Genomic DNA, 46,320 nt, shown 5'->3' on the forward strand with positions numbered 1-46,320 from the left:
CTGCCCCCGCCGCCCCCGCCGCGCCCAAGCCGTTCTTCGGGAGCTTCGGCGTGGACACGCCGGGCATGGACACCTCCGTCGCCCCGGGCGACGACTTCTACCGCTACGTCAACGGCAAGTGGGCGGACTCCACGGAGATTCCTCCGGACCGCTCCGCCTTCGGCATGTTCACGCGGCTGAACGAGGACGCCACGAAGCAGACGCGCGACCTCCTGGAGGCCGCCGCGAAGTCGGACGCCCCCGCCGGCAGCGAGGACCGCAAGCTGGGGGACTTCTACTCCAGCTTCATGGACGAGGCCGCCATCGAGGCCAAGGGCGCCACGCCGCTCAAGCCGGAGCTGGATCGCATCAACGCCGTCGCCAACCGCAAGGCCCTGGCCGCGCTGCTGGGCACCACCCTGCGCAGCGACGTGGATCCGCTCAACACCGGCAAGGCCACCACGGATCGCCTCCTGGGCCTCTGGGTGGCGGAGGACCTGAACGACCCCAGCCGCTACGCCGCGTACCTCCTGCAGGGCGGCCTGGGCCTGCCGGACCGCGACTTCTACCTGAAGGACACGCCGCGCTTCAAAGAGGTGCGTGAGAAGTACCAGCAGCACATCGCCGCCCAGCTGAAGAACGCCGGCATCCCGGACGCGGAGGCCAAGGCCCGCGCCATCTTTGGCCTGGAGATGAAGATCGCCCAGATCCACTGGTCGGCGCAGGACACGCAGGACGTGGAGAAGGTGAACAACCCCTGGAAGCAGACGGACTTCGCGAAGAAGGCGCCCGGCATGGACTGGGCCGCGTACTTCGCGAGCGCCGGCCTCGCGTCCCAGAAGGACTTCATCGTCTGGCAGCCGTCCGCCATCACCGGCATCGCGAAGCTCGTGGGCAGCGAGCCGCTCCAGACGTGGAAGGACTACCTGGCCTTCCACGCCATCATGCACGGCACCCCGTACCTGTCGAAGGCGTTCGTGGACGCGGGCTTCGACTTCAGCGGAAAGACGCTCTCCGGCACGCAGCAGCTGAGCGACCGCTGGAAGCGCGGCGTGAACTTCACCAACTTCGCCATGGGCGAGGCCGTGGGCAAGCGCTACGTGGAGAAGCACTTCCCGCCCGCCGCCAAGGCGGAGGCGGACCAGATGGTGAAGAACATCCTGGCCGCGCTGGGCCGTCACATCGACGCGCTCGAGTGGATGTCGCCGGAGACCAAGGCCCGCGCCAAGGAGAAGCTGGGCACGGTGCAGGTGGGCATTGGCCACCCGGACACCTGGCGTGACTACTCCGCCCTGGAGATCGTCAAGGGAGACGCCTTCGGCAACGCGGAGCGCGCGGAGCTCTTCGAGACGAAGCGCAACCTGGCCAAGCTGGGCAAGCCCGTGGACCGCAAGGAGTGGTTCATGACCTCCCAGGAGGTCAACGCGCTCAACTCGCCGCAGCAGAACTCCATCATCTTCCCGGCGGCCATCCTCCAGCCCCCGTTCTTCGACCCGAACGCGGACCCGGCCGTGAACTACGGCGGCATCGGCTCCGTCATCGGCCATGAAATCGTCCACAGCTTCGACGACGTGGGCGCGCAGTTCGACGCGAAGGGCAAGCTGGCCAACTGGTGGACGCCCAAGGACCTGGAGCAGTTCAAGGCCGCGGGCAAGGCGCTGGCCGCGCAGTTCAACGCCTACAAGCCGCTGCCGGACATGAACGTGAACGGCGAGCTGACGCTGGGCGAGAACATCGCCGACGTGGCCGGCGTCTCCATTGCGCATGACGCGTACGTGATGTCCCTGGGGGACAAGCCGGCGCCCACGCTGGACGGCTTCACGGGCGAGCAGCGCTTCTTCATGGGCTACGCGCAGGTGTGGCGCACCAAGTTCCGCGAACCCATGCTGCGCCGGCTGCTGGTGACGGATGGCCACTCGCCCGGCATGTTCCGCGCGGCCACCGTGCGCAACCTGGACGCCTGGTACCCGGCGTTCAACGTGAAGGCCGGCCAGGGCCTCTACCTGACGCCGGAGCAGCGCGTGAAGGTCTGGTAGCACCGCAGCACCCGCGCCGGGCGCACGAAGGCCGTGCGTCCGGTGCACCGAGGGGTTCCTCCTGAAAAACCATTGGGGACGAAACTTAAAAGAGCGCGATGCGACAATGTAGGAGTCAGTAGGCCGCGCTCCTCATCCCCCGAGAGGAACACCATGGAAATCAACCGCAAGTCGCCCGCCTCCATCGCCCCCACCGCCAACACGGCCACCTCGCGCGCCCAGGCGCCGAAGGCGAAGCCCCTGACGGTGCGTGACGGCTTCGACTCCCAGGGCGCGCGCCCCTCCAACTTCGTGGACCGCCCCACGGGCCGCCCCGCGACCCCGGGCGCCAGCGTGCCGGCGTCGGCGTTTGCCTTCGGGTCCTCCAACGTCGCGGTGAAGCCGGGCGCGAACAAGGTCGTGGACGCGAAGCAGGTGGATCCGTCCCAGCCCAGGCCGAAGCTCACGGGCGAGCCGGTCATCGCGGTCATCGACGGCGGCGTGGACTACAAGCACTCCGACCTGGACGACGCGATGTGGACGAACCCCGGTGAGGTGGACGGGGACGGCATCGACAACGACGGCAACGGCATCGCGGACGACATCCACGGCTTCAACGTGGGCACCGGCAAGGGCGACCCGTTCAAGGGCGACGGCACGGACCACGGCACGCACGTGGCGGGCATCATCGCCGCGGAGGACAACGGCGAGGGCAACACCGGCATCGCCGCGGGCAAGGCGAAGATTCTCAGCGTGGGCGGCCTGTACGACGGCGCGGACCTGCTGACGAACTTCGAGCGCTCGGTGGACTACCTGGTGAAGATGAAGACCGAGCACGGCGTGAACATCCGCGCCGCGAACGCGAGCTTCGGTGACTCCTACCGCGACGCCGCGTCCCAGAAGCGCTGGGAGGCCGCCATCCAGAAGCTGGCGGACGCGGACATCCTGCTGCTCGCGGCCACGGCCAACGGCAACGGCAGCAACATGAACAACGTGCCGGACATGCCCGCCAACGTGGACCTGCCCAACGTCCTCACCGTGGCGTCCATGGACCGCGACAACGACAAGCTGGCCCGCTTCTCGTCGCACGGCGACAAGGTGGTGGACCTGGCCGCGGTCGGCGAGGACGTGCTCAGCACCGTGCCCGGCAACGACTGGGAGGAGATGAGCGGTACCTCCATGGCCACCCCCACCGTGGCCGCCACCGCCGCGCGCATGTTCGCGGAGAACCCGGACCTGACGGCCGTGCAGGTGCGCGACCTCATCCTCAAGACGGTGGAGCAGGACCCGGACCTCAAGGGCAAGGTCATCACCGGCGGCAAGCTGGACATCCAGGCCGCCATCGACGCGGCCAAGGCCACCGTGCAGCCGAAGCCGGAGACGCAGCCCGTCGCCTCGCGCTGAAAACCGCGTCACAGCCTCGCGGTCTCCCTCCGGGCCCCCTCGCCATGTCCATGGCGGGTGCGGGCCCGGAAGCCGTTCCAGGACCCGGGTCCGCACGGCTACGGTGCACGCGTCATCCCTTTCGTGAGCCACCCATGCGCGCGCCCTTCATGATGCAGCTGTTCGTGCTGTCCGTGCCCCTCTTCTCCGCGCCCGCGTGGGCCGTGGAGCACTGCTCGTTCCAGGGCAAGCCCATCAACCTGGACAACGGCAACTCGACCGCGAACCTCACCGGCACCGTGCGCTGCGTGGACGAGGACACGAAGAAGGAGACGCGCACCGTCGCGTTCAAGAACGGCCAGCAGGACGGCTGGGAGGTGCGCCGCTGGTCCGACGGCCGCGCGATTGAACAGGAGTACAAGGCCGGCAAGCGGCAAGGCGGCTTCAAGCGCTACGAAGAAGGCCGGCTCGTGGAGACGTCCCACTACGTGGACGACAACGAGCAGGGCGAGATGCTGCGCTACTACCCCAACGGCAAGGTGTCCCGGCGCGTGGACCGGCAGCCGGAGGACGCGCGGAGCACCTACGCGGACTACGACGAGGCCGGGCGGCTCACCAAGGCGGGCTGTGGCCTGCGCACGTCCTGGGAGGCGGGCCTGAAGGACTGCGTCTGGAAGGGGCCCTCCCCGCTCGTGTTCTTCCATCCGAATGGCCAGAAGCGCGCCGTCATCCCGCTGAAGAACGGCAAGCGCGACGGCGTGACGGAGCTCTTCGACAAGGACGGGCAGCGCACCGCGACCAACGCGTTCTCGGAAGGCCTGCTGCACGGCGTGACCACGCGCTACGCCGACGGCAAGGCCCTCACCTCAATCACCTGGGTCAAGGGCGAGCGGGAGGGCGACGAGACGGAGTTCTTCAAGGACGGCGGCAAGAAGCAGGTCATCACCTGGCAGAAGCGCCAGCAGGTGAAGCTCGTGGAGTTCTTCCAGAATGGCGAGCGCAAGCATGAGCTCGTCGTGACGGGAGACCGCGCGGTGGAGTCCTCCTTCGAGGACGACGGCTCGCTGCGCGAGCGCAAGAACCTCATCCGGGGTGACTTCCACAACGGCTTCGACCCCGACGGCGTCACGGAGACCTTCCTCCCGGACGGCGGACCGGCGAGCCGCGAGCACTACGTGAAGGGCAAGGCGGAAGGCCGCCGCCAGATCTGGGCGGAGAACGGCACCCTCATCGAGGACTCGCAGTGGTCAAAGGGCCACGTCACCGAGCGCAAGCGCTGGAACCCCGACGGCGGCCTCGTGGAGGACGAGGCCTTCTACGAGGACGGCTCGCGCAAGAAGAAGCAGTAGGCGCCCGAGGGAGCGCCACCTTGACGGAGGATGGCGGCAATATTACTGCCATCATCCATCATGACCCAGAAGACGGAGCAGAAGCAGAAGTCGCACGACGCCATCCTCGCGTCCGCCGCCGCGTTGCTCCTGGAGCGGGGCATCCAGGCCAGCTCCATCATGGACGTGATGAAGGGCGCCGGGCTCACCGTGGGCGGCTTCTACGGGCACTTCGAATCGAAGGAGCACCTGTTCACGGAGACCCTCCGGGGCACCGCCCGCACGGCGTGGAACGCGCTGTTGCGCAAGGCGAAGGAGGACGCTCCGGACGCGCCCGCGCTGAAGGTGCTGGAGCGCTACCTGTCGCGCAAGCACCGCGACGCCGCCACGCCCACCTGCCCGCTGCCCAGCATCACCGCGGAGGTGTCGCGGACGGGTGAGCCCTACCGGGGCGCGCTGGAGGCGGAGCTGCAGCAGTTCGTGCGGACGTACGCGGAGCTCCTGCCCGCCGGGGCACGGCGCCGGGACAAGGCGCTGGCCGCCATCGCGCTCATGTACGGCGCGCTGTCACTGGCGCGCGCCGTGCGCGGCACGAAGCTGGGCGACGAGTTCCTGGACGCGGCCAGGAAGCTGGGCGCGGAGCTGCTGACGAAGGAAGGGGCCTGAAGCCCGGCCCCCTCCCCGCCTCAGGACATCATCAGTCGCGCTGGATGGCGCCCTTCGGGACCAGGATGACGACCTCCTTGCAGTCCGAATAGATGATGGAGTTCATGTCCTGGTAGTTGTGGGTCGTCTTGCCGCCGTTGCGCACGATGCCCATGTCGTTGCCCTTGGACCCGCCGCTGTAGTCCCAGCCGTGGCGCGTCTGGAAGATGATGGCGCCGTCCGGCACCTTCCCGTCCGCGACGAGCTTCCGGTACTGGTCCGCCGTCACCACGTTCGCGGTGGCGTTGCCGTACGGGCTCTTGATGGCCTTCTGCTGGGCACCCGGGAACGGGATGGACTCCCAGCCGTTGCGCAGCATCTGCGCCATGCCGCCGCGGGGGTTGTTCGGGTCGTTGCCCGTCGCCGCCGGCGTGTTCGGGATGCCCAGCCGGCTCATGTTGTCCAGCGTGGTGCGCACGCAGTAGCCCGTCTGGCCGTTGTTCAGGCGCGACGTGGCCAGCTTCTTCAGCGTGGCGTTGTTCGTGTCGATGCGGACGCCGTTGCCCAGCACCGCGCCGTTGTTGTTCGTGCCCTGGGTGTTGTTCGTGCCCTGGGTGTTGTTCGTGCCGCCGGTGTTGTTCGTGGTGCTGGGGCGGTTGCCCTGCAGCGCCTTGAGCGTGTCGGGGCCCACCTGGCCCGCGTTGGCGCCCGCACGCACGCCGTTCGCGCGCTGGAAGTCCTCCACGGCCTTCTTCGTCACGGGACCGAACTTGCCGTCCGCCGGGACGCCCAGCATCTCCTGGAGCTGCTTCACCGCCGGGCCCTGCATGCCCTCGCGCAGGTTGTTGCCACGCACCTTCACCTGGTCCATCGAGGGCGCGGCGGTCCACGTCTTCGCCCCCGGCCGCTGCTGGGGGGTCGCGGGCTCGAAGGTGTCGGCGGTCTGCGACGGGCGCGTGGGGGTGTTGGTGTTCGTATTGGTGGCGCCGGGGGTCGAGGCACCGCCGAAGTGCGGCGCCAGCGCCTGCGCGCGCGCCCAGACGTCGTTGGAGTAGTCATTGCCCGTGGTGCCCACGTCCATGCCCTGGATGGTGCGCACGTTGCCCGGCCCGGAGTTGTACGCGGCCACCGCGCCACGAAGCTGCTGCGCCTCGGACCAGTCCGGGTGCGCCTTCTTCATGTCGTTGACGTAGCCCTTGAGGATGCCCGCCGCCTGGTCGATGTGCTCGGCGCTGGTGGGGCCGCCCTTCGTCGTGTGGAAGCGGTGGTCCACCTGCATCACGCCAAAGCCGTTGCCGCCGTCACCGTGGCCCGTGCGATCCAGCGCCCCGCCCGCGCGCGACTCGCGGCTCGCGATGGCCGCCAGCAGCGCCGGGGGCAGGCCGTGCTTCGCCGCCGCCGCCTCGATGTTGCCCTTGAACTTCTGCAGCCGGGCGAGATCCGCCTGCGCCATCTTCGTGGACGCCGCCACGCCAGGCTGCAGCCCGTCCTGCCGCGCCGTGCGGGCGGAGGCGCCCGTGGGCTGGTACTGCGACAGGATGGCGTTGGGGTTCGCGCTGGTGCGAACCGCGCTCGTCGTCAGCGCCTGGGAACGATTCGAGAAGACAGAGTTCGTGCGCTGGGACGTGGTCGCGGAGAGGCTCATTCGGGGATTCCTCGTTGGCGGCTGTGATTCCTGCCCCGATTATCCAGACCCCTCCCTGCGAGTTGCGTGAGATCCGGAAATAAAGATCTCCAAGTTTAATGTGTTCGCAATTTTCCGCTCAAACTTGTCTGGCCTATGGCCTTTGTCACGAACGGGCAACGAAAACGGGGCCTGTCCCCGTGAAGGAACAGACCCCGTGCGGCGCTACAGGCCTGTGACGTGAGGGACTAACCGGGGATGAGGCCCCCGACGAAGTCCTTCAGGCCGCCGTAGATGTCTCCGGCCAGGTCGCCCACCTCGCCGGGCAGGTCCTTCAGGGCACCGAGCGCGTCCTTGGCGGCATCGATGCCCTTGTCCGCCAGATCGCCCAGGTGGCCCACGGCTGCCTCCGCCAGCTGACCGCCCGCGCCGGCCAGGTCCTTGAGCGCGTCCACGCCCGCGTCGCCCAGGTCCGCCACGGCGATGAGCAGCTCCTTGCCGCCCTCCGTCAGGTTGTCCTTCCAGGCCTTGGCGACGTTCTTGAAGGACTCCACGCCGTCCTTGAGCAGGTCACGGGCGAAGTCCTTGGCCCACGTCACGCGGTTGTCGACGAAGTCCTTGATGGCGCTCGCCGCCTTGGTGGCCAGCTCGCCGCCCTTGCGGGCCATGTCGGACAGCGCGCCGCCCACCCACTCGCCGGCCTTGGTGAGGGCCTCGCCGGGGTTCTCCGCGATGTACTTGAGCGTCTCCACGGCCTTCTCGCCGGCGTTGGCCAGGCCCTTCACCAGGCCCTCCGCCAGCTCGGCGCCCTTGGCGCCCAGGTCCTTCACGGACTCCCAGGCCTTCTTGGCCAGCTCGCCGCCCTTGGCCAGGGCGTCGCCAATGGCCTCCTTCGCCTTGGCCGCGGCCTCGCCCGGGTTCTGGGCCGTCCAGGCCAAGAGCTCCAGGCCCTTCTCGCCCAGCTCCTTGGCCTTGTTCACCGTGTTGGAGACGAGCGTCGTCGCCCCGTCGATGAGCTCCTTGGCCTTCTCCTTCGCGGCGCCGGTGAGCTTGTCGTAGCCGGCCTTCAGGTCATTGAGCGTGGAGACGGCCTGCTTGTAGAGCGCCTTGCCGGCGTCCGTGGCCAGGTCCAGGCCCTTGTCCACGACGCTCTTGATGCCTTCGAGCGCCTTCTTCGCGGCCTCGCCCGGGTTCTGCGCGATGTACTTGAGCGTCTCCAGGCCCTTCTCACCCAGCTGCTTCGCGCCGTCGATGACGTTGTCGAGGACCTGCTTGGCCTCCTTGGCCAGCTCGCCGCCCTTCTCGATGGCGGTGTTGAAGGCCTCCGTCGCCGCCTTCACCGCGGCCTCGCCGTACTTGGACGGGTTGCGCACCACGTCCGCCAGCTTGTGGATGACCTTCGCGGCGCCCTTGAGGCCCTCGCCGGCCAGCTCCGCCTGGGACACGCCCACGAACTCGGCGGCCTTCACCGCGCCCTTGGCGGCCTTCTCCACGCCCCACTGGATCAGCTGTGCGGTGCCTTCCGGCCCGTAGTACGCGGCCATGTGCGCCAGGCCCGCGGGGCCCTGCGCGGCGGCGCCCGCCAGGTTCACGGCCTTCATCCAGCCCGGGGCCTCGTAGCCGTCCGGGTCGGCCTCGAACTTGGCCTTCTCCTGGCTGAAGCCGATGTCCATCGCCAGCTCGGCGGCGCCCAGCAGCACGCTGGCGCCCACGTCCGCGGCCACGCCCACGCCGGTGAGGTCCAGCGCGATGCCCAGGCCCGCGTCCGCGACGTTCAGCGCCGCGGCGGTGTGCGCGAAGTAGCCCAGGTCGTTGTTCTTGCCGTGCAGCTCCAGGGACTCCTTCTCGTACTTCGCCGCGTCGATGGCGTTGGGCAGCGCGCCCGCCACCGGGACGACCTTCGCCAGGTTCTTGAACACCTTGCCGGCGACGTCGGCGGTGATCTCCACGCCGATCTTGCCCAGCACCTTGTCCATCACCTTGAGGCCCTGGCCCACCAGCTTGCTGCCCGCCTTGTCCAGCAGCGGCCCCAGGCCCTTCACGGTGGTGTTGAGCGCGTCCGCGCCCAGGCCGTCCGTGAGCTTGAGCATCGCCTTGAGCGCGCCGGAGTCCATCTCCGTCACCAGCTTGGAGACGACCTTGGCCGCGTCATCGTCCAGCTTGCCCGCGAGCTTCGCGAACTGCTCCGTGGTCTTCGGATCCGACAGGACCTCGTTGAGGACCTTGTGCTCCATGCCGCCCAGCGCGCTCACCAGCCGCTTGCCGGCCGCGGCGTCCGCCTTGCCCAGCTGGCCCACCAGGTTGTCCAGGGCCTTGGGGTCGGTGATGCCCTTGAGCGCGCCCTCCAGCGACTCCGGGCCGCCCAGCTTGGTGGCGGCGGCGTCCAGCTTCTTGAGCTGATCCGGCGACAGCTTGGACGCGAGCTGCGGATCCAGCCCCTTCACCTTCACGTTGGCCAGCTGCGAGCCCTGCTGGGCCACCTCCGTGGCGTTCTTCACGCCGCCGTTCTTGAGCACGTCCGCGAAGGCCTTGAGGTCCTTCTTGAGGTCGGGGGCCTCCGCCAAGAGCTGCGCGGCGGCCAGCGCCTTGTCCTGCGTGGAGGCGTTGGGGTCCACCAGGGTGATGGCGGCGCCCGCGGCGCGCAGCGACCCGTCCAGCTTGCGCAGGTCATTGGCCAGCGCGGGGAACTTGTCCCCGGCGAAGTCCTTGAGCGCCTTGCCCAGCTCCAGCGTGGCGGTGGCCTTGTCCGTGGCGGAGGCGTTGGGGTCCGTCCACTTGCCAATGGCGCCCACCAGCTTCTCCGCGGCGGGCAGGCCCTTGAGCGCGGTGTCCAGCACGCCCTTCAGGTCCTCGGGCGCGAAGGTGTCGCCGGTGGCCTTGGCCAGGGTGAGCGCGGCCTGCGCCTTGTCCACCTTGCTCGCCTTGGGGTCCGTCAGCTTGCCCAGCGAGGTGAGCGCGTCGGAGTTGGTGGCCAGCTTCGCCAGCTTCTCGTCCTTGACGCCCAGGCGCTCCAGCGCGTTGGGGACGGTCTCCGGGAACTGCGAGGCCAGCTCGCCCAGGGCGGTGGCCTTCTCGGAGAAGGAGCCGGTGCCCAGCTTGTTGAGCGAGTCGTAGGCCTTCTTCAGGTCCTCCTTCTTCGCGTCCTTCAGCTCCGGGAAGAGCTTGGGCAGCTCCTCCGGCTTGTCCGGCAGCGCCTCCGCGTGGGGCGGCTTCGGATCCGCCGCCGGGGCCGTGCCATTGGCGTTGCCCGTCACCTGCGCGTTCACCGGGCGCGCGGAGCCATTGCCGGTGGACAGCGGCGTGGCGAACGGGTTCGTGGACTCGCCCGTCAGCCGGTTCACCCCGTTGCGGTTCTGCGAGGAGCTGCCCGCGGTGAACTGATCATCCTGGAACAGCTTCACCGTGGGCTGCTTCGTCTGCTGTTGCTGCTGCTGCTTCGCGGCGGCCTCGGCGGCGGCCTTCGCGGCGGCTTCGGCGGCGGCCTTCGCGGCGGCTCGAGCAGCGGCCTCGGCGGCGGCGCGCGCGGCGGCTTCAGCGGCGGCCCGGGCGGCGGCGGCAGCGGCGGCGGCGGAACCATCAATGGGGGTGGACATGGGCAGAACTCCTACCTTTTCGAGAATCGAGAATGCCTCGGGATTCTCTACATTTCGCGGCGAATGTTGCCTGACTCTCCGCAAACCGTGAATCCCGAGGCGATGGACCCGATACGAAGGTGTCGCTCTGCGGGTTACATGGATTGCGCGGTCCCCGCATGACGCGGGCGGGCATACCGGCCGCTATGGAAGTTCCACCGGAGTCCCCCTGCGTCATGCCCCCGGGGACGATGGATTCTCAGCCTCCGAGCTGAGCGCCCACTGGCCCAGGCACATGCACCCGGCGGAGGTGAGCAGGGTCAGCGCCCCCGCGACGATGAAGGGGCAGTCCACGGCCATGAGCAGGGGCAGCGGGGCCCACCCCGCGAGGAAGCTGGCCGGGGTGAACAGCAGCGCCCGGGGGCCGCGCATGAAGCTCTGGATGAGCCCCAGCACCGCGCCCGTGACGGCGAAGCCCGCGAGCATCGCGTACGGGTACGCCTTGTTGAACATCAGCATGTAGACGCCCAGCAGCGGGAAGACGTGCACGCTGCCGGGGATCCACAGGATGAAGGCGCTCAGCACCCAACTGCTCGGCGGCCGGGACTTGGACATGGGGGGAATCCATCCCATGTCGCGGCCCATGGCCACTCCCTGGCGACAGACACTGTCTGTGCGGATGGGCTACAGCTTGACCTGGCAGGCCTTGAGGTTGGTGTTGCTGACGCCGTTGCAGGCGTAGCTCTCCCGGCAGTCGGACGACGAATCGCAGACGGGCGAGCACATCAGTGAATCGAGCTGGCGCGTGCACAGCGTGTCCTCCGGACAGCCGCCGCCCGCGCCCTCCTCGGTGCAGTCCTGCGCGCAGAAGGTGCCGGGGAAGTCCCTGCGGCAGGAGAGGCCGGAGCCACAGCCTTCGTCGCCGCAGATCTCCCCCACGCCTCCCGTGCTGTCGCCACAGGCCAGGAGGGGGAGCGCCATCAACAGGGGGAGCAGCATTCGGGTCAGTCGCATGCGAAGTCCTTTCAATTGTCCGTCGGGTCGTGAGCAGTGCGTTTCAGAGCGGCTGGGTGCGCTGGAGGAGCCAGTCGCGCGCGGGGCCCTGGACGTGGGGCTGGAGTCTTTCACGCACGGTGGCGTGATAGGCATTGAGCCAGTCCACCTCGTCCCGGGAGAGCAGGGCCACGTCCACCAGCCGCGTGTCGATGGGACAGAGGCTCAGCGTCTCGAAGCGCAGGAAGTCGCCGAACTCCGTCTTCCGGTCCGGCACCGCGGCGATGAGGTTCTCGATGCGGATGCCCCAGCGGCCCGGCCGGTAGAGCCCGGGCTCGTTGGAGGTGATCATCCCCGGCTCCATCGCCGTGGTGAGGTCGTTGAGCATCGTCGGGGAGAAGCCGTGCGGCCCCTCGTGGACGTTGAGGAAGAAGCCCACGCCGTGGCCGGTGCCGTGGCCGTAGTCCAGGCCCTCCGCCCACAGCGGCGCGCGCGCCAGCGCGTCCAGGTTCGGGGAGCGGGTCCCCCGGGGGAAGCGGGCGCGGGACAGGTTGATCATCCCGCGCAGCACCAGCGTGAAGTCGCGCCGTTGCTCGGGCGTGGGCTCGCCCACGGGTACCACCCGGGTGATGTCCGTGGTGCCGGACGTGTACTGGCCGCCGGAGTCGATGAGCAGCAGGCCCTGCGGCGTCTGGCCCGGCAGGCACACCGTCGCGTGCGAGTCCCGCGTCGCCCGGTAGTGCGGCATGGCGGCGTTCGCGTTGTACGCGGCGATGGTGGAGAAGCTGAGCGACACGAAGCCCGGACGCTTCGCCCGCTCCGCGGAGAGCCGCTCGTCCACGGTCAGCTCGGTGATGGGCTCGCGGCCCAGGGCGGACTCGAACCAGGCGAAGAACGCGCACAGCGCCGCGCCGTCCTGCTCCATCGCGTCGCGGAAGTGCGCGAGCTCCGCGTCCGTCTTGCGCGACTTGGCCACGGTGGACGGGTTGAGCCCCTCCACCACCGTGACGCCCCGGGGCACCGCCTGCCGCAGGCCGTGGGTGATGCGGCGCGGATCCACCAGCAGCCGCGTTCCCTCCTGCAGCGCCCCCAGCGCGCGGGCCGCCTCGTCGTACGGGTGCAGGGTGATGCCGTCCGCCTCCAGCGCCGCGCGCAGCGCGTCCGGCACCTTGCCCTCGCCAATGAACAGCCGCGCCCCGCCGGGCTCCACCAGCAGGTGCGCGAGGAACAGCGGCAGGTGCTCCACGTCCGCGCCGCGCAGGTTCGTGAGCCACGCGACGTCATCCAGCGTGGAGATGAAGTGATGCGTCGCGCCCAGCACGCGCATCTCCGCGCGCACGGCCCGCAGCTTGTCCGTGCGGGACACGGGCGACAGCGCGTGCGCGAAGACGGGCGCGGCGGGCAGGGGCGGCCGGTCCGTCCACGCCTCCGCCAGCACGTCCAGGTCCGTGCGCAGCACCACCCCCGCCGCGGACAGCTGCGAGGCCGCCTGACGGGCCTGGCCCAGCCCCAGCACCGCGCCGTCCACCGCCACCGTCTGCCCTTGCGGCACGTTCGCGGCCAGCCAGTCCAGGGGCGACTGCCCGGGCGCGTTCGTCGTGCGCACCGTCGCGATGCCGCTGCCCATCAGCTGCGCGTCCGCCTGGTCCCAGTAGCGGCTGTCCACCCAGAGGCCCGCGTCGTCCTCCGTCACCACCAGCGTGGCCAGCGAGCCGGTGAAGCCAGACGCCCACTCGCGCCCCTTCCAGCGGGCCGGCAGGTACGTGGACAGGTGCGGGTCGCTCGTCGGGACCCACACCGCCGCCACCCCGCGCGCCCGCATCACCTGCCGCAGCCGCGCGATGCGCTCGCGCGCCGCGGCCCCCTGCGTCTGCCCCTGGCCCATGGCTTCCTCCGTCGTTGCGTCGAGCGTCCTCATGCCGGAAACCGCGCCCCATTTCCAAGGCCCTCCCGCGCTGGATGTCCACGCGCGGGGTCAAGACTCCTGGGAATGCGGGTGCTCTTCGGAAGACGCGGCGCAGCATCCCGTTGGGGCGGGGATGGGGGATGTGTTGTCCATTGGTGGAAAAGCGACGCGAGGGCCTGGGCCTCGGGCGCGGCGGTGCTTACCAAGCCGGTGGCCGCGGTGAGGAGCACGCGGCCGGCTTTACCCGTCTCCAGAGCAGGCCTGGTTTCCCACCGTGCGACGTGTTCTCGCCATCCTTCCCTACGTTCCGCTGCCTTCGGATACGGGCGGCACCCTGCGCACGCTCGAGTTGGTGCGTGCCCTTGCCTCGCGCTTCGAGCTGGACGTGTTCGCGGTGCACCGGGCGGGCAACGACGCCGAGGGCTTCAAGCGCTGGCTGGGGGAGCACGGCGTGCCGGCTTCGCGGCTGCACCTGGTGGACCTGCCGCGCGTGGCGCCCCGGGAGACGCTCAACAGCGGCCGGGCCTTCCTCAAGGGCACGCCGCTCACCTACGTCCGCTTCGCGCGCCAGGGCCTGAAGGACGCCCTGCGCCGGGTGCTGACGGAGCGAGGCCCCTTCGACATCATCCACTTCGACCACCTGCACATGGCGCAGCTGTTGCCGCTGGCGCGGCAGCTGAATCCGACCGCGCACATGGTCATCGACGAGCACAACGTGGAGAGCCAGCTCTTGGCGCGCATGGCGCCGCTGAGCCCGGCGCCGATGCGGCCGTTCCTGAACTGGCAGTTCAAGCGGGTGGAGCGGCTGGAGCGCGAGTGCGTGCGTCAGGCGGACACGGTGCTGGCGTGCTCGTCGGTGGACGCGGAGCAGCTGCGCGCCATGGGGGCGAAGCGGGTGCACGTGGTGCCCAACGGCGTGAAGCTGCCGGACTTCGCGCCGCGCGAGGGCACGGGTGACGACCTCGTGTTCGTGGGCTCCATGGACTGGTGGCCCAATGAAGACGCGGTGCTGCTGCTGGCGCGCGAGGTATGGCCGCTGGTGTCGTCGGACCTGTCGACGAGCAAGCTGATGGTGGTGGGCCGCAGTCCGCCCGCGTCCGTGCGCGCGCTGGAGAACGAGCGGCTGGTGGTGACGGGCTCGGTGCCGTCTGTGGCGCCGTACCTGGCGCGAGCGCTGGCCACGGCCATTCCGCTGCGAGCGGGCAGCGGCACGCGCCTCAAGGTGCTGGAGGCCGCGGCGGCGGGCGTGCCCGTGGTGGCCACGCGCCTGGCGGTGGAGGGCTTGCCGGTGGTGGAGGGGCAGCACGTCCTCCTGGCGGAGTCCCCCCAGGAGTTCGCCGCCGCGCTGCGCCGGCTGCGCAAGGATCCGGACCTGTGCAGCAAGCTCGCGCAGAACGCCCGCCGCATGGCGGAGGCCTTCGCGTGGGACGGAATCGGCGCGGGGCTGGGTGAGCTGTACCTGAACGCGGTGGCGGTGAATGGCGGGAAGACGCCGTCCGGGACGGAAGCGAACTGAGGAGCCGGCCTGGCGCGGTGGACCCACACCGCGCCAGGGCTCGCCCGCCGAAGCCGCACCGCACGAACCTGTCCGGCTGTCGGACAGGTTTTGGACGACCGGGGCCGGAGCCTCTGTGGGGGACCTGCGTCGTACCGGGAGTCGCGGACGGCGCTTGAGGACAGGGTCCTTCAGCGGCCACGCCCTACCCGGCCGCGACCTGCGCTTCGCGCGAGTCCATCAGGGCCGGCAGGTACAGGGATTCGATGTAGCGCCTGGCCATCCGCTCTGGCGCATGGTGGGTCACGACGTATTCGCGCGCGGCCTGCGCCATCCGCGTGCGCCAGCCGGGCGCCGTGAGCAGTCCCGCGAGCGCCGAGGCCAGCGTGCCCGCGTCCCCCGGTGGCACCACGAGCCCGCGCCCCGTGCCCAGCACATGGGGCAGCTCACCGACTCCAGACGCCACCAGCGGACGGCCCAGAGCCATCGCCTCCAGCGCGACCAGCGGCATGCCCTCCCGCAGGGACGGCATCACCACCGCGTCCGCCGCCGCGTAAACGCTGCGCACCTCCGAGCGGAACCCCAGGAAGCGCACCGGCAGCCCCTGGGCCTGCGCTTCCAGCGGCTCGCGCAGCGGGCCATCACCCACCAGCAGCAGCGTGGGCACCGTCGCGCCGGGCGTCCGGGCCAGCCGCTGCATCGCATCCAGCAGCACCTGCGGCCCCTTCTCCACCGACAGGCGTCCGACCATCGCGATGACGGACCCCTCCGGCGCGAGCCCCAGGGCCTCACGGGCCTGGAGGCGTTCCTCGTCCGTGCACATGTCCGCGAGCGGCAGCGCGTTGGGGATGTAGACCACCGGCGAGCGGTGGACATACCGGCGCAGGCGCGCGGTCAATTCACGCGACACCGCCGCCACCGCGTGCGTGCAGTTGCCCAGCACGCGCGCCAATCCCTCGTACGCGATCAACGCGGGCGTGGCGCCGGTGTCCCCATGGTAGGTGGCCACCAGCGGCACCCCAGCGAGCGCGCTCGCGGCGGCGCCCAGCGTGAGCGACTTGTAGTCATGCGCGTGCAGCAGCCCCACGCCGCGCCGGCGGATCTCCGAGGCGAGCGTCGCCACGGCCATCGCGCTGAAGCGGCCGGGCACCTCCAGCGTCAGCGCGTCCAGCCCCTGCTCCCGGACCGCGCCCGACAGCACGTCCACCCGTCCGGGTGAAATGAGGCTGCACACCTGCGCCCGCCAGGGCGACGGCGTGGACGCGGCCAGCGACAGCAGCGCCCGCTCCGCGCCATACAGGCCGCAGGTACTGCGCACATGGAGGATGGTGGAGTGCGCCACGCGTGGTCCTCTTCGTGCCCGCTCACGCCTGGGCGCGAGCCGCGGCCCCCCGGTAGAGCTTCGCGTACGTGTCCACCATCGTGGACAGCGAGTAGCGCTGCGCCTCGCGCTTCGCGGCCTCGCCCAAGCGGGAGCGCAGCTCCGGGTCGTGGATCAGCCGCTTCACCGCGCCGCCGAGCGCATCCACGTCCTCCGACTTCACCAGGAGCGCCGTCTGGCCATCGCTGTGCACCTCGCGGATGGCGGGAATCGCGTGTGACACCGTGGGCAGCCCCACCGCCATCGCCTCCAGCAGCGACAGCGAGCGGCCCTCGCGGCGGGACGGCTGCACGTAGACGTCGAACGCGGGCAGCAGCTTGCTCGCCTCCAGCAGCGCGCCCGTGAAGTGCATCCGTCCAGCCAGCGGAGACGCGGCGGCACGAGCCCTGAGCGCGGCCTCCATCGGACCGGGGCCAATCATCACCAGGTGCGTGTCCTTCTCCTCCGCGAAGTGGCGCAGGAAGGCGTCCACCAGCAGGTCCGGGCCCTTCTCCTCGGAGAGGCGCCCCAGGTAGCCCACCACCTTCACGTCCTGCGGAAGGCCCAGGCGCTCGCGAGCGGCATGGCGCGCCTCCGCGCCCGTGGCCACCTCCAGCGGCACGCCGTTCTCGATGGTGACCACGTTGGAGAGCAGCTTCGGGCTCCAGCGCTCCAGGCTGGCGCGCACCTCGCTGCCGCACGCGACCAGGGAGTTGGTGAACATGGCGGCGGCCATGGCGGCGGGGCGCAGCTTGCCCTGCGGCTCCACCGTCTGATGGAAGGTGCCCATCACGGGCGTGCGAGGACGCAGCGTCCGGGTGGCGACGGCGTTGAGCCAGGGCCCCACGTCGTGGCCGTGGACCACGTCCGCGCCAAAGGCGTCCACCTCCTGCGCCAGCCGGCGGATGGCCGCGGGCGTCATGCCGGCGAGGCCTCCCAGCCAGACCGTGGGGACGTTGGCGCGCTGGAGCAGCTCGCGCACCGGGCCGTCCGGCCCCAGGGCCAGCACCACGGATTCAATGCCCCGCTCGCGGCCATGCTGCGACAGCCGGACCACCAGCTGTTCGAGCCCGCCCATCTCCAGGCCATACATCACGTGAGCCACGCGCGTAGGCCGCGCCTTCGGGTGCATTTCGTTCGTCATGGACGCGGCCAACCTAGGCACGCACCCCAGGCCCACAACCCCCCGCCGACGGCCTCCCGCCCGCCGGATGTCCAGCAGTGGAACTTCCTTCGCGGCGCGTGAAGACACGGTGCCTCCCCGGGGAGAACCCGCCCGTTTGCCCGGGGCTTCCGTCCTGCGGGAGACTCGTGTGCATCCAACGCCTACAGGCCCCTGGGGGCCCCCACTGGAGCCCCGCTTGGGAATCCCTGATCCCGGCTTCCAGCTGCTCACCACCTGCGGCGATGAGGCCGAGGCCGCGATCGCACGGGGGCTGCTCGAAGCGAACGGCATCCCGTGCATCGTCCAGGGCGAGCAGCACCGAGAAGGCCTTCCGCGCGGTGCACGGCCAGCGCGCCACGCGGATCCGCGGGCGCTGCGGCAACTTCCTGTGCGACACCTGTGAGGGCGCCGGCGCCGGCCTCTGTGAGGACTGCGCCGAGCTCAAGGACCCAGGCGCCCAGGTTCACCGGGGCCGGAAGCGAAAGGTCATCGCGTGGCTGATCCTGCTCTTCATGTTCGGGCCGCTCCTGTTCCTCATCCTGACGAGCAGCCTCAACGCCCTGCTGCGCTGAGGTGTCTGGCTTCAGGGCTCTTCGCGCTGGCCCTGGCCACCGCGTGCGCCACCCTGCCGGCGGCGGTCGCGCCGACGCGGACGGGGGCTCCCGCGAACGGCCTGCCCTACCGCCTCTTCGTCTCCGGAGCGGCCACGCCGGAACATCCGCACCGGCTGATCATCTGGCTTCATCCGACGGGCACGGACGGCCTGGCGCTGGTGGAGCCCCTGGCGGAGGCCTTCAACGCGCGGGGGTACGCGCTGCTGACGTTCCCCCGAGGGGCCGTGGCGGGCTGGAGCGGCGCGGACGCGAACCGGGTGATGCTCGGCACGCTGCCGGAGGTGGCTCGCGTTCCCGGCGTGGACGCGGAACAGCCCGTGCTGCTGGGCTTCAGCGCGGGCGCGCAGATGGCGCTGGAGCTGTGGGCCGCGCGCCCCGAGGCCTTTCGCGCGCTGGTGCTGGTCGCCGGAGCCCCGCGCCTGTCCCGCGGCGACGAGCTCCATCCTCCCCACGGCCCCGCGCACTCCCGGGTGCCGCTCCTGTCCTTCATCGGTGAGACGGACGGCAGCGCTCCATTGTGGCGGACGGCGCTCGAAGCCTGGCGCGCGGCCGGGCTGCGGTTGGACTCGCGCGAGGTCCCTGGCCAGGGGCATACGTGGTTGTTGTCACAACCGGATGAACAAAAGGCGCTGTTTCAATTCCTGGCGGAATTGTCCCCAACGCCCTGACCTTTTTCCGTCAACCACGCAAGAAATGTAGAATCGCCTCGGAACACTTGAATTCCTGTTTGATAACAGGCAAAGCCACCGCCGGTTGTCTCATCGAAGGAGTTCGACGTGTTTCGACATGCATCACGCTGGGTGACGACGTTCGTGCTGGGTCTCACCTTCATCCAGACAGGCTGTGCCCCCGCTGAACCGCCCGCCCCCCAGACACCGGAGACCGCGTCCGCCGAGCAGCCGCTGCTGGCCGGTGAGCGGTCCCTGCTGGGCACCACCGCGCTCCCGGCCGTGACGGCCGCGGATGACAGCGGCGCGGTGGAGCTGGGCGTGCGCTTCCGCAGTGACGCTCCGGGCCGCATCATGGGCGTGCGCTTCTACAAGGGCGCGGGCAACACCGGCACGCACACCGGCAGCCTGTGGACGGCGTCCGGCTCGCTGCTCGCCACCGCCACCTTCCAGAACGAGACGGCCTCCGGCTGGCAGGAGGTGCGCTTCGCCACGCCGGTCACCATCTCCGCCGACACGAACTACGTCGTCTCGTACCACGCGCCCGCGGGGCACTACGCCGTGACGAGCAACGGCTTCGCGTCCGCGCTGGACGTGCCGCCCCTGCACGCCGAGGCGGGCTCCAACGGCCTCTACCGCTACGGCACCAGCGGCTTCCCCACCAACTCCTTCAACGCGAGCAACTACTGGGTGGACGTGGCCTTCCAGCCCAACGACACCACGCCCCCGACAGCGCCCACGAACCTGGTGGCGACGCCCGGCTCGTCCAGCGCCATCGAGCTGACCTGGTACCCATCCGTGGACGGCTCGGGTGAGGTGCAGGGCAACGCGCGCTGGCACCTGGTGTACCGCAACAACGTGCTCATCGCGGAGCTGCCCGGCAACACCCTGAGCTACCGCGACACCGGCCTGAATCCCTCCACCGGGTACAACTACGCCGTGCGCGGCCGTGACGCCGCCGGCAACCTCAGCCCGTCCTCCACGGTCGTCACCGGCACCACGCTCCCGAACATGGCCTGCAACCCCTGCAGCCTGTGGACCAGCGCGACCGGCAACCCGCAGTACGAGAACGCCGACACCACCCCGGCGGAGATCGGCGTGAAGTTCCGCACCGACGTGGCCGGCACGGTGACGAAGGTCCGCTACTACAAGGGCAGCACCGACAACGGCCCGCACGTGGGCCACCTGTGGAGCGCCACCGGCACCCTGCTGGCCACCACGGAGACGACGCCCGCCGAGTCGGGCTTCGGCTGGCGTGAGCTGTCCTTCCCCACGCCGGTGAGCCTCACCGCGAACACGACCTACGTCGTGTCGTACTTCGCCACCGGCGGGCGCTACGCCATCACCCCGTACTACTTCAGCACCGCGGGCGTGGACATGCCCCCGCTGCACGCGCCCTCCACCCTGCAGGCCAGCGGCAACGGCGTGCGCAACCTCAACGGCAGCGCGTTCCCCACGGAGGCGTGGCTCAACACCAACTTCTGGGTGGACGTGACGTTCGTCCCCTCGGCGCCCACCGGTCCCTCGACGGTGGACCTGGCCGTGACGCAGTCGTTCCCCGCGGGCACGGGCGCCAACGGTGACTTCCTCTTCTACGACATCACCGTGACGAACAACGGCCCGGCGGCCGCCACCAACGTCGTGCTCGACGTCCCCATCCCCACGGGCCTGAGCTACTTCTTCTACTCCGCGAACACGCCGGGCATCAGCGGCAGCCACTGCGGGTTCTTCAGCGACCTGCAGTGTGAAGCCCCCACCCTGGCGCCGGGCGCGAGCTTCACCATCCACGTGGAGGCCATCCCCTTGAGCGCGGGGACGTTCATCAGCCAGGCCACCATCTCCTCCTCGGAGTCGGACTTCGTGCCGGGCAACAACACGCACGCGCTGACCATCCCCGTGGGCCCGTCCACCAACCTCGTGACGTTCGAGGACGTCCCCGGCCAGGATGAGACCCTCAACGGCTCCCATGGCCCCGTCCAGTACGGCCTCAACCGCTGGTACATCGCGTCCCCCTGGGGTGGGTTCGACACGAGGAGCATCTCCTTCAACGGCGGCGGCCTCACCCAGGCCAACCTGGGCATCGTCGGCCAGCGCCGCATCCTGGGCCTGGATGCCTTCACGTGGGACAGCGGCGCCACGGTCACGCTGAAGTGCATCGACCTGCCCATCCTCACCTTCCCCCTGACGGCGGGAGAGGTGACGCACCTCGTCCCCACGTGGACGGAGCCCTGCGCCCTGCTCACGGTCATCACGTCCAACGGCTGGGACACGAACTTCGACAACCTGGCGCTGTCGCCCCGGCCGTAAGCGCGTGACGCATGGGACGGCGGGCATGCTTCGCGGGTGCCCGCCGCGCCCCTGACTACGACGGCTTGTCTCCCACGCAGGCCGCGGCACGCGCGCGCAGCAGCGCCTGTTCCTTCGCGTTGCGCGTGAGCGACGCCGCCCGTTCGAACTCCGCGCGGGCCTCCTTGAGGCGCCCCAGCTTCTGGAGCAGGTCGCCGCGCACGCTCGGCAGCAGGTGGTAGTGCTTGAGCGACGGCTCGCCTACGAGCTGATCCACCAACTCCAGCCCCGCCGCGGGACCGAAGGCCATGGACAGGGCGACGGCGCGGTTGAGCTCCACCACCGGCGACGGCACCAGCCGCGCGAGCACCGCGTAGAGCGCCGCGATGCGCTGCCAGTCCGTCTCCTCCGGCGTGCGCGCCCGCGCGTGGCAGGCGGCGATGGCGGCCTGCACCGTGTAGGGCCCCGCCGGCCCGGCCTTCTCCGAGCGCTCCAGCGCCGCGAGCCCGCGACGGATGAGGAGCTGATCCCACAGCGCGCGGTTCTGCTCCAGCAGCAGCACGGGCTCACCGGAAGGCCCCACCCGCGCCCGGGCCCGCGACGCCTGAATCTCCATCAGCGCCACCAGCCCGTGCACCTCCGGCTCCTCCGGCGCCAGCTCCGCGAGGATGCGCCCCAGCCGCAGCGCGTCCTGGCACAGCTCCGGGCGCATCCAGTCATCGCCCGCGGTGGCGGAGTAGCCCTCGTTGAAGATGAGGTAGACGACCTCCAGCACCGACGCGAGCCGCGCCTCCAGCTCCTCGCCCCGGGGGACCTCGAAGGGGACGCCCTTCTCCGCCAGCGTCCGCTTGGCGCGCACGATGCGCTGGGCCACCGTGGGCTCCGGCACCAGGAACGCGCGGGCGATTTCGTCCGTCGTCAGGCCGCCCAGCAGCCGCAGCGTCAGCGCCACCCGTGCCTCCGGGGACAGCACCGGGTGGCACGACGTGAAGATGAGGCGCAGCAGGTCGTCGCCGACGTCGTCGTCCAGGGCCGCGTCCAGGTCTGGCACCTCCGCCTCCTCCAGCCCGTGCCCCAGCTCCTCGTGCTTGCGCGCGAGCAGCTTGTGACGGCGCATCTCGTCGATGGCGCGGCGCTTCGCGGTGGCCATCAGCCACGCGCCCGGGTTCTCCGGCACGCCCGTCACCGGCCATTTCTCCAACGCCACGACCAGCGCGTCCTGCGCCAGCTCCTCCGCCTGACCCACGTCGCGCACCATGCGCGCAAGCCCGGCGATGAGCCGGGCGGACTCGATTCTCCACACCGCGTGCACCGCGGCCTGCGCCTTGGAAACCGTCACGGCGCGAACTCAATCAAATGCACGTCGAATGGGCGCCCCGGAAATCGACACGGGGTGCGATTTGCCGCGAAAAGCAACACGGCCCCGGGCTTCCCCGTATGGAGATGCCCGAGGCCGTCACGTCACCCTACGCCCGCGCCTCGGCGCTGGAGGCCTGCGCCCCTTCAGGCACCGGCTCGTACGTCCCCAGGCGCATGCTGGCCTGGGCGCGTCCCTGCGTGCGGCCGCGCAGCGCCGTCACGTAGCCGAACAGGCGCGCCATGGGCACCCGCGCGGACACGCACCGCGCCGGCCCCTTCGCCTCCATCCCCAGCACCCGTCCCCGCCGCGACGCCAGGTCTCCCAGCACGTCGCCCAGGAACTCCTCCGGCGTCACCACCTCCACCTCCATCACCGGCTCCAGCTGCTGCACGCCCACCCGCCGCGCGGCCTCCTGGAGCGCCAGCGAGCCCGCCACCGCGAAGGCCTGCGGCGTGGAGTCCTTCACGTGCGTGTCCCCATCCACCAGCCGCACCTCCACGTCCACCAGCGGCACGCCGTCCCGCACGCCCCGCGCCATGGCCCCGGCCACGCCCTTCTCAATCGCGGGCACCAGCTCGCGGGGGATGGTGCCGCCCTTCGTGGCGTCCACGAAGACGAGCCCCGCCCCTCGCGGCGCCGGTCCCACGTCCAGCACCACCCGCGCGTACTGGCCGGGCCCGCCGGACTGGCGGACGTGGCGGTACTCCTGGCGCACCGCGCCCTGGAGCGTGTCCCGGTACGCCACCTTCGGCTGTCCCACGCGCGCCTCCACGCCGAACTCCGTCCTCAACCGGTCCACGACCACCTCCAGGTGCAATTCACCCATGCCGGACAGCAGCACCTGGCCGCTCTCCGCGTCGACTCCCAGGCGCAGCGACGGATCCTCCGCCGCCAGCCGTTGCAGGCCCTCCTCCAGCTTCGGAAGCTCCGCGGGGGAGCGCGCCTCCACGGCGAGCTGCACCACGGGCTCCATGACGTTCAAAGCCTCCAGCACCACCGGCGCCTCCGGGTCGCACAGCGTGTCGCCCGTGCGCACGCCCTTGAGCCCCAGCGCCGCGCACAGGTCGCCCGCGTGCACCTCCGCCACCTCCTCACGGCGGTTGGCGTGCATGAACATCAGGCGCCCCACCCGCTCCTTGCGTCCGGTGACGGGGTTGAGCAGCACGGTGCCCGCGCGCAGCGTCCCTGAGTACACCCGCAGGAACACGATGCCGCCCACGGCCTTGTCGCTCATCAGCTTGAACGCCAGCGCCGCTGGCGGACCGGCGTCCGACACGGGACGGCTGACGCGCTCGCCGGTGACGGGCGCGAAGCCCTCCACGGTGGCCACGTCCGCGGGGGACGGCAGGTAGCTGACGACCGCATCCAGAAGCATCTGCACTCCCTTCTTCTTGAAGGCCGACCCGCACAGCACCGGCACCAGCGTCCGCGAAAGGGTGCCCAGGCGCAGCGCGCGCTCCAGGTCCTCCGCCGTGATTTGCTCCACCCGCCCGTCCACGAACTTCTCCATCACGCCCGCGTCCACGTCCGCGCATTCTTCGACGAGGCGCATGCGGTACGGCAGCACCGCCTCCATGAGCTCCGGCGGCACCGGCGCGTCGTCGTCGAAGTGGCCCTCGTCGTCCTGGAAGCGCACGAAGCGCATGCGCACCAGGTCCACGAAGCCGCGGAAGTCCGCGCCGTCGCCCACGGGGTACTGCACCGCCACCGGGCGCACGCCCAGCCGGTCCACCATGGACTGCACGCTCGCGGCGAAGTCCGCGCCCACCTTGTCCATCTTGTTGATGAACGCGATGCGGGGAACGCCATAGCGGTCCGCCTGACGCCACACCGTCTCCGACTGCGGCTCCACGCCCTGGCTGGCGTCGAACACCGCCACCGCGCCGTCCAGCACGCGCAGCGAGCGCTCCACCTCGATGGTGAAGTCCACGTGGCCCGGCGTGTCCAGGATGTTGACGCGGTGGGGCACGCCGGCCTCCCGCCCGTGCCGGGGCTGCCAGAAGGCCGTCGTCGCCGCGGAGGTGATGGTGATGCCGCGCTTCTTCTCCTGCTCCATCCAGTCCATCTCCGTGGAGCCCGCGTGCACCTCTCCCGTGGAGTGGATGCGGCCGGTGAAGAAGAGGACGCGCTCGGTGAGCGTCGTCTTGCCCGCGTCGATGTGGGCCATGATGCCGATGTTGCGGTACCGCTCGATGCGCGTGGTGCGAGGCATGGAAGACTCCCGTTCCCGTCCGGGCAGCGAGGCCCGCGGGTGTATTGGATTGAGACGCCGGTTGGATGAGAGGAATGGACCGGGGGCTGTCTTCAGCCGCGCAGGCGGGACCGCGACGGCACGTCAGGCCGTGGCGGGAACGCGCGAGGACACACGAAGACACTCCCCGGGATGGGACGGGCGGAGACGGAGCTCACGGCACGCGGGCAACCAGCCACGGCGCGCACCGGAGGGCCCGGTCCGCCTGCTCAAATATCGAGCAGAACCTCGTGACGGGGGGCGAGGCGCACGTCCGCCGCCGGCGCGAAGGCGCTCAGGACAGGCAGGGCATGGATGGAGACGGGCCTCATGATGAGACAGGAGTAAGACAGACGAAGACCCCTGTCAACCCGACGGCCCCGCGCGTTCCCAATCCCTGAAATAAACCCCGAAAGAATATCCGCCACCCCCGCCGTACATGTGGCGGCTGGCGACGGAAGCCAGCCCCTGATTCCTCCGAGGGGGATGTATGTCCACGTTTCACAAGAGCCTGCTGACGGCCTCCATGGCTCTCGTCGGCTTGAATGGGTGTGTCTACGGCTTCATCTACGACTCCGCCACCGGCAGCGCCGTGGAAGGCGTGACGGTCTTCGTCGCCTCCGGCACCTGCTCCGGCAGCGGCTGTGGCACCGGCACCCCGTACCAGACGACGGACTCGTCCGGCCTCTACGTCTTCGACGCGTACGGCAACCACAACGGCGACGACCACGTGCAGCTCGTCATGCCGGCGTCCGGCGAGGAGGCGCTGCGGCTCGTCTACTCCCGCGCGGGCTACCGCTCCGTCAGCGTCTACCACCGGCCGAAGTACGAGACGATGACGCAGAACGGGACCGACTATCAGGTCTCCGCGGTGCAGTCCGTGTACCTGTGCGCGCTCAACGCGGTGGACACGGACGGCGACGGCATCTGCGACGCGGCGGAGAACCAGTACGGCACCAACCCCAACAACTCCGACACGGACGGCGACCGCATCAGCGACTACGCGGAGCTGTACGGCTACGGCGGCGTGGACCTGCGCTACTGGGGCGCGAACCCGCTCAAGAAGGACGTGTTCGTGGAGGTGGACTACTACGCGGACCGCAAGCCCTCGCAGGGCGCGCTGGACATGGTGACGGCGGCCTTCGCCAACGCGCCGGTGTCCAACCCCAACGGCTCCACGGGCATCGCGCTGCACCTGGTGCTGGACTCGCAGATCGCCGCCGCGGACGCCATCTCCAACCTGGACACGGGCTGGGTGGGCGTGGATTCCATCAAGGCCAAGTACTTCAGGCCGCGCCGCGCGCCCTTCTTCCACTACGCGCTGTTCGCGAACACCTACGGCACGACGAGCTCCAGCGGCCTGTCGCGCGGCATCCCCGCGCATGACCTCATCGTGACGCTGGGCGGCTGGTCCACGCCGGGCGGCACGGAGCTGCAGCAGGCCGGCACGCTCATGCACGAGCTGGGGCACAACATCGGCCTGCGCCACGGCGGCAACGACGACGCCAACTACAAGCCCAACTACCTGAGCGTGATGAACTACGAGTACCAGACGGTCGGCCTGCGCATCGACGGCGTGGACAGCGTGCTGGACTACTCGCGCGTGCGCGTCGCCTCCGTCAGCGAGACGTCCGTCAACGAGGTGTCCGCCTTCGCGCCCATCGCCCCCACCACGGAGGCGGACCTGGCCCGCATCGGCGTGCGCGTCAACGGCGTGCAGCGCGCGGGCACCGCGAGCGCGAACCTGGACATCAACGGCAGCGGCGCCATCCAGACCGCGTCCTACGCGTACAACTTCAACCGCGACTCCGACAGCGTGGACTTCTTCCCCGCGTCGCAGAATGACTGGCTGGCGCTGGTGTACGACGGCGCCGGGCAGATTGGCGACGGCTGGCTCGGCACCACCCAGGGCCTGAGCCGCCAGCAGCCCTTCTTCGTCGTCCCGGAGAAGACGGACTCCTGCCTCACCGAGCAGATGCTCCTCAAGCGGTAGTCCAGGGGCCTCCACCCTGGCACGCCGTCCCCCGCCGGGTTCCTCTTCACGAGGGACCCGGCGGTCGTTTCTCCACCGCGGGCCCGCGTAGACTCCGGCGCATGCCGCATGTCGCGCTGGTGGGATACGGACGTTTTGGACGGGCGCTGGGAACGCTGCTGGAGGCGGTGGGCGTGGAGCACCGCGCCCTGGACCCGGTGGCGGACGTGCCGGAGCCGCTGCGCGCGCGCTCGGTGCCGGAGCTGCTGGAGGGCGCGGAGCTGGTGGTGGTGGCGGTGCCGGTGCCCCAGATGCGGGACGTGCTGCGTTCGCTCAAGCCCCACCTGCGGCCGGAGCACCTGGTGCTGGACGTGGGCAGCGTGAAGGTGAAGCCCGTGGAGGCGCTGACGGAGGTGCTGGGCTCCGGCGTGCCCTGGGTGGGGACGCATCCCCTCTTCGGCCCCTTGAGCCTGGCCATGGCGGAGCGCCCCATGCGCGTGGTGCTCTGCCCCAACCCGCTGCATCCGGAGGCCGCCCCGCGCGCCCGGCGCTTCTACGAGGGGCTGGGCTGCGAGGTGATTGAGCAGACGCCGGAGGGGCATGACCGGGTGATGGCTCGCACGCACGCCCTCACGTTCTTCGTGGCCAAGGGGATGGTGGACTCCGGCGCGGCGGCGGACGTGCCCTTCGCACCGGCCAGCTTCAAGGCGCTGTCGCGCACCATCGAGACCGTACGCGCGGACGCAGGCCACCTCTTCAACGCCATCCAGCAGGAGAACCCCTACGCCACGGAGGCGCGAGGGAGCCTGCTCACGGCGCTCCAGGACATCCACCGCGACCTGGATGCGGCCCCCGAGGTGGCACGGGCGCCGGAGGTTTCCGGCGTCGCCGCGCCCGGCCTGGAGCCGGGAGCACCCGCGCCCCGGGAGCCGCGCGAGCACATCGACGCGCTCGACCGGGAGCTGGTGGAGCTGCTGGCCCGTCGCGAGGAACTGGCCCGCCGTCAGCGCCGCGCCCAGGCTCAAGGGAACGAACCCGCTCGCACGGAGACGCTGCTCGCCGTGCGCCGCGCGTGGGCCCGGGAGCTGGGCGTGGACGCGCAGGAGGTGGAGGCCGTCTTCCGGGCCGTGCTCGGCAGCGGCCTGCGGTGAAGCGCCGTTAGAGGTACTCGTCCAGCCAGTCGAACATCCGGTGGTTGGCCACGGCCTGCGCGCCCTCCTGGCAGTGCAGGAGCCCCGTGTCCTGCGCGGTGAAGAGCATGTAGTCCTTCGGGCACTCCAGCGCGTCGAAGAGCAGCCGGGCCTGGCCCTGGGAGAACGCTTCGGCCGTGCCGTCCATCACCAGCGTGCGGCAGCGGATGCGGTGGACGATGGGCTCGTTGTTGTACCGGCGCAGCTCGAAGAGCAGCGCGGACGGCGTGCTGACGCCGTGCTTGGACATCGAGTCCTTCATGTACCAGCGGTACAGGAACACCTGCTGCATCAGCTGGCCCATGGCCGCGTCGAACGCCTGGGGGTCGCTGTCCAGCAGCGGCATCAGCTCCGGGAAGTACATGTTGAACTGCTCGAACGACGCATCGCCCCAGTTGAGGACGCCGGGGTTGGGGATGAGGATCTTGATGCGCCGCTCGAACGCGGCGGCGCGAGGCACCAGCGCCCCGCCCATGCTCCAGCCCAGGAGCGCGATGCGCCGCGAGTCCACACCCGCGATGCACAGCGCGAAGTCCACCACCGGGCGGATGACCTGCTCCCAGTCGTGACGGAACGGCAGCCCCTGCTCGCGGATGGCCATGCCCTGGCCGGGCGCGTGCACGATGAGGCAGTGGTAGCCCCGCGCGAGCGCCGCGTCGATGACGTACTTGGACTCCTCTGGCCACGCGTCCCGGCCCTGCTGGAAGATGAGCAGCGGCGCGATGCTCCGGGCGCTCGGGGCGCGGAAGAAGTAGCCGGGCAGCGTGGTGTTCTCGTACGGGATGCGCACGGGCGTGCCCGGGATCTTCAGCAGCGGGAGCGCCTTGTTGTACGCGTCCACCGCCTTGCGCCCCGTGGCGACGACGCTCGGGTGCGTGGGCTCCGGGTGGTGGATGAGCGCGGCGCGGTAGTAGTTGGCGGCGCGCAGGTAGGCGTTGCCCGCGCTGATGGGGTGGCGGCGCGACAGGCTCACGTCCCCCATGGCGCGGATGCGGTCGGCGGTGCGGACCCACTCGTTGGGCCAGCTCCAGTCATCCCCCGCGACGATGCGGCTCGCGGTGTCCAGCACCTCGCTGATGTCCGACTGCGCGCTGTAGGTCCCGGCCAGGAAGTGCAGCAGCTGGCTCTCCATGATGGGGTCCGCCATCAGCCCCAGCTCCCACCAGGGCCGGGGCTCCCCGGAGGGCGTAGCAGCGGCTGCGGGAGCGCTCTTGAGAAGCGCGAGCCCACCGGTCAAACCCAGGCTGGCTTGGATGAGGGAGCGACGGTCCAGTGTGATGCCCATGGTCTCTGGCCTCCAGCGAAACAGGTGCTGGGGCCTGGAACACCGGGCGACCTGCCGTCTGTCACCACGTCCCCATCAGCGCGGACACGCCATGGGGCAGCTGTTGCGTCCCAGGGCTCGCTACGCCGGCCCCTCATCCGCACCGGTGGACTGAATGCATCCGCCGGGATTCAGACCGGAGAGGACGATGTTGGTGGACCCGATGCGATTCTTCACCCTTCGGAGCCACTGCATGAAGAAGACCGCCCTGCTGACCTGCCTGCTCGGATTGCTGGGAGCTCTCCCGGCCAGCGCCGCTGAACTCAAGGATGTGTTCGGCAAGGAGGTCCCCATCGGGCAGGGTCGTCCCACGTTGGTGCTGTATGCCAACAAGAGCACCAAGGAAGAGCTGCGCCAGCGCGCTTCCCAGTTCATCTACGGCGTGCGGGAGAAGAAGCCCATCGTCGTCATCCACGTGGACCTGCGCGACGTCCCGGGCCTCTTCAAGGGGATGGCGCGCGGAGAGATCCGCAAGAGCCACGACGAGTCGCTGGCCGCCATGAAGGACCTGTACCGGCAGAAGGGCGAGGCACCGCCCGCCGAGCTGGACTCGTCGCTCTACATGGTCGCGGACTCCAAGGGCGAGCCCCACAAGTCCATGGGTCTGGCGAAGGGCTTCGACCGCGTGTTCGCCCAGGTGCTCGGCACCGCCGGGCAGGAGCTCGCTCGCGGCGCCTTCTCGGAGGGTGCCCGGCAGCTCAGCCAGGCGATGAGCGCCGCGCCCGCGGTGGCGTCCCGCAAGCCCTGACGTCACAAAGGAGTTCGACGGACTCCAGGTGTGAAAGGGGGCAGGCCCTGGCCTATCCTGCCGCCTCCCGCTCCACCTGGAGTCTTCCATGCACGTCGAATCCCCGCGCAGCGCCCGTTCCCCGAAGGCCGTGACGTTCCTCCGCATCCCCGTGCTGATTGCCGTGGGGATGATGACGATGGGCAGCGGCATGGGGAACCCGGGCTGTAGCAGCTCGACGCCTGAATGTGATGAGGGCTGTGCCATCGGGGGCACCTACACGTTCCAACTCGAGGACACCTCGCCGCCAGGCGAGGGATGCGTGGCCCTGGGCCTGGAGCTTCCCAAGGGGCCGCTCGTGTTGACCACCTCCGACAGCTACGTCAGCGGGAACATCGACGACCAGTACCTGTCGACCTACTACGAAGGCGAGCCCTCGCGGACGCTCGACTTCAGCTATGCGCAGAGGATTGGTGAGGGGCTCGAGCGCCGCTTCGAGATGAAGTCGACGGTCGCCGCGCCCTCACCCCGCAAGGAGACCGACAGGTCGGTCATCCAGGGCGAGTACATGCTGAAGATCTTCGCCGTCGAGGACGGCAGCGTGAAGTGCCTCATCCAGCGGAAGTTCACCGCGACGCGGTAGGGATTCCTCCGAGTGAAGTAGGGTCGGGGGCCATGCGTACTCCCCTCATGGCTTCATTGTTGTGCCTGATGATGTCCGCGCCGGCCCGGGCCGCCGTGCCGGCCGGCTTCGCGGAAACGGGCTATTCGTCCAGCAGCCTGAGCCCGGCGACGGGCATGGCGTGGGCTCCGGACGGTTCGGGGCGCCTGTTCATCACGCAGAAGAACGGCGTGGTGCGCACGGTGGCCCTGAAGGACGGCGTCCTGGAGACACAGCCGGGCACCTCCACGCTGGTGACGCGCACGTTCGCCACGGAGCCCTCGGTCCACACCAACAGCGAGTGTGGCCTCATCGGCATCGCGTTCGACCCGAACTACGTGGTCAACCGGTACGTCTACTTCTTCGTCACCGTCTCCCCTTCCGAGCAGCGCATCGTCCGCTACACGGACGCCAACGGTACGGGCATCGCGCGCACGGAGGTCATCACGCGGCTGCCCACGGCGGGCAACAACCACGACGGCGGCGGGCTGGGCTTCGGGCCGGACGGCAAGCTCTACTGGGCCATTGGCGACCTGGGCAACGGCTCCGGCGTGGACAGTGACCTGACGTCGCTGGCGGCCAAGGTGGGCCGCGCGAACCTGGACGGCACGCCCGTCAATGACAACCCGTTCAACGACGGCGTGGGCCCCAACAACGAATACATCTGGGCGCGGGGCCTCAGAAACCCGTTCACCTTCACCTTCCAGCCCACCACCGGGCAGCTGTGGGTCAACGGCGTGGGCACCGGCTATGAGCAGGTCTTCGTCGTGGGCCGCCGCAGCCACGCTGGCTACAACGACTACGAGAACAACCAGCCGCTCGGGAACGACTACATCACCCCGGTCATCAAGTACCGCACCAACGGGTCGGACACGCGCAGCCTCACCGCCACGGGCGCGGTGCGCAGCGGGGGCGTCACCACGTTCACCACCACGGCGGGGCACGGCTTCCGCAAGGGAGAGAAGCTCCTCCTCGAAGGCGTGGCGGACGCCAGCTTCAACGGCGAGTTCTACGTCGCCAGCGCCAACAACGCGCCTGGCACCACCACCTTCACGGTGGCCCAACCGGGCCTGCCGGACGCCACCAGCGGCGGCGGCAGCGCGATGACGCAGACGCTGGGGGGCTCCATCACCGGCGGCGTCTTCTATGACGCCACCCTGTTCCCGCCGGAGTACCGGGGCAGCTACTTCTTCGGCGACTACAACAGCGGCCAGCTGACGCGCGCCACGCTGGCGGCGGACAACTCGGTGGCGACGGTGGACGAGTGGGGCACGGGCTTCGGCGCCAACGTGGACATGAGCGTGGGGCCGGACGGCGCGCTCTACACGGTGTCCGTCACCAGCGGCCGGGTGGTCCGGGTGACGCCCACCGCCACCGCCCAGAAGCTGGTCGTTTCCGGACTCAATCCGCGCGTGATGGAGGGCGGCCGCGCGGCCTTCACCGTGCGCCTGGCCCAGGCACCCGCCGCGCCCATGACGGTGCGGGTGGCGCGGGCCCTGGGCGGCTCCCAGGACCTGCGCGTGGCGAGCAATGACACGCTCGTCTTCAACGCGTTGAACTGGAACGTGCCGCAGGCCGTGGTGCTGGAGGCGATGGACGACGCGGACACGGACGAGGACACCGCCACCTTCACGGTGTCCTCGGAGGGCCTGCAGGACGAGGCGGTGGTGGCCACCACCATCGACAACAACTCGGCCCGGCTGGTGCTGACCGCCCTGCGGCTCGCCGTGCCCGAGGGCGGCACCGCCACCTTCGACGTGTCCCTGTCCCAGCGGCCCACGTCCAACGTCACCGTCACGGTGGCGTCCACGCAGGGCGACGCGGACCTCACCGTGGACTCCGCGTCCACGCTCACGTTCACGACGTCCAACTGGAACACGCCGCGGACCGTCACGCTCCGGGCCGCGCAGGACGCGGACAACGTGGATGGTGAGGCCACCATCACGCTCGCCATTCCGGGCCTGGACGCGCGCACCGTGCAGGCCGTGGAGGTGGACGACGAACCGCTCCCGCCCTCCATCAACTCCCCGCCGGTCACCACCGCCGTGGTGGGCGTCGAGTACCGCCACACCGTGATCGCGCGGGGCCGGCCCGCGCCCACCTATTCGCTGGTGGGCACCGTGCCGCAGGGCATGAGCATCGACGCGACGAGCGGCCTCATCACCTGGACACCGTCAGCGGTGGGCACCGTGGACGTGCTCGTGCGGGCGACCAACGGCGTGCCGCCGGACGCCGAGCTGGGCTTCACCCTCACCGTGACGGCGGAGTTGGGTGAGCCGGATGCCGGCACGGGGAACCCGGACGCGGGCACGAGCCAGCCGCCGCCCGAGGAGGACTCCGGTTGTGGCTGCGGCGCGGCCCCGGTGGCGCCGCTCGCGTGGCTCGCGCTGGCCGCGCTGGCCGCCCGGCGCAAGCGCTCGCGCGTGAGCTGAAACACGAGCGGGAGGGCGCCCGCGCTGGACGCCCTCCCACTTCCCCCTGCCGCGCCGGTGCGGCGATGACAGGGTGCGGCAAGGTTCGTCCGCGCGTGTCCGGAAGCGGGATGCGGATTCCCAGCGCCGGTCAGTGCTCGCGTTCGTGTCGTCAGGGAGTGCCTGTGCGGCCGCCATGGCATGGGCCATGCTCACGGCGTCCGCCATGGCTTCCCTCCTCCAGGACCTCCGGCTCGCGCTGCGGCGGCTGCGTCACAGCCCCACGTTCACCGTCGTGGCGGTGGCCACGCTGGCGCTGGGCATTGGCGCCAACGTCGCCATCTTCAGCGTGGTGCACGCGGTGCTGCTGCGGCCGCTGCCCTTGCATGACGACGCGCGGCTCGTGCGGCTGTTCAGCGTGGGCCGGCAGGGCCCGGGGCCGACCTCGCCTCCGGACCTGAAGGACCTGGGCGAACAGACGCGCGCCTTCGAGGGGCTGGCCGGGGTGGCGCCCGCGATGGTGACGCTTGGGGCGGACCGCACGGAGGCCTCGCCCATGAAGGTGCAGGCCGGGCTGGTGACGGCCGGGTTCTTCCAGGTGCTGGGCCCGCGCGTGCAGCTGGGCCGGGCGCTCCAGGCGGGAGATGACGCGCCGGGCGCGCCCCAGGTGGCGGTGCTGTCACATGCGCTCTGGCAGCGCCGCTTCGGTGGCAGCCCGGACGTGCTGGGCCGCGCGCTGAACCTGGGCGGCCCGCTGCCCTGGACGGTGGTGGGCGTGATGGCGCCGGGGTTCGACTTCCCCTCGCACGCGGAGCTGTGGACGCCGGTGGTGCAGGACGCGTCCATGACGAAGCCGGAGGCGCGCGGCGCGCACTGGCTGGAGGTGTATGGGCGGCTGGCGCCCGGCGTGAGCCTCGCGACGGCGAGGGCCGACGCGGCGGCGGTGGCCCGGAGCCTGGCGGCGCGCTACCCGGCGACGAACGCGGACATGGGCGCGAGCGTGGAGCCCCTGCGCGACGTGCTGCTGGGCCCGGTGCGTCCTTCCCTGTTGCTGCTGCTGGGCGCGGTGGGGCTGGTGCTGCTCATCGCGTGCGCCAACCTCATGCACCTGCTGCTGGCGCGGGCCGCGTCGCGCGAGGGCGAGACGTCCGTGCGGCTCGCGCTGGGTGCGAGCCGGGGGCGCATCGCGCGCGAGCTGCTGGTGGAGAGCGCGCTCCTGTCGGTGCTGGGGGGCGGGGCCGGACTGCTCGCGGCCATGTGGGCGCTGGATGCGCTGGCGGCGTTCGGGCCCCGGGACATTCCGCGCATCGACGAGGTGTCGCTCGACGGCACCGTGCTGGCGTTCACCGCGGGCCTGTCGGTGTTCACCACGTTCCTCTTCGGTCTGGTGCCGGCGTGGCAGACGTCGCGCGTGGAGCTGGCGCGCGTGCTCCGGGCCTCGGGTGAGGGCGCGGGCGGCGCCGCGCACCACCACCGCACCCGCGCGGCGCTCATCGTGGCGGAGACGGCGCTGGCGGTGCTGCTGCTGGTGAGCGCGGGCCTGTTGCTGCGCAGCTTCGTGCACCTGCGGCAGGTGGACCCGGGCTTCCAGCCGGAGGGCGTGCTGACGGTGAAGCTGGAGCTGCCGCCCATCCGCTACGCCTTCGGCAGCGCGGCGCCCGCGGCCTTCTACGACGGGCTGCTCGAACGGCTGCGGGCCCTGCCGGGCGTGAGCGTGGCGGGCGCGATGGGGGGCCTGCCCATGGAGGGCAAGCGGTGGACGCTCGCGGTGCGCGATCCACGGCGGCCGGTGGCGCCGGGCATGGAGCCCTGGCAGGCCAGCATCCGCGTCGTCACGCCGGGGGCCTTGGAAGCGCTGCGGGTGCCGGTGCTTCGGGGCCGGGGGCTCCTACCGGAGGACCGGGGCGCCGGTGGACGCGCGGTGTTGATCAACGCGGAGGCGGCGCGCCGCTTCTGGCCAGGAGAGGACCCGCTGGGCCGCACCCTCGACACGGACATGGACTGGGGCAACGGCGCCTTCGGAGGCCGGGTGGTGGGAGTGGTGGCGAACCTGGCCACGGAGGGGCTGGCCGCGCCCGCCGCGCCGGAGGTGTTCATCCCCTACGAGCAGGCGCGCTCCACGGAGATGACGCTGGTGCTGCGCACGACAGGCGAGCCGCTCGCGCTGGCCCGGGCGGTGCGGGCGGAGGTCCGGGGCGTGGACGCGAACCTCGCGTCGGGCAGCGTGCGGACGCTGGCGTCGGTGGTGGATGGAACGGTGGCGCCGCTGCGCTTCTATCTCCTGCTGGCGAGCGTCTTCGCGGGGCTGGCGCTGGTGCTCGCGGCGGTGGGGCTCTACGGCGTGGTGGCCTACGCGGTGGTGCAGCGCACGCGGGAGCTGGGCATCCGCATGGCATTGGGCGCGCGAGCAGGCCAGCTGATGGGCATGGTGTTGAGCCACTACCTGCGGCTCACGGCGGTGGGCCTGGTGCTGGGGCTCGGGCTCGCGTGGGGCGCCAGCCGCGCGCTGTCGCACCTGCTCAACGGGGTGCGGCCCACGGATCCGCTGACGTATGGATTGGTCGTGGCGGTGCTCGGCGCGGTCGCGTTCCTCGCGGCGCTGTTGCCCGCGCGGAGGGCCGCGCACGTGCCCCCCGCGGTCGTGCTCCGGGCGGAGTGACTTCAGGCACGAGGCTGGCAATTGCTATCCTGAGCCGCGATGCCCGCGCACCTTTTCGAATATCAGTGCCTGAAAGCGCTTCCAGGAAGGCATTCCGCAGGTTGGCGCACCTCCACGTTCTTGTTCGCGTTGGTTTTGGGATGCGCGGGCCCCAGGCTCTACTACCTGCGATCCGAACTCCCCATCCTGGAAGGGCGGTTCGATCTCGCGGTAGCCCCTGGGCCATGGCCGCATCAGGACATTCCGACCGTCGTAGCGGACACGGACACGATTCCAGATGACCTGGTGCTGCCGACGCTCCGGGCCCTGATGACCTTGCCGGGCGCGGTGGATGCCTGCGACCCGAACACCGGAGGTCCGCGACCGGACGCGGCCGAATACTGCGTCGCTCTTTACAAGACGCCGCAGGATTGGCGTGTTTCATGGCCCATTCGCAACCTGGTGAAGGAACGCAGTTCGTGCCAGCCGCCCTTTGGAGGCGTCGACGATGAATCCTTTGGCCGGAGCCCATTCATCATCGGCTTCGCGCACAATCACCCGTGCGCGACGCGAATGAGCAGCGAGGACCTGACCCAGTTTCCCGCTGTGAAGATGGCGGATGGGCTGTGGACGATGGTGTCCTACGCCGCAAGCCCGGATGGCCAACTTGCGCGTGATTCACGGAACCGGTTGATTCCCGCATGGGCCTGGCTCGCCACGGGCCACAAGGACGAGCCCCGCTTATACAAGTGGAACCCTGCGGGGGAGGTCTTTCAATGGAACGAGGCAACGGCCCGCTGGGAGTTCCAGGCGAACTGTCATCCGCAAGAGGCTTCCGGGATGCGCAGCCCCCGCATGCTGCTACCGCGCTGTTCGCCTGAGCTGAAGTGGTAGAAGTTCCCGGAGCACGTCCCGATGATGAAACTTCCGCACTCCATCCTTCTCTTGACGCTCCTGCTGGATGGCGGCACGCCTGCTGTCTCTCCCAGCACCACCGCGAGGGATGGAGGCAGCACGGTGTCCTCTCCCGTCGCGGCAAACGGCGACGGAGGCACCGCTCCTCGCGCTCCCATCGTCGCAGTGGGGATTGAATGGCCTGACGACCTGCATCCCCTCGCAACGCTGGACGGTCCGGCGGTGCTCGCCGCCCATGCGGCCTTGCAACGGCTGCTGGCGGGTTTTCCCAAGGAGTATGCGAAGGACTGTTCGTATACCGCCAAGGCCATGGAAGTCTCCGTGGCCCAACATGGCGGTCTGTACTTCGTGGAGATCAAGCGGCGCGTCGAGAAGTGCGGCTGGGCGACCCCTGGGTTCAATCCCTCCGCGCACTGGTACGAACTGTATGCCGTGTCACCCGAAGGGAAGGTCCTGGCGCGGTATCCGTATCAGCCCTGAAGGCGTGCCTCCGCGCCCCCGCTTCAGGGGTCGAGCCGCTTGTAGAAGAGGACCGTGGGGTGCAGCGCACCGTCGGTGTGCCGCGCCCAGTCCGGAATCTCTCCTGCGCGCTGCCACTGACAATGCTGGTACACGGCCTCCGCCTTCGAGCCCGCCAGCGTGTCCAGCACCAGCAGGGTCCGCCCCGCGCTCCGGGCGTACTGCTCGACCTCCTGGAGCATCCGCGACGCCAGCCCCTGGCCCCGGGCCCGCGAGTGCACGAGCAGCTTCTGCACCTCCGCGCGGTGCAGCCCGTTGGGCCGCAGGGACGGCGCGAGCTGCACGGTGCCGTCGATGCGCCCGTCCACCTCCGCCACCCACAACACCAGCCCCGGCCCCAGCGCCGCGAGCACGCCCCGCCAGTACTCCGCCGCCTCCTCCAGCGAGAGCGGCGGAAGAAAGCCCACCGACGCGCCTCCCTCCACGGAGTCGATGAGCAGCTCCGCCAGCGCCCGCAGCTCCTCGGGGGTCGCCTGTTCGAGTCTCCGGATGGAAATCATCGTTCGCTCAAGTCCAGCGGCTCACGGCGTGGCCGGCTTCGGGGGCTTCGGCGCGGGGGTGACGCGGGCGCCGGTGAAGCGCAGCAGCTCGTCCATGAGCTGACGGCGGCCATGCTCCGGCCGCTCCAGGTGCACGAAGTGCGTCGCGCCCGGGAGCACCACCGCCTTCACGCTGGCCGCGTGGTGCAAGTGCTCCTGGAGGCGCGTGACATCCTCCGGCCGGCTCCAGAAGTCGTTCTCCGCGCGCAAGAGGAGCACCTTCGCCGTGATGGCCGCCCCGTCCCACAGCTGCCGGCCCGTGGCCAGGTAGAAGCTGTCCTCCAGCGCCCCGGACGGCGCCCGGAACGCGAACGGCGTGCGGGACGGCCCCAGCGGATCACTCGTGACGGCCTCGCGCTGGAACGACGCCGCCACCTCCGGGGCCCTCCACTTCGCCCGCTCCGCCTCCTCCGCGGGCAGCTGCCGGTCCCACACCGCCATCAGCGACGCGCCCGTGTTCCACCGGTAGGCGCCCATGCCCTCCGCGTTGAACCGACCCGGCCGCTTCGGGTCCTCGAAGTCCGTGCCCTTCCCCAGCATCTTGTGCTCCGCGCTGCCCGCGTACAGCGCGTTGAGCATCACCAGGTGGCTGACGTTGTCCGGGTGCAGGCTGGCGTACATGCCCGCCCAGTGGCCTCCCGTGGCCCACCCGAAGAGCCCCACGCGGCGCTGCCCCGTGCGCGCCTTCACCCAGCCCACCACCGCGTGCACGTCCTGGACGACCTCGTGCGAGTTCACCAGCGGCCGGCCCCTGGCGGGCGTGCTCATGGCCAGGGGCCGCGTGGAGCCGCCATAGCCGCGCGCGTCCATGACGTACACCGCGTGCCCCGCGCGGGCGAGCTCCGCCGCGATGGAGCCCCCCTCCACGGGCAGGTCGAACGAGGCCCGCCCCGGCACCCGCGCGCCGTGCAGGAGGATGAGCGGGGGCAGGTTGGCCACCTGCATGCCCGTGTCCTTCACCTCGCGGACGGAGACCTCCACGCCCTCCTCGGAGGGCACCAGGAACTCCGCGCGCGTCACCTCCGCCCGGGCGCCGGCGCCGAACAACGCGCCCAGCAGCACCAGGGTCCGGACCACGGCCGCGCCTTCGTGATGCATGCCCACCTTGTCCTCCCACTCCATGAACCGGGGGGAATCCTGCCAGCAGCCCCGCCCGGGCACACCTGCCATGCAACTCTTGCCGTCCGTGCAAGCCTTGCCACGTCCCGGGCACCGGGAACGCGCAAGGCTTGCCGTTCCCCTGGCACTCCTCCCGGGGCGCGGCGTTGGCATCCGCGTTGCTCATGTCCCGTTCCGTTCCCCGCTGGCGGCAAGGCAGGACGCATCGCTGGCATTCCCTGAACGACGAACGGAGAAACGACATGCACACGAATCACTTCGCGCGGAAGCTGTTCCTGGCGGCGCCCCTTTGCCTCTTCGCGGTGGGCTGCGGCGGCGACCCGATGATGGACGGGTCCATGACGGGCGAAGGTGCCACCGAGGCCGCCGCTCCCTCGGCTCCCGAGGACGCGGCGCTCGGGACGAGCGAGCAGGGCATCGGGCTGGGCGGCACGTACTGGTGGGGCACCTCCGCCAACGGCCTGACGTCCACCACCATCGGGACCGCCACCAACCGGACCTGCTTCCTGCGCGGCATCCGGGGCAACCTGAAGGGCACCAGCTGGGCCGGCGCGGGCGTCTTCCAGTACGCCGGCAACTGGGAGATCTTCATCAACCAGAGCAACAGCAAGGCGCTGCGCACGGACGTCCAGTGCATCAACACCGCCACCAACCGGACCCCGGAGGTCTCCTGGTACGACGGCCAGGCGGCGAAGCTGCTGGGCGCGGTCACCTCGGCCCGCCGCTGCTTCCTCACGCAGGTGGAGGCCGCGGGTGGCTTCACGGCCAACGCCGACTACGCCCGCGTCTGGAATGACGGCTACAACTGGTACCTGGGCGGCAACCTGGGCGCGGCGGGCGGAGCGCGCGCCCTCTGCGTGGACGTGCCCTCGGATGCGGGCGGCTGGCTGTGGATCGCCGGCAACCCGGGCACCTTCACGCACAACCTGGCCTACAATCCGGGTGGCGTGGCCTGCATGCTGTCCGGCATCGGCGGCAACTTCAGCACCAGCGACTACGACGACGGCGTGACCATCGACTACAACGCCGGCACCCGCTACTGGGAGATGACCGTCAGCAACAGCAAGCGCGGCTGGGGCAACTGCGTCAAGTAGCCTTCCCGCAAGGGAAGCCAGTGTCCGTTTCGCACGGAGCGAGGGGGGGCCGTGCGAAACGGATGGCGCATCGGCAGCGCGTGTGGTGTCACCTCCAGGCCGGGCGCATGCACCGCCCGCCATGGAGGTCACCCACACCATGCAGGACGTCGACATCAAGACCGCGGATGGAGTGATGGACGCGAAGCTGTTCCAGCCGGAAGGCTCGGGTCCGTGGCCAGCGGTCATCATGCTTCCGGATGCCTTTGGTGTCCGGCCCGTGTTCGAGGACATGGCCCGGCGCCTGTCCAAGTCCGGCTACGTGGTGCTCCTGCCCAACGTGTTCTACCGGGAGGCCCCGTCGTCGAAGCTGGACCTCAAGGGCACCTTTTATGACGAGGCGTTCCGCAAGCGCATCTACGCGCTCATCGGCACGCTGACGCCGGAGCGCCTGAAGGCGGACGCGGGCGCCCAGCTGGACTTCCTCTCCCGCCAGCCGTTCGTGAAGGGCCCGAAGGCGGGCGTGGCGGGCTACTGCTTCAGCGGCGGCATCGCCGTGCGCATGGGCGCGGACTTCCCGGACCGCATCGGCGCGGTGGCGTCGTCCCATGGCGGCCGCCTGGCCACGGACGCGCCCGACAGCCCCCACCGCCTGGTGAACCAGGTGAAGGCGGAGCTGTACTTCGGCCACGCGGACAACGACAACTCCATGCCCGCGGACGCCATCCGCACGCTGGAGGCGGCGCTCAAGGACGCGGGCGTGAAGTACACCTCGGAGCTCTACCCCGGCGCGCAGCACGGCTACTCGGTGCCGGGCACGCCCCAGTTCAACGCGGAGGTCGCGGAGACGCACTGGACGCGGCTCCAGGAGCTGTTCGGCCGCACGCTGAAGGCCTGAGCGGCACGCCCCATGTCCCCCGTGCGGCAGCGCCTGCTCTCCATCTTCGGCGGCTCGGTGGGCAACCTCATCGAGTGGTACGACTTCTACGTCTACTCGGCGTTCTCGCTGTACTTCGCGCACGCGTTCTTCCCGGACGCGGACCCGCTGGTGCAACAGCTCAACACCGCCGGCGTGTTCGCGCTGGGCTTCCTCATCCGGCCGGTGGGCGGCTGGCTGATGGGGCTCTACGCGGACCAGAAGGGCCGCAGGTCCGCGCTGACGTTGTCCGTCACGCTGATGTGCCTGGGCTCGCTGGTCATCGCCATCTGCCCCACGTACGCGCGCATCGGCGTGGCGGCGCCCGTGGTGCTGCTGCTCGCGCGGCTGCTCCAGGGGCTCTCCCTGGGCGGCGAGTACGGCACCAGCGCCACCTACCTGAGCGAAGTGGCCACCTCCCGCCACCGGGGCTTCTACAGCTCCTTCCAGTACGTCACGCTCATCATGGGGCAGCTGTTGGCCACGCTGACGCTGCTGGTGTTGCAGCGGCTCCTGCTCACGGGTCCGCAGCTGGAGGCGTGGGGCTGGCGCATCCCGTTTGGCATTGGCGCGGCGCTGGCCATCTTCGGCTTCTACATGCGGCGCAACATGGTGGAGACGGAGGCCTTCACCCGCGAGGCGGCGAAGAAGACCGGGCACCATCCCATGCGCGAGCTTTTGCGCCACCCGAAGGAGATCGCCGTGGTGGTGGGGCTCACCATGGGCGGGACGCTGGCCTTCTACACATACACTGTCTACATGCAGAAGTTCCTGGTGAACTCGGTGGGGCTGACGCGGGACGAAGCCACGCTCATCTCCGCGGGCTCGCTGTTCCTCTACATGCTGCTCCAGCCGGTGCTGGGCTACGTCTCCGACAAGGTGGGTCGCAGGCCGGTGCTGATGGGGTTTGGCATCCTGGGCACGCTGTGCACGGTGCCGCTGCTCACCGCGCTGACGCGGACGCGGGATGCGCTCACCGCGTTCATGCTGGTGCTCGCCGCGCTGGTCATCCTCTCCGGCTACACGTCCATCAACGCCGTGGTGAAGGCGGAGCTGTTCCCCGCGCGCATCCGCGCCCTGGGCGTGGGGCTGCCCTACGCGCTGACGGTGTCGCTCTTTGGCGGCACCGCGGAGTACGTGGGCACGCGGCTGAAGCTGGCCGGGCACGAGCCGTGGTTCTTCTGGTACGTGACGGCCTGCATCTTCTGCTCGCTGCTCGTCTACACGGTGATGCCAGACACGCAGCGCCACAGCCGCATCGACGCGGCGTCTTGATTCCTGTCACGGGCGGGACGTGCTAGACGCGCGCGCCCATGACGTCTCCACTCCTGACGCTTCCCCTGCTGCTGTGCCTGGGACAGTCCCCTGAAGTCACGTCCACCGAACCGCCCTTCCAGGCGCGGTTGTCCTTCCAGGGCTTCGACGACGACATCGACGTCGAAGGGTCGGCCACGTACTTCCACGCCGCGCTGGAGGGCCATACGCCGGAGCTCGCGTCGGGCCTGCGCGCGGAGGCCACGCTGTCGTTCTTCCTCTCCGCGCCGGCCACCACGGGCATCACCCTGCAGGACTTCGGCAGCAACGTGCGGCTGCGCTACCGGCCGTCGGGCTGGGAGTCCGGAGAGGGGCTCGCCGTGGCGGTGCACCCCATCACCACGTCGCGGCTGTACATGGGCTTCACGTACCCGGTCACCTGGGAACGGCAGGCCTTCCTGCGCCGCGCGGGAAACGAGTCCGCGCTGGAGCTGCGCTTGACCCGGCGGCGGTGGGAGGCCTTCGTGGCGGTCAAGTCCGCCGCCGTGCTTGATGACCTGCTGCTGGAGTACTCCCGCCGCTACGCCCTGCTCGCGGGCGGCTTCCTGGACGTCACGCCCGAGCTGCGTCTGGCCTTGAAGGGCACCGTGCTCGACCGGGGGCAGATTCCCACCAACGGCGTCTCCGGCACCGAGCTGCACCAGCCCGTACGCGGGGCCTCGCTGGGCGCGGTCTGGCACCGGGGCGCGCCCATCGGGAACAACGTCGACCTGGCGCTGTACCAGGGCGACCCGACCTTCTTCGAGCGCTTCTTCCAGCCGGAGACGTATCCGGGCGGGTTCGCCGCGTCGGTGTCGCTGGAGGGCAGCTACGTGTCGCAGGCGCTGCTGGATCCAGAGTCCTTCCGCCAGCGGACCACGCAGACGGGGGGCGCGGGGGCGCTGGAGGCGCGGGTGAAGCAGGGCTTCTGGCGCGCGCACGCCCTGGCCTATGTCCGCACGCTCTCCTTCATCCAGGTCGATGTGCCCGGGTTCCCCCCGTACCAGGACTTCCAGGACGACGCGGAGGCCAGCGCGGAGATGTCCGGCACGCTGAGCACCGACTACCACCTCCAGGACTGGGGGCTGACGCCCGGGCTGCTCGTGCGCTTCACCCGCCCCGCCTCGCTCCGAAGCGCGCCGGTGGGCCTCCCGGAGCGCAACTACACCGCCGTGTTCCGGGGGCCCAACATGATCACCCTGCTGCCCTCGGGCGACGACCCGGGGCTGGTGGTGACGGTGAAGGCCACGGCCCGCTGGGACCTGGGCAAGGTCGCTGGCGTGCTGGCGGAGGTCTCCTACACGCACGACCCGAACCGGACCCGCTTCGAGGATGACGTCACGGGCATCGCGGACCCGGTCTACCAGCCCGCCAACTCCGTGGGCTTCAACGTGCTGCTCCAGGCGCGCTTCTGACGCCGGGAGTCAGGACGGGGCGGATTGGCGTCCGCGCGAGGATGACGCTCCGCCCACGCCGCGCCCGCTGACGTCAGAAGGCCGTGCGGGTGAGCAGCACGATGTCCGAGTTCGCCCAGGCCGTCTTGAAGCGCTGCCGCGCGGCGGCGGCCTCGGCCGTGCGGCCCTGCCCCTTCAACGACTCGGCGAGCCCGAAGAGCGCCCAGCCGTTGCCGGGGTTGCGGCGCAGGTCCTCGCGGTAGACGGCCTCCGCGGCCCGGTATTGCTTCGCGTCCAGCAGCGCCGCGCCCTGGAAGTGGCGCACGGGGTAGTACCAGTCACTGGGCTCCGAGTAGGCCAGCTGATCCGCGGCGCGCACCGCGTCCTCCCAGCGCGTCAGCGCGTCGGCGCAGCCCTGGCGCTCGGCGATGGAGGCATCCAGCACGCGCGCCGCCACGTCCAGCACGTCCTTCGCCGGGTTGTTCCCGGCGGTCATCGTGTCCGGGACGCTGGCGGCCAGCTTCACCAGCTCCGCGTGCTCCGCGCGGGCCTGCTCGAAGTCTCCCTTCGCGGCGAGCGCCAGCCCGTGCGCGTGCAGCCACATCCCCGTCAGCACCGGGTACTTCGCGTCCGGCCGGGGCTCCTTGAGCAGCGCGTCGTAGCGCCCGAAGCGCACCATGGCGAGCAGCGGCTCGGAGGCGAAGAAGTCCATGCCCGGCATCGCCGTCAGCATCTCCGGCGGCAGGACCTTCGCGGACTCGCGCGCGGCGCGGATGGACTCACCCGCGCGCCCCTCCATGGACGACGAGAACGACAGGAAGCCCCAGTTGTGCGCGAGGTACATGGGGTAGTAGCCGATGGGCTCCACCTGGCGCAGATAGGCATTGTCCGCCTGCACCGCCCGGCGGTTGCTCTCCGATGCGTCCGCGTAACGGCCCACCCGCTGGTAGATGTGCGCCGGCATGTGCACCACGTGCCCCGCGCCGGGCATCAACCCCGGCAGCCGGTCCGCGGAGGCCAGCGCGCGCTCGGGGTGGTCCGACGCCTCGACGGCGTGGATGTAATAGTGATTGGCGCCCGGGTGGTTTGGCGCGCGCGCGAGCACCGACTCCAGCCGGGAGACGATCTCCTCCGTGCCCGGCTCCGGCTTGCCGTCCAGCGTCCACAGCTTCCACGGGTTGAGGTTCATCAGGGACTCGGCGAAGAGCACCTGCACGTCCAGGTCGTCCGGGAAGCGCTTCGCCACGTCGCGCATGGCATTGGCGTACGCCTGCGAGAAGGGCTTCATCTCCTCCGGCGTGCGCGGCTCCGGTCCGCCGTAGCGCCTGGACAGCGCGCCGATGAGCGCCTGCTCCTCGGGAGACGCCGTGGGAGCGAGCGCCTGGGCCTTTTGCAGCGCGGTCCACGCGAGCGCGGCCCGGTCCGGCAGCATGGGCACGTTGTAGTTGGGCCCCAGCACCAGGGCGACGCCCCAGAAGCAGCTGGCGCAGGACGGATCCAGCTGCGCGGCGCGGGCGAACGAGCGCGCGGCCTCGTCGTGGTTGAAGGCATACGTCAGCCGCATGCCCTGGTCGAAGAAGGCCTGCGCCTCGGGCGACCGGGTCGTCACCTTGCGCTGGAAGGTCCCCAGGTCGTCGAAGAGCACCGCGCCCTGGGCGAGCGAACCCAGGCTCGACAGCGCGGACGGCTTGCCGTGCGCCCCGTGCTGGGCCGCGCTGTCCTCCGGCGCCCGGGCGAACGTCACCGGTGCCATCAACGACGGGATGAGGATGAACAGGAGATGCGCGCGCATGAGGCCCCCCCGGCCTGCGTTCTTTTCAAGGAACGGTGGGGGGACTTCGCGCACGCGGCAATCCGCCCGGACGCGTTGGCGCGCGAGCGCCTGCTTCGCGACTACTTCTCCAGGTCGCCGACAATGCGCCCCAGCGGCGACGGCGTCCCCATGAACTTCTGGAAGCGGCTGCGGTCATCCGAGCCCGCGTCGAAGTTCTCGAAGTTCTGCTGGTTCGAGTTCGCGCCGGGCCGGAAGCCCGAGTAGTCCTGGCGCGCGGGCAGCCCGTGCTCGGCGCGGATGCGGTTCTCCGTGGGGGCGTTCGGCATGCGCGGCGTGGGGCGCAGGCCAACGGTCTCGAACTCCTCCTGCAGCTGCAGGCGCGTCTCCACGGTGTCCTTCATCGGGGCCGAGTGGCTGGGGTAGCGCTTGAACACCTCCGCGTCCGAGTGCTTGCTGACGGCCAGGGGGCTGACCTGCGTGCCGTTGGCGGCGCGCCACGCGTGGACGGACTCGTGGCCCAGGCTGTTGAAGCGCGGGCCAGGCTGGGTCTCGTCGTAGTTGATGCGGCTGGCCTGTCCCGTCCCCGCCTGGCCGTCCTGACGGTACGCGGGGCGCAGCGACTGGAGCGTGCCGTCGTGGCGCGGGCGGTGGGACATCGGCATGGACTCGTTGCGGCCGGAGTAGATGTCCGCCACCGTCAGCGGCTTTTGCGGAGTGCCCGTCGCGCCGGGGTTCAGTTGCGGCGTGCGGCCGTTGAGCTCCGTCAGCATCTGGTTGCCCACCGGGCGGCTCATCAGCTTGTGCGTGGAGTTGCGCGCGTCCTGCGTGAAGTCCGCGAAGTCCGCGCCGGACTGACGGCTGTCGCGGCGGGTCCGGATGCCCGACAGGTCCGGGTGCACCACACCGTGGTCCGCAGGCTTGAGCTTGTTCTTGCCGTCCTGAAGCTCCAGCGCCGTGGGCGCCCGCTGCGGCTTCACCGTCTCCAGCTTCGGGGGCGCACTGGGGCTGCGCGTGCGGGAGCCGGAGGGGAGGGACGGCGCGGAGAAGGAGGAGGAGCGGAGCTTCATGGTGGGCCTCGGAAGCGGAAGACGTCGTGTGCCCTCCCCTAGGAGTCTGTGGCGGTAACGGGTTGAGGGGCGAGAGCGGACGAGGCATGAGGCCCGCCGCTCGATATTGCGGCGGACGGCTACACGGCCGTCGCGCGGAAGAGCTTGAGAAGGTTGTGGGTGGCG

At 70.4% G+C, this 46,320-nt stretch carries 34 protein-coding genes; 20 read left to right on the forward strand and 14 right to left on the reverse strand.

Annotated features, from left to right (window positions below; translation table 11 throughout):
- The 4 genes from D7X96_RS23075 to D7X96_RS23090 all read left to right on the forward strand — a co-directional run.
- Positions 1–2,015: M13 family metallopeptidase (locus D7X96_RS23075; protein WP_147468373.1), on the forward strand; the 2,015-nt coding region annotated here is incomplete at its 5' end.
- A gap of 153 nt (positions 2,016–2,168) precedes the next feature.
- Positions 2,169–3,398: a S8 family peptidase gene (locus D7X96_RS23080; protein ID WP_121770724.1), complete on the forward strand. Its 1,230-nt coding sequence runs from the start codon at positions 2,169–2,171 to the stop codon at positions 3,396–3,398.
- A 134-nt stretch (positions 3,399–3,532) separates the two neighbouring features.
- On the forward strand, positions 3,533–4,726 hold the full coding sequence (locus tag D7X96_RS23085; protein WP_158626616.1) for a toxin-antitoxin system YwqK family antitoxin: 1,194 nt from the start codon (positions 3,533–3,535) through the stop codon (positions 4,724–4,726).
- A gap of 60 nt (positions 4,727–4,786) precedes the next feature.
- Complete coding sequence (locus D7X96_RS23090) at positions 4,787–5,371, forward strand: TetR/AcrR family transcriptional regulator (RefSeq protein ID WP_120546359.1); 585 nt, start codon at positions 4,787–4,789, stop codon at positions 5,369–5,371.
- Between the two features lie 31 nt (positions 5,372–5,402).
- On the opposite strand, the gene D7X96_RS23095 is transcribed toward D7X96_RS23090, so the two are convergent.
- The 5 genes from D7X96_RS23095 to D7X96_RS23120 form a co-directional block, all read right to left on the reverse strand.
- Complete coding sequence (locus tag D7X96_RS23095) at positions 5,403–6,995, reverse strand: peptidoglycan-binding protein (protein ID WP_121723288.1); 1,593 nt, start codon at positions 6,993–6,995, stop codon at positions 5,403–5,405.
- Positions 6,996–7,222: 227 nt separating this feature from the next.
- Positions 7,223–10,567 (reverse strand): Dauer Up-regulated, encoded by a 3,345-nt coding sequence (locus D7X96_RS23100; RefSeq protein WP_167510875.1) that lies wholly within the window; start codon positions 10,565–10,567, stop codon positions 7,223–7,225.
- A gap of 213 nt (positions 10,568–10,780) precedes the next feature.
- Positions 10,781–11,161, reverse strand: coding sequence for a hypothetical protein (locus tag D7X96_RS23110; RefSeq protein ID WP_147468374.1), 381 nt, complete (start codon positions 11,159–11,161; stop codon positions 10,781–10,783).
- Positions 11,162–11,230: 69 nt separating this feature from the next.
- On the reverse strand, positions 11,231–11,560 hold the full coding sequence (locus D7X96_RS23115) for a hypothetical protein (protein ID WP_147442612.1): 330 nt from the start codon (positions 11,558–11,560) through the stop codon (positions 11,231–11,233).
- 43 nt (positions 11,561–11,603) lie between these two features.
- Positions 11,604–13,457, reverse strand: coding sequence for an aminopeptidase P family protein (locus D7X96_RS23120; protein ID WP_244219694.1), 1,854 nt, complete (start codon positions 13,455–13,457; stop codon positions 11,604–11,606).
- Between the two features lie 262 nt (positions 13,458–13,719).
- Between D7X96_RS23120 and D7X96_RS23125 the strand changes: the two genes are divergently transcribed.
- The gene (locus D7X96_RS23125; RefSeq protein ID WP_120546352.1) at positions 13,720–14,961 is read left to right on the forward strand and encodes a glycosyltransferase family 4 protein; all 1,242 of its coding nucleotides are present in this window, start codon (positions 13,720–13,722) and stop codon (positions 14,959–14,961) included.
- A 184-nt stretch (positions 14,962–15,145) separates the two neighbouring features.
- On the opposite strand, the gene D7X96_RS23130 is transcribed toward D7X96_RS23125, so the two are convergent.
- Positions 15,146–16,282, reverse strand: coding sequence for a glycosyltransferase family 4 protein (locus tag D7X96_RS23130; protein ID WP_121770729.1), 1,137 nt, complete (start codon positions 16,280–16,282; stop codon positions 15,146–15,148).
- Between the two features lie 22 nt (positions 16,283–16,304).
- Positions 16,305–17,444 carry a glycosyltransferase gene (locus D7X96_RS23135; RefSeq protein WP_158626617.1) on the reverse strand — a complete coding sequence of 380 codons (1,140 nt, stop codon included), beginning with the start codon at positions 17,442–17,444 and terminating at the stop codon, positions 16,305–16,307.
- Between the two features lie 359 nt (positions 17,445–17,803).
- Between D7X96_RS23135 and D7X96_RS23140 the strand changes: the two genes are divergently transcribed.
- The 3 genes from D7X96_RS23140 (at position 17,804) to D7X96_RS23150 (ending at position 21,054) form a co-directional block, all read left to right on the forward strand.
- Positions 17,804–18,037, forward strand: a complete 234-nt coding sequence (locus D7X96_RS23140; protein WP_121770731.1) for a hypothetical protein — start codon at positions 17,804–17,806, stop codon at positions 18,035–18,037.
- Complete coding sequence (locus D7X96_RS39630; protein ID WP_147468375.1) at positions 17,959–18,747, forward strand: alpha/beta hydrolase; 789 nt, start codon at positions 17,959–17,961, stop codon at positions 18,745–18,747. Before D7X96_RS23140 ends, D7X96_RS39630 begins: the two co-directional genes overlap by 79 nt.
- 108 nt (positions 18,748–18,855) lie before the next feature.
- Entirely contained in the window at positions 18,856–21,054 is a 2,199-nt protein-coding gene (locus D7X96_RS23150) for a DUF4082 domain-containing protein (RefSeq protein ID WP_120546347.1), read from the forward strand.
- A 55-nt stretch (positions 21,055–21,109) separates the two neighbouring features.
- Here the strand turns inward: D7X96_RS23150 and D7X96_RS23155 are convergent, their stop codons facing one another.
- Positions 21,110–22,372: an RNA polymerase sigma factor gene (locus tag D7X96_RS23155; protein WP_121770732.1), complete on the reverse strand. Its 1,263-nt coding sequence runs from the start codon at positions 22,370–22,372 to the stop codon at positions 21,110–21,112.
- 127 nt (positions 22,373–22,499) lie between these two features.
- On the reverse strand, positions 22,500–24,605 hold the full coding sequence (fusA, locus tag D7X96_RS23160) for an elongation factor G (RefSeq protein ID WP_121770733.1): 2,106 nt from the start codon (positions 24,603–24,605) through the stop codon (positions 22,500–22,502).
- Positions 24,606–25,113: 508 nt separating this feature from the next.
- On the opposite strand from fusA, the gene D7X96_RS23165 reads away from it, so the two are divergent.
- Entirely contained in the window at positions 25,114–26,616 is a 1,503-nt protein-coding gene (locus D7X96_RS23165) for a zinc metalloprotease (protein ID WP_121770734.1), read from the forward strand.
- 101 nt (positions 26,617–26,717) lie between these two features.
- Entirely contained in the window at positions 26,718–27,746 is a 1,029-nt protein-coding gene (locus D7X96_RS23170) for a prephenate dehydrogenase/arogenate dehydrogenase family protein (protein WP_120546343.1), read from the forward strand.
- Positions 27,747–27,753: 7 nt separating this feature from the next.
- Here D7X96_RS23170 and D7X96_RS23175 read toward each other — a convergent pair whose 3' ends face one another.
- Positions 27,754–29,070, reverse strand: coding sequence for an alpha/beta hydrolase family protein (locus tag D7X96_RS23175; protein ID WP_120546342.1), 1,317 nt, complete (start codon positions 29,068–29,070; stop codon positions 27,754–27,756).
- Between the two features lie 232 nt (positions 29,071–29,302).
- Between D7X96_RS23175 and D7X96_RS23180 the strand changes: the two genes are divergently transcribed.
- The 6 genes from D7X96_RS23180 to D7X96_RS41065 all read left to right on the forward strand — a co-directional run bounded on the left by D7X96_RS23180 (position 29,303) and on the right by D7X96_RS41065 (position 36,941).
- The gene (locus D7X96_RS23180) at positions 29,303–29,857 is read left to right on the forward strand and encodes a hypothetical protein (RefSeq protein ID WP_120546373.1); all 555 of its coding nucleotides are present in this window, start codon (positions 29,303–29,305) and stop codon (positions 29,855–29,857) included.
- An 88-nt stretch (positions 29,858–29,945) separates the two neighbouring features.
- On the forward strand, positions 29,946–30,479 hold the full coding sequence (locus D7X96_RS23185; protein ID WP_120546341.1) for a hypothetical protein: 534 nt from the start codon (positions 29,946–29,948) through the stop codon (positions 30,477–30,479).
- 32 nt (positions 30,480–30,511) lie between these two features.
- On the forward strand, positions 30,512–32,929 hold the full coding sequence (locus D7X96_RS23190) for a PQQ-dependent sugar dehydrogenase (protein ID WP_121770735.1): 2,418 nt from the start codon (positions 30,512–30,514) through the stop codon (positions 32,927–32,929).
- Between the two features lie 205 nt (positions 32,930–33,134).
- On the forward strand, positions 33,135–35,567 hold the full coding sequence (locus tag D7X96_RS23195; RefSeq protein ID WP_120546372.1) for an ABC transporter permease: 2,433 nt from the start codon (positions 33,135–33,137) through the stop codon (positions 35,565–35,567).
- A gap of 39 nt (positions 35,568–35,606) precedes the next feature.
- Positions 35,607–36,440, forward strand: a complete 834-nt coding sequence (locus D7X96_RS23200) for a hypothetical protein (protein ID WP_244219695.1) — start codon at positions 35,607–35,609, stop codon at positions 36,438–36,440.
- A 21-nt stretch (positions 36,441–36,461) separates the two neighbouring features.
- On the forward strand, positions 36,462–36,941 hold the full coding sequence (locus D7X96_RS41065) for a hypothetical protein (RefSeq protein WP_233609977.1): 480 nt from the start codon (positions 36,462–36,464) through the stop codon (positions 36,939–36,941).
- A gap of 23 nt (positions 36,942–36,964) precedes the next feature.
- Here the strand turns inward: D7X96_RS41065 and D7X96_RS23210 are convergent, their stop codons facing one another.
- Positions 36,965–37,480: a GNAT family N-acetyltransferase gene (locus D7X96_RS23210; protein WP_121770737.1), complete on the reverse strand. Its 516-nt coding sequence runs from the start codon at positions 37,478–37,480 to the stop codon at positions 36,965–36,967.
- Between the two features lie 21 nt (positions 37,481–37,501).
- Positions 37,502–38,641: an alpha/beta fold hydrolase gene (locus D7X96_RS23215; protein ID WP_121770738.1), complete on the reverse strand. Its 1,140-nt coding sequence runs from the start codon at positions 38,639–38,641 to the stop codon at positions 37,502–37,504.
- Between the two features lie 239 nt (positions 38,642–38,880).
- Here D7X96_RS23215 and D7X96_RS23220 point away from each other — a divergent pair, with 239 nt between their 5' ends.
- The 4 genes from D7X96_RS23220 to D7X96_RS23235 all read left to right on the forward strand — a co-directional run bounded on the left by D7X96_RS23220 (position 38,881) and on the right by D7X96_RS23235 (position 43,335).
- Complete coding sequence (locus D7X96_RS23220; RefSeq protein WP_120546336.1) at positions 38,881–39,732, forward strand: hypothetical protein; 852 nt, start codon at positions 38,881–38,883, stop codon at positions 39,730–39,732.
- 139 nt (positions 39,733–39,871) lie between these two features.
- Positions 39,872–40,609 carry a dienelactone hydrolase family protein gene (locus D7X96_RS23225; protein ID WP_120546370.1) on the forward strand — a complete coding sequence of 246 codons (738 nt, stop codon included), beginning with the start codon at positions 39,872–39,874 and terminating at the stop codon, positions 40,607–40,609.
- 12 nt (positions 40,610–40,621) lie between these two features.
- The gene (locus D7X96_RS23230; protein WP_120546335.1) at positions 40,622–41,902 is read left to right on the forward strand and encodes an MFS transporter; all 1,281 of its coding nucleotides are present in this window, start codon (positions 40,622–40,624) and stop codon (positions 41,900–41,902) included.
- Between the two features lie 38 nt (positions 41,903–41,940).
- Positions 41,941–43,335 (forward strand): hypothetical protein, encoded by a 1,395-nt coding sequence (locus D7X96_RS23235; RefSeq protein ID WP_120546334.1) that lies wholly within the window; start codon positions 41,941–41,943, stop codon positions 43,333–43,335.
- 73 nt (positions 43,336–43,408) lie between these two features.
- On the opposite strand, the gene D7X96_RS23240 is transcribed toward D7X96_RS23235, so the two are convergent.
- Both D7X96_RS23240 and D7X96_RS23245 read right to left on the reverse strand, forming a co-directional pair.
- Positions 43,409–45,106, reverse strand: a complete 1,698-nt coding sequence (locus D7X96_RS23240) for a UDP-N-acetylglucosamine--peptide N-acetylglucosaminyltransferase SPINDLY family protein (RefSeq protein WP_120546333.1) — start codon at positions 45,104–45,106, stop codon at positions 43,409–43,411.
- 101 nt (positions 45,107–45,207) lie between these two features.
- Positions 45,208–46,155 (reverse strand): M91 family zinc metallopeptidase, encoded by a 948-nt coding sequence (locus D7X96_RS23245; RefSeq protein WP_121770739.1) that lies wholly within the window; start codon positions 46,153–46,155, stop codon positions 45,208–45,210.
- Positions 46,156–46,320 lie beyond the last annotated feature (165 nt).

Source organism: Corallococcus interemptor, assembly GCF_003668875.1.
In the GTDB taxonomy this organism is placed as follows: Bacteria; Myxococcota; Myxococcia; order Myxococcales; family Myxococcaceae; genus Corallococcus; species Corallococcus interemptor.

Bases quoted from the DNA above. Each gene is read 5' to 3' on its own strand.
- D7X96_RS23080 (WP_121770724.1), top strand. From the start codon at position 2,169: ATGGAAATCAACCGCAAGTCGCCCGCCTCCATCGCCCCCACCGCCAAC.
- D7X96_RS23085 (WP_158626616.1), top strand. From the start codon at position 3,533: ATGCGCGCGCCCTTCATGATGCAGCTGTTCGTGCTGTCCGTGCCCCTC.
- D7X96_RS23090 (WP_120546359.1), top strand. From the start codon at position 4,787: ATGACCCAGAAGACGGAGCAGAAGCAGAAGTCGCACGACGCCATCCTC.
- D7X96_RS23095 (WP_121723288.1), bottom strand. From the start codon at position 6,995: ATGAGCCTCTCCGCGACCACGTCCCAGCGCACGAACTCTGTCTTCTCG.
- D7X96_RS23100 (WP_167510875.1), bottom strand. From the start codon at position 10,567: ATGTCCACCCCCATTGATGGTTCCGCCGCCGCCGCTGCCGCCGCCGCC.
- D7X96_RS23110 (WP_147468374.1), bottom strand. From the start codon at position 11,161: ATGTCCAAGTCCCGGCCGCCGAGCAGTTGGGTGCTGAGCGCCTTCATC.
- D7X96_RS23115 (WP_147442612.1), bottom strand. From the start codon at position 11,560: ATGCGACTGACCCGAATGCTGCTCCCCCTGTTGATGGCGCTCCCCCTC.
- D7X96_RS23120 (WP_244219694.1), bottom strand. From the start codon at position 13,457: ATGAGGACGCTCGACGCAACGACGGAGGAAGCCATGGGCCAGGGGCAG.
- D7X96_RS23135 (WP_158626617.1), bottom strand. From the start codon at position 17,444: ATGACGAACGAAATGCACCCGAAGGCGCGGCCTACGCGCGTGGCTCAC.
- fusA (WP_121770733.1), bottom strand. From the start codon at position 24,605: ATGCCTCGCACCACGCGCATCGAGCGGTACCGCAACATCGGCATCATG.
- D7X96_RS23165 (WP_121770734.1), top strand. From the start codon at position 25,114: ATGTCCACGTTTCACAAGAGCCTGCTGACGGCCTCCATGGCTCTCGTC.
- D7X96_RS23170 (WP_120546343.1), top strand. From the start codon at position 26,718: ATGCCGCATGTCGCGCTGGTGGGATACGGACGTTTTGGACGGGCGCTG.
- D7X96_RS23175 (WP_120546342.1), bottom strand. From the start codon at position 29,070: ATGGGCATCACACTGGACCGTCGCTCCCTCATCCAAGCCAGCCTGGGT.
- D7X96_RS23180 (WP_120546373.1), top strand. From the start codon at position 29,303: ATGAAGAAGACCGCCCTGCTGACCTGCCTGCTCGGATTGCTGGGAGCT.
- D7X96_RS23185 (WP_120546341.1), top strand. From the start codon at position 29,946: ATGCACGTCGAATCCCCGCGCAGCGCCCGTTCCCCGAAGGCCGTGACG.
- D7X96_RS23190 (WP_121770735.1), top strand. From the start codon at position 30,512: ATGCGTACTCCCCTCATGGCTTCATTGTTGTGCCTGATGATGTCCGCG.
- D7X96_RS23195 (WP_120546372.1), top strand. From the start codon at position 33,135: ATGGCTTCCCTCCTCCAGGACCTCCGGCTCGCGCTGCGGCGGCTGCGT.
- D7X96_RS23200 (WP_244219695.1), top strand. From the start codon at position 35,607: ATGCCCGCGCACCTTTTCGAATATCAGTGCCTGAAAGCGCTTCCAGGA.
- D7X96_RS41065 (WP_233609977.1), top strand. From the start codon at position 36,462: ATGATGAAACTTCCGCACTCCATCCTTCTCTTGACGCTCCTGCTGGAT.
- D7X96_RS23210 (WP_121770737.1), bottom strand. From the start codon at position 37,480: ATGATTTCCATCCGGAGACTCGAACAGGCGACCCCCGAGGAGCTGCGG.
- D7X96_RS23215 (WP_121770738.1), bottom strand. From the start codon at position 38,641: ATGGAGTGGGAGGACAAGGTGGGCATGCATCACGAAGGCGCGGCCGTG.
- D7X96_RS23220 (WP_120546336.1), top strand. From the start codon at position 38,881: ATGCACACGAATCACTTCGCGCGGAAGCTGTTCCTGGCGGCGCCCCTT.
- D7X96_RS23225 (WP_120546370.1), top strand. From the start codon at position 39,872: ATGCAGGACGTCGACATCAAGACCGCGGATGGAGTGATGGACGCGAAG.
- D7X96_RS23230 (WP_120546335.1), top strand. From the start codon at position 40,622: ATGTCCCCCGTGCGGCAGCGCCTGCTCTCCATCTTCGGCGGCTCGGTG.
- D7X96_RS23235 (WP_120546334.1), top strand. From the start codon at position 41,941: ATGACGTCTCCACTCCTGACGCTTCCCCTGCTGCTGTGCCTGGGACAG.
- D7X96_RS23240 (WP_120546333.1), bottom strand. From the start codon at position 45,106: ATGCGCGCGCATCTCCTGTTCATCCTCATCCCGTCGTTGATGGCACCG.
- D7X96_RS23245 (WP_121770739.1), bottom strand. From the start codon at position 46,155: ATGAAGCTCCGCTCCTCCTCCTTCTCCGCGCCGTCCCTCCCCTCCGGC.